Source organism: Micromonospora sp. NPDC049139 (assembly GCF_055586845.1).
This window is the reverse complement of record NZ_JBVJHK010000020.1, coordinates 1-53,787: the sequence shown is the minus strand read 5'-3', so window position 1 is coordinate 53,787 and position 53,787 is coordinate 1. Positions and strand designations below refer to the sequence as shown.

The 53,787-nt window shown below is 74.1% G+C and carries 56 protein-coding genes; 24 read left to right on the top strand and 32 right to left on the bottom strand.

The annotated features are described in order from the left end of the window. Positions 1–30: 30 nt before the first annotated feature. Both ACZ6Q9_RS27585 and ACZ6Q9_RS27580 read right to left on the bottom strand, forming a co-directional pair. Positions 31–312, bottom strand: a complete 282-nt coding sequence (locus tag ACZ6Q9_RS27585) for an adhesin (RefSeq protein WP_393259059.1) — start codon at positions 310–312, stop codon at positions 31–33. A gap of 180 nt (positions 313–492) precedes the next feature. Continuing rightward, positions 493–1,566 carry an NAD(P)-binding domain-containing protein gene (locus ACZ6Q9_RS27580; protein WP_396830146.1) on the bottom strand — a complete coding sequence of 358 codons (1,074 nt, stop codon included), beginning with the start codon at positions 1,564–1,566 and terminating at the stop codon, positions 493–495. A 168-nt stretch (positions 1,567–1,734) separates the two neighbouring features. Here ACZ6Q9_RS27580 and ACZ6Q9_RS27575 point away from each other — a divergent pair, with 168 nt between their 5' ends. After that, on the top strand, positions 1,735–2,166 hold the full coding sequence (locus tag ACZ6Q9_RS27575) for a hypothetical protein (RefSeq protein ID WP_357698424.1): 432 nt from the start codon (positions 1,735–1,737) through the stop codon (positions 2,164–2,166). Positions 2,167–2,228: 62 nt separating this feature from the next. After that, a complete protein-coding gene (dacB, locus tag ACZ6Q9_RS27570) occupies positions 2,229–3,812 on the top strand; it encodes a D-alanyl-D-alanine carboxypeptidase/D-alanyl-D-alanine endopeptidase (protein ID WP_396830145.1) in 1,584 nt (527 codons plus the stop codon). Between the two features lie 81 nt (positions 3,813–3,893). On the opposite strand, the gene ACZ6Q9_RS27565 is transcribed toward dacB, so the two are convergent. The 6 genes from ACZ6Q9_RS27565 to ACZ6Q9_RS27540 all read right to left on the bottom strand — a co-directional run bounded on the left by ACZ6Q9_RS27565 (position 3,894) and on the right by ACZ6Q9_RS27540 (position 7,047). After that, positions 3,894–4,220: a hypothetical protein gene (locus ACZ6Q9_RS27565; RefSeq protein ID WP_393259053.1), complete on the bottom strand. Its 327-nt coding sequence runs from the start codon at positions 4,218–4,220 to the stop codon at positions 3,894–3,896. Between the two features lie 89 nt (positions 4,221–4,309). Beyond that, a complete protein-coding gene (locus ACZ6Q9_RS27560; RefSeq protein WP_396830144.1) occupies positions 4,310–5,296 on the bottom strand; it encodes a hypothetical protein in 987 nt (328 codons plus the stop codon). 72 nt (positions 5,297–5,368) lie between these two features. After that, on the bottom strand, positions 5,369–5,713 hold the full coding sequence (locus ACZ6Q9_RS27555) for a DUF1330 domain-containing protein (RefSeq protein ID WP_393259050.1): 345 nt from the start codon (positions 5,711–5,713) through the stop codon (positions 5,369–5,371). Positions 5,714–5,832: 119 nt separating this feature from the next. Further along, positions 5,833–5,961, bottom strand: coding sequence for a nitroreductase/quinone reductase family protein (locus ACZ6Q9_RS27550; protein ID WP_393259228.1), 129 nt, complete (start codon positions 5,959–5,961; stop codon positions 5,833–5,835). Then, entirely contained in the window at positions 5,958–6,407 is a 450-nt protein-coding gene (locus ACZ6Q9_RS27545) for a pyridoxamine 5'-phosphate oxidase family protein (RefSeq protein ID WP_350676872.1), read from the bottom strand. Before ACZ6Q9_RS27545 ends, ACZ6Q9_RS27550 begins: the two co-directional genes overlap by 4 nt. Before the next feature lie 46 nt (positions 6,408–6,453). Next, positions 6,454–7,047, bottom strand: a complete 594-nt coding sequence (locus tag ACZ6Q9_RS27540) for a pentapeptide repeat-containing protein (protein WP_393259049.1) — start codon at positions 7,045–7,047, stop codon at positions 6,454–6,456. Positions 7,048–7,126: 79 nt separating this feature from the next. Here ACZ6Q9_RS27540 and ACZ6Q9_RS27535 point away from each other — a divergent pair, with 79 nt between their 5' ends. Together ACZ6Q9_RS27535 and ACZ6Q9_RS27530 are read left to right on the top strand one after the other, a co-directional pair. Continuing rightward, positions 7,127–8,359, top strand: coding sequence for a serine hydrolase domain-containing protein (locus tag ACZ6Q9_RS27535; RefSeq protein ID WP_396830143.1), 1,233 nt, complete (start codon positions 7,127–7,129; stop codon positions 8,357–8,359). Between the two features lie 138 nt (positions 8,360–8,497). Beyond that, the gene (locus tag ACZ6Q9_RS27530) at positions 8,498–9,139 is read left to right on the top strand and encodes an NAD(P)-dependent oxidoreductase (protein WP_393456016.1); all 642 of its coding nucleotides are present in this window, start codon (positions 8,498–8,500) and stop codon (positions 9,137–9,139) included. 72 nt (positions 9,140–9,211) lie between these two features. On the opposite strand, the gene ACZ6Q9_RS27525 is transcribed toward ACZ6Q9_RS27530, so the two are convergent. Continuing rightward, positions 9,212–9,853, bottom strand: a complete 642-nt coding sequence (locus ACZ6Q9_RS27525; protein WP_357698404.1) for a DUF6642 family protein — start codon at positions 9,851–9,853, stop codon at positions 9,212–9,214. 304 nt (positions 9,854–10,157) lie between these two features. Here ACZ6Q9_RS27525 and ACZ6Q9_RS27520 point away from each other — a divergent pair, with 304 nt between their 5' ends. Continuing rightward, positions 10,158–10,973: a D-Ala-D-Ala carboxypeptidase family metallohydrolase gene (locus ACZ6Q9_RS27520; protein ID WP_393259046.1), complete on the top strand. Its 816-nt coding sequence runs from the start codon at positions 10,158–10,160 to the stop codon at positions 10,971–10,973. A 181-nt stretch (positions 10,974–11,154) separates the two neighbouring features. On the opposite strand, the gene ACZ6Q9_RS27515 is transcribed toward ACZ6Q9_RS27520, so the two are convergent. From ACZ6Q9_RS27515 to ACZ6Q9_RS27505, 3 genes are all read right to left on the bottom strand, one after another. Then, positions 11,155–11,337 carry a hypothetical protein gene (locus ACZ6Q9_RS27515; protein WP_396830142.1) on the bottom strand — a complete coding sequence of 61 codons (183 nt, stop codon included), beginning with the start codon at positions 11,335–11,337 and terminating at the stop codon, positions 11,155–11,157. Between the two features lie 148 nt (positions 11,338–11,485). Further along, positions 11,486–12,199, bottom strand: coding sequence for a response regulator (locus ACZ6Q9_RS27510; protein WP_393456188.1), 714 nt, complete (start codon positions 12,197–12,199; stop codon positions 11,486–11,488). Then, entirely contained in the window at positions 12,178–13,416 is a 1,239-nt protein-coding gene (locus ACZ6Q9_RS27505; protein WP_396830141.1) for a sensor histidine kinase, read from the bottom strand. The genes ACZ6Q9_RS27510 and ACZ6Q9_RS27505 overlap by 22 nt, the downstream gene beginning before the upstream one ends. 133 nt (positions 13,417–13,549) lie before the next feature. Here ACZ6Q9_RS27505 and ACZ6Q9_RS27500 point away from each other — a divergent pair, with 133 nt between their 5' ends. From ACZ6Q9_RS27500 to ACZ6Q9_RS27480, 5 genes are all read left to right on the top strand, one after another. Next, positions 13,550–14,446: an ABC transporter ATP-binding protein gene (locus tag ACZ6Q9_RS27500; RefSeq protein WP_393456010.1), complete on the top strand. Its 897-nt coding sequence runs from the start codon at positions 13,550–13,552 to the stop codon at positions 14,444–14,446. Continuing rightward, a complete protein-coding gene (locus tag ACZ6Q9_RS27495; protein ID WP_396830140.1) occupies positions 14,443–15,234 on the top strand; it encodes an ABC transporter permease in 792 nt (263 codons plus the stop codon). The genes ACZ6Q9_RS27500 and ACZ6Q9_RS27495 overlap by 4 nt, the downstream gene beginning before the upstream one ends. After that, entirely contained in the window at positions 15,231–15,980 is a 750-nt protein-coding gene (locus ACZ6Q9_RS27490) for a YqeB family protein (protein WP_396830139.1), read from the top strand. Before ACZ6Q9_RS27495 ends, ACZ6Q9_RS27490 begins: the two co-directional genes overlap by 4 nt. A 39-nt stretch (positions 15,981–16,019) precedes the next feature. Next, positions 16,020–16,571, top strand: coding sequence for an SOUL family heme-binding protein (locus ACZ6Q9_RS27485; RefSeq protein ID WP_396830138.1), 552 nt, complete (start codon positions 16,020–16,022; stop codon positions 16,569–16,571). A 114-nt stretch (positions 16,572–16,685) separates the two neighbouring features. Continuing rightward, positions 16,686–18,107: an amino acid permease gene (locus tag ACZ6Q9_RS27480; RefSeq protein WP_393259042.1), complete on the top strand. Its 1,422-nt coding sequence runs from the start codon at positions 16,686–16,688 to the stop codon at positions 18,105–18,107. On the opposite strand, the gene ACZ6Q9_RS27475 is transcribed toward ACZ6Q9_RS27480, so the two are convergent. The 5 genes from ACZ6Q9_RS27475 to ACZ6Q9_RS27455 are packed head-to-tail and all read right to left on the bottom strand — an operon-like array spanning position 18,074 to position 22,224. Then, positions 18,074–18,886, bottom strand: a complete 813-nt coding sequence (locus ACZ6Q9_RS27475; RefSeq protein WP_396830137.1) for a 4Fe-4S single cluster domain-containing protein — start codon at positions 18,884–18,886, stop codon at positions 18,074–18,076. The genes ACZ6Q9_RS27480 and ACZ6Q9_RS27475 overlap by 34 nt on opposite strands. Beyond that, positions 18,879–19,889: a ComEA family DNA-binding protein gene (locus ACZ6Q9_RS27470; RefSeq protein ID WP_396830136.1), complete on the bottom strand. Its 1,011-nt coding sequence runs from the start codon at positions 19,887–19,889 to the stop codon at positions 18,879–18,881. The genes ACZ6Q9_RS27475 and ACZ6Q9_RS27470 overlap by 8 nt, the downstream gene beginning before the upstream one ends. Then, positions 19,873–20,085 (bottom strand): DUF2997 domain-containing protein, encoded by a 213-nt coding sequence (locus ACZ6Q9_RS27465; RefSeq protein WP_393259039.1) that lies wholly within the window; start codon positions 20,083–20,085, stop codon positions 19,873–19,875. Before ACZ6Q9_RS27465 ends, ACZ6Q9_RS27470 begins: the two co-directional genes overlap by 17 nt. After that, on the bottom strand, positions 20,085–20,537 hold the full coding sequence (locus tag ACZ6Q9_RS27460; RefSeq protein ID WP_350702960.1) for a hypothetical protein: 453 nt from the start codon (positions 20,535–20,537) through the stop codon (positions 20,085–20,087). The genes ACZ6Q9_RS27465 and ACZ6Q9_RS27460 overlap by 1 nt, the downstream gene beginning before the upstream one ends. A gap of 31 nt (positions 20,538–20,568) precedes the next feature. Further along, a complete protein-coding gene (locus ACZ6Q9_RS27455; protein ID WP_396830135.1) occupies positions 20,569–22,224 on the bottom strand; it encodes an AAA family ATPase in 1,656 nt (551 codons plus the stop codon). A 166-nt stretch (positions 22,225–22,390) separates the two neighbouring features. Between ACZ6Q9_RS27455 and ACZ6Q9_RS27450 the strand changes: the two genes are divergently transcribed. Next, a complete protein-coding gene (locus tag ACZ6Q9_RS27450) occupies positions 22,391–22,852 on the top strand; it encodes a hypothetical protein (protein WP_393259035.1) in 462 nt (153 codons plus the stop codon). Positions 22,853–22,998: 146 nt separating this feature from the next. Further along, positions 22,999–23,538 (top strand): DUF1697 domain-containing protein, encoded by a 540-nt coding sequence (locus ACZ6Q9_RS27445; protein WP_393259033.1) that lies wholly within the window; start codon positions 22,999–23,001, stop codon positions 23,536–23,538. Between the two features lie 70 nt (positions 23,539–23,608). Here ACZ6Q9_RS27445 and ACZ6Q9_RS27440 read toward each other — a convergent pair whose 3' ends face one another. Further along, a complete protein-coding gene (locus ACZ6Q9_RS27440; RefSeq protein ID WP_393259031.1) occupies positions 23,609–24,598 on the bottom strand; it encodes an MBL fold metallo-hydrolase in 990 nt (329 codons plus the stop codon). A gap of 153 nt (positions 24,599–24,751) precedes the next feature. Then, entirely contained in the window at positions 24,752–25,660 is a 909-nt protein-coding gene (locus ACZ6Q9_RS27435) for a serine hydrolase (protein ID WP_393259029.1), read from the bottom strand. Between the two features lie 52 nt (positions 25,661–25,712). On the opposite strand from ACZ6Q9_RS27435, the gene ACZ6Q9_RS27430 reads away from it, so the two are divergent. Next, a complete protein-coding gene (locus ACZ6Q9_RS27430; protein ID WP_396830134.1) occupies positions 25,713–26,669 on the top strand; it encodes a LysR family transcriptional regulator in 957 nt (318 codons plus the stop codon). A 114-nt stretch (positions 26,670–26,783) separates the two neighbouring features. After that, positions 26,784–27,635 carry an aldo/keto reductase gene (locus ACZ6Q9_RS27425; RefSeq protein ID WP_393455974.1) on the top strand — a complete coding sequence of 284 codons (852 nt, stop codon included), beginning with the start codon at positions 26,784–26,786 and terminating at the stop codon, positions 27,633–27,635. A gap of 125 nt (positions 27,636–27,760) precedes the next feature. Here the strand turns inward: ACZ6Q9_RS27425 and ACZ6Q9_RS27420 are convergent, their stop codons facing one another. Beyond that, positions 27,761–28,288 (bottom strand): nuclear transport factor 2 family protein, encoded by a 528-nt coding sequence (locus tag ACZ6Q9_RS27420; RefSeq protein WP_393259024.1) that lies wholly within the window; start codon positions 28,286–28,288, stop codon positions 27,761–27,763. A 130-nt stretch (positions 28,289–28,418) separates the two neighbouring features. Between ACZ6Q9_RS27420 and ACZ6Q9_RS27415 the strand changes: the two genes are divergently transcribed. Then, positions 28,419–29,447, top strand: a complete 1,029-nt coding sequence (locus ACZ6Q9_RS27415; protein ID WP_393455971.1) for a DUF5937 family protein — start codon at positions 28,419–28,421, stop codon at positions 29,445–29,447. A gap of 201 nt (positions 29,448–29,648) precedes the next feature. On the opposite strand, the gene ACZ6Q9_RS27410 is transcribed toward ACZ6Q9_RS27415, so the two are convergent. Further along, on the bottom strand, positions 29,649–30,029 hold the full coding sequence (locus ACZ6Q9_RS27410; RefSeq protein WP_393259021.1) for a hypothetical protein: 381 nt from the start codon (positions 30,027–30,029) through the stop codon (positions 29,649–29,651). Positions 30,030–30,645: 616 nt separating this feature from the next. Further along, the gene (locus ACZ6Q9_RS27405; protein ID WP_396830133.1) at positions 30,646–31,146 is read right to left on the bottom strand and encodes a GNAT family N-acetyltransferase; all 501 of its coding nucleotides are present in this window, start codon (positions 31,144–31,146) and stop codon (positions 30,646–30,648) included. A 219-nt stretch (positions 31,147–31,365) separates the two neighbouring features. On the opposite strand from ACZ6Q9_RS27405, the gene ACZ6Q9_RS27400 reads away from it, so the two are divergent. From ACZ6Q9_RS27400 to ACZ6Q9_RS27390, 3 genes are read left to right on the top strand one after another with little or no spacing between them, the layout of a single operon-like run. After that, positions 31,366–31,911: an NADPH-dependent FMN reductase gene (locus tag ACZ6Q9_RS27400; RefSeq protein WP_393259227.1), complete on the top strand. Its 546-nt coding sequence runs from the start codon at positions 31,366–31,368 to the stop codon at positions 31,909–31,911. 25 nt (positions 31,912–31,936) lie between these two features. Beyond that, positions 31,937–32,950 (top strand): ATP-binding cassette domain-containing protein, encoded by a 1,014-nt coding sequence (locus tag ACZ6Q9_RS27395; RefSeq protein WP_393259018.1) that lies wholly within the window; start codon positions 31,937–31,939, stop codon positions 32,948–32,950. Beyond that, a complete protein-coding gene (locus tag ACZ6Q9_RS27390) occupies positions 32,947–33,807 on the top strand; it encodes an ABC transporter permease (protein WP_396830132.1) in 861 nt (286 codons plus the stop codon). The genes ACZ6Q9_RS27395 and ACZ6Q9_RS27390 overlap by 4 nt, the downstream gene beginning before the upstream one ends. A 61-nt stretch (positions 33,808–33,868) precedes the next feature. Here the strand turns inward: ACZ6Q9_RS27390 and ACZ6Q9_RS27385 are convergent, their stop codons facing one another. From ACZ6Q9_RS27385 to ACZ6Q9_RS27375, 3 genes are all read right to left on the bottom strand, one after another. Then, a complete protein-coding gene (locus ACZ6Q9_RS27385) occupies positions 33,869–35,182 on the bottom strand; it encodes a hypothetical protein (RefSeq protein WP_393259014.1) in 1,314 nt (437 codons plus the stop codon). After that, positions 35,179–35,703 carry a SigE family RNA polymerase sigma factor gene (locus ACZ6Q9_RS27380; RefSeq protein WP_396830131.1) on the bottom strand — a complete coding sequence of 175 codons (525 nt, stop codon included), beginning with the start codon at positions 35,701–35,703 and terminating at the stop codon, positions 35,179–35,181. The genes ACZ6Q9_RS27385 and ACZ6Q9_RS27380 overlap by 4 nt, the downstream gene beginning before the upstream one ends. Before the next feature lie 92 nt (positions 35,704–35,795). After that, positions 35,796–39,149 carry an ATP-binding protein gene (locus ACZ6Q9_RS27375; RefSeq protein ID WP_396830130.1) on the bottom strand — a complete coding sequence of 1,118 codons (3,354 nt, stop codon included), beginning with the start codon at positions 39,147–39,149 and terminating at the stop codon, positions 35,796–35,798. A gap of 286 nt (positions 39,150–39,435) precedes the next feature. On the opposite strand from ACZ6Q9_RS27375, the gene ACZ6Q9_RS27370 reads away from it, so the two are divergent. Continuing rightward, positions 39,436–40,164: a DUF981 domain-containing protein gene (locus ACZ6Q9_RS27370; RefSeq protein ID WP_393259010.1), complete on the top strand. Its 729-nt coding sequence runs from the start codon at positions 39,436–39,438 to the stop codon at positions 40,162–40,164. A gap of 64 nt (positions 40,165–40,228) precedes the next feature. Here ACZ6Q9_RS27370 and ACZ6Q9_RS27365 read toward each other — a convergent pair whose 3' ends face one another. The 3 genes from ACZ6Q9_RS27365 to ACZ6Q9_RS27355 are packed head-to-tail and all read right to left on the bottom strand — an operon-like array spanning position 40,229 to position 41,591. Continuing rightward, on the bottom strand, positions 40,229–40,630 hold the full coding sequence (locus tag ACZ6Q9_RS27365) for a hypothetical protein (protein WP_393455962.1): 402 nt from the start codon (positions 40,628–40,630) through the stop codon (positions 40,229–40,231). Continuing rightward, entirely contained in the window at positions 40,627–40,887 is a 261-nt protein-coding gene (locus tag ACZ6Q9_RS27360) for a hypothetical protein (protein WP_357703133.1), read from the bottom strand. The genes ACZ6Q9_RS27365 and ACZ6Q9_RS27360 overlap by 4 nt, the downstream gene beginning before the upstream one ends. A 17-nt stretch (positions 40,888–40,904) precedes the next feature. After that, positions 40,905–41,591, bottom strand: a complete 687-nt coding sequence (locus ACZ6Q9_RS27355) for a hypothetical protein (protein ID WP_393455959.1) — start codon at positions 41,589–41,591, stop codon at positions 40,905–40,907. Positions 41,592–41,916: 325 nt separating this feature from the next. Here ACZ6Q9_RS27355 and ACZ6Q9_RS27350 point away from each other — a divergent pair, with 325 nt between their 5' ends. Next, positions 41,917–42,138 (top strand): hypothetical protein, encoded by a 222-nt coding sequence (locus ACZ6Q9_RS27350; protein ID WP_393259006.1) that lies wholly within the window; start codon positions 41,917–41,919, stop codon positions 42,136–42,138. A gap of 33 nt (positions 42,139–42,171) precedes the next feature. Further along, a complete protein-coding gene (locus tag ACZ6Q9_RS27345; RefSeq protein WP_393455956.1) occupies positions 42,172–42,492 on the top strand; it encodes a GYD domain-containing protein in 321 nt (106 codons plus the stop codon). Positions 42,493–42,513: 21 nt separating this feature from the next. On the opposite strand, the gene ACZ6Q9_RS27340 is transcribed toward ACZ6Q9_RS27345, so the two are convergent. Then, a complete protein-coding gene (locus tag ACZ6Q9_RS27340) occupies positions 42,514–43,152 on the bottom strand; it encodes an acyl-CoA-like ligand-binding transcription factor (protein ID WP_393455953.1) in 639 nt (212 codons plus the stop codon). An 81-nt stretch (positions 43,153–43,233) separates the two neighbouring features. Between ACZ6Q9_RS27340 and ACZ6Q9_RS27335 the strand changes: the two genes are divergently transcribed. Next, complete coding sequence (locus ACZ6Q9_RS27335) at positions 43,234–44,169, top strand: oxidoreductase (RefSeq protein WP_393455950.1); 936 nt, start codon at positions 43,234–43,236, stop codon at positions 44,167–44,169. A gap of 123 nt (positions 44,170–44,292) precedes the next feature. On the opposite strand, the gene ACZ6Q9_RS27330 is transcribed toward ACZ6Q9_RS27335, so the two are convergent. Beyond that, on the bottom strand, positions 44,293–45,219 hold the full coding sequence (locus ACZ6Q9_RS27330) for an S-4TM family putative pore-forming effector (protein WP_393455947.1): 927 nt from the start codon (positions 45,217–45,219) through the stop codon (positions 44,293–44,295). Between the two features lie 252 nt (positions 45,220–45,471). On the opposite strand from ACZ6Q9_RS27330, the gene ACZ6Q9_RS27325 reads away from it, so the two are divergent. Continuing rightward, complete coding sequence (locus ACZ6Q9_RS27325) at positions 45,472–47,994, top strand: hypothetical protein (RefSeq protein WP_396830129.1); 2,523 nt, start codon at positions 45,472–45,474, stop codon at positions 47,992–47,994. Positions 47,995–48,020: 26 nt separating this feature from the next. Here the strand turns inward: ACZ6Q9_RS27325 and ACZ6Q9_RS27320 are convergent, their stop codons facing one another. Next, positions 48,021–48,530: a peptidase inhibitor family I36 protein gene (locus tag ACZ6Q9_RS27320; RefSeq protein WP_393455942.1), complete on the bottom strand. Its 510-nt coding sequence runs from the start codon at positions 48,528–48,530 to the stop codon at positions 48,021–48,023. 270 nt (positions 48,531–48,800) lie between these two features. Beyond that, positions 48,801–50,162 carry an AAA domain-containing protein gene (locus ACZ6Q9_RS27315; protein WP_396830128.1) on the bottom strand — a complete coding sequence of 454 codons (1,362 nt, stop codon included), beginning with the start codon at positions 50,160–50,162 and terminating at the stop codon, positions 48,801–48,803. A 183-nt stretch (positions 50,163–50,345) separates the two neighbouring features. Here ACZ6Q9_RS27315 and ACZ6Q9_RS27310 point away from each other — a divergent pair, with 183 nt between their 5' ends. After that, entirely contained in the window at positions 50,346–53,639 is a 3,294-nt protein-coding gene (locus ACZ6Q9_RS27310; protein ID WP_396830127.1) for an NACHT domain-containing protein, read from the top strand. Positions 53,640–53,787: the final 148 nt, after the last annotated feature.

Here is a 53,787-nt window from a genome sequence, read left to right as displayed (position 1 = left end):
CCTCAGCGCCGGCGACCCGCACCGGGCACGTCACTGTTTTTCGGTGAACCCGAACTGCACGATGCCCTCGTCGTCGACGGAGGCATCGACGGAGGCGTCGCCGAGCAGCTCGGCGGCGTCGGAGTCCAGGAAGATCCGGGCGCCCTGGTTGTCGACCACATGGTCGCCCTTGACCGGTTCGGCGACCAGCTCGACGGTGAGCGAGCCCGCCTGGGTGTCGGCGGCGATCCGCACCCCGCCGTCCTCGGCGACGTCCTGCTGGTTGGCGAGGTCTCGAATCACCATCACGGCGTTGTCGGTCATGGTGAGCATGGCGGAACTCCTCGTGGATTCTCGGATACGCGGTGCGGACCGGGATTCGGCCCGCGCACGAGCGCACGTGGGAGGCGATGGAAGGGCGACACGCACATCGCCGTCGCAGGTCGGGGCAGGTGAAAGCCCCTCCACGGCCTACGTTGCCCCCTGCCGGGGGATCCGTCAAATAGAGCGGGATCAGTGCCGGGCGCCGGCCGGGGCGAGCAGTGCCCGGATCTCGCGTGCCGCCGCGCGGCCGGCCCGGTTGGCGCCGACGGTGCTCGCCGACGGTCCGTACCCGATCAGGTGGATCCGCTCGTCGGCGACCACCCGGGTGCCGTCCATCGTGATACCGCCGCCCGGGGCGCGCAGCCGCAGCGGCGCGAGGTGGTCCAGCGCGGCCCGGAAGCCGGTGCACCAGAGGATCACGTCCGCGGGCACGAACCTGCCGTCGTCCCAGGCCACGCCGTCGGGCGTGATCCGGTCGAAGACGGGTAACCGGTCCAGCACGCCGCGCTCGCGCAGCCGGCGCAGCTCGGGCGTGAGCGGCAGCCCGGTCACCCCGACCACGCTGGCCGGCGGGCGGCCGGCGCGGACCGCCGCGTCGACCAGGGCCACCGCCGCCCGCCCCCGTTCGGGGGTGAACTCCTCGTCGCGGAAGTCGGGCGGGCGCCGGGTCACCCAGGTGGTGCCTGCCGCGACGGCGGAGACCTCGGCGAGCAGTTGGACGGCGGACGTCCCGCCGCCGACCACCACGACCCGCCGGCCGGCGAACTCCGCCGGACCCCGGTAGTCGGCGGTGTGCAGCTGGCGGCCCCGGAAGCCCGACCGGCCCGGGTAGTGCGGCCAGAACGGCCGGGTCCAGGTGCCGGTGGCGTTGACCAGGGCCCGGGTGGACCAGGCACCCCCGTCGGTCAGCACGTCCAGCCGGCCGTCGGGCCGGTCGCGCACCTCGCGGACCCGCACCGGACGCCGTACCGGCAGGGCGAACTCGCGCTCGTACGCGGCGAAGTAGGCGCTCACCACCTCGGCCGCCGGCCGGTCGGGATCCGCCGCCGGGAACGGCAGGCCGGGCAGGTCGTGGAAGCCGTGCACCCGGTCGAGCCGCAGCGTCGGCCAGCGGTGTCGCCACGCCCCGCCGGGCCCGTCGTCCCCGTCGAGGATCACGAAGCCGTCACCGGGGGCGAAACCGGCGCGGCGCAGGTGGTAGCCGGCGGAGAGGCCGGCCTGGCCGGCCCCGATCACCAGCACGTCGACGGAGCGCTCGTCCATGTCGGGTACAACAACGCACGCCCGCTCCGACTGCCCGCCGGGTGGCGTCTCGCCGCTCACACGGCGCGCCGCGCCGCCGGCGTGGTGACGTTCCGGCCCGGGTAGGAACCGGCCCGCCTCGCCCGGAGTCTGATCGGCGTACGGGCCGGGCTCGGGCGGGAGGCGGGAATGGGTGGACGGCGGGGATGGCGGGCGCTGCTGCCGGCGGCGGCGCTGGGCGTGCTGCTGAGCGGCTGCACGGGCGTCGGGGTGGCCGAGGCGCCGACCGAGGGCACGGCGTCGTACGAGGCGTGGGGGCTCAACGAGGCGTCGAGCGACCTGAGCGGCGGGGACCGGACGGTGGTGCTCAACGGCGACCTGGAGCACGACAGCAAGGCGTTCTTCAGCGTCGACGGGCGGTGGCGGGCCGACGGGTTCGTGCTGGACGACGCCTCGGCCGAGAAGGTGCGCGCCCTGGCCGGTCGGCTCCCCGACCGGACCGGCGACCCCGAGTGCCGGCGGCTGGTGCTGGTGGCGGAGGGGCTGGTCGACCGGGCGGTCGCCGTCCTCACCCCGGAGGCGTCCGGCGGTCCGGTCACCGCCACGCCACTCGACGGCTGAGCGGAAATTTTCCTTCGGTTGGCGGTCTTCTCTGGCGAATACCTCCGTGGCAGCATCAGCGCATGCATCGTCGTCTCTTCCCCCGGACGCTCGCGCTGGCGGCGCTGGTGGCCGCCGCCGCCACGGCCGGCGCCCCGACCGCCACCGCCGAGGCGCCGACCCCCGCGGCGACCCGCCTGAACGCCACCATCGACGCGATCCTCGCCGACTCCCGGCTGGCCGGGGCGCAGGCATCGGTGGTCGTGAAGGACGCGGCCACCGGCGAGACCGTCTACCACCGCAACGGCGACCGCCGCCTGGTGCCCGCCTCCAACACGAAGCTGCTGACCTCGGCCGCGGCGCTGGAACTGCTCGGGCCCGGGCACCGCTTCGCCACCGAGGTGCACACCACCGGCACCCGGCGCGCGGGCCTGGTCTCCGGCGACCTCTACCTGCGCGGCGGCGGCGACCCGACCATGCTCGCCGCCGACTACGACGCGCTGGCCGCGCAGGTCGCCGCCAAGGGCGTCCGGGTCGTCACCGGCAACCTGGTCGCCGACGACACCCGCTACGACAGCACCCGCCTCGGCCCCGACTGGACCTGGGACGACGAGCCCTACTACTACGCGGCGCAGGTCTCCGCCCTGACCGTGGCTCCCGACACCGACTACGACGCAGGCACCGTCATCGTGCGGGCCGCACCCGGCGCGGGCGCCGGCGCCCGCCCGGTCGTCACCACGACCCCCGCCACCGGGTACCTGAAGATCGACAACCGGGCCCAGACGGTCGCCGACGGGGAGACGTCGATCTCCTTCGAACGGACGCACGGCGGCAACACGGTCGTGGTCACCGGGCAGATCGCGCTCGGCGACGCGCCGGAGAGCGACTGGGTCACCGTCTGGGAGCCGACCGGCTACGCCGCCGACGTCTTCCGCTCCGCGCTGCGCAAGCACGGCGTGCGGGTGCTCGGCCGCACCGTGCTGGGCCAGGCCACCCCGGAGGAGGCGGCCGAGGTGGGGCGGCACGAGTCGATGCCGCTGGCCCAGTTGATGGTGCCGTTCCTCAAGCTGTCCAACAACGGGCACGCCGAGGTGCTGACCAAGGAGATCGGCCGGATGCTCTCCGGCACCGGCACCTGGACGGCCGGGCTGACGGCGATCAGCGAGTACGTCGCCGACGCGGGGATGGACACCGGCACGCTGCGCCAGCGGGACGGCTCGGGGCTCTCCCGGCGCAACCTGATCCCCGCCGACGAGTTCGTGGACCTGCTCACCGCCGTCCGGGCCGAGCCCTGGTTCGACACGTGGTACGCCGCCCTGCCGGTCGCCGGCGACGCGGACCGCTTCGTCGGCGGAACGCTGCGCAGCCGGATGCGCGGCACCCCGGCGGCGGGCAACGTGCACGCCAAGACCGGCAGCCTGACGGGCGTCTCCGGCCTCTCCGGCTACGTCACCGACGCCGACGGGCGGGTGCTCGCGTTCTCCATCCTGCTCAACAACTACCTGGCCTCGTCCGTGAAGGGGCTGGAGGACCAGATCGCGATCGCGCTCGCCTCGTACACCGAGAAGGGCGCCGCCGCGGCGCGGGTCGCGCCCCCGACGGCACCCGACGCTCCCCGGGTCCCCGAGGGCCGGGAGTGCTCCTGGGTGAAACCCGTCGCCTGCTGACGGGCCGGCGGGGCCGGGCCCCGCCGACGGGCCGGCGGGGCCGGGTGCGAGGGTCCCGCCGGCGCTCAGGCGCTCAGGCGCTCAGGCGCCCGGGCGCTGCGGCGGCTCGGCGGTCGGGTCGCCGCGCGCGATCAGCGCGGCGATGTCGGCGGGGCGCAGGCCGCGCTGCGCCAGCACCCGGACGCCCCAGCGGTGCAGCCGGCACGGGTGCGGGCTGGCGTCGTTGCGGCAGACCGTCCCGCCGGACCAGCTTCGGGGCGCGTGCACCACCACCGCCCGGACGGCGAACTGCGCGTCCTCGGCGGTGACGTACGGCGGCAGCGGGATCTCCCGGAGCACCTCCCCGGACGGCTCCCCGGCGCCGCGTGGAGCGGGCGGACGGACGGTGCGGGCGATGGTGCTGCTCATCGGTCGAGCCTCCACAGAGGATTGTCGGACGTGGACAGCAGAAAGTTACGACACGGCGAACGCAGCGCGACGGACAAACTGTCCCGGAGTCAGCGACCGCAGCCCCGGCACGGGCGCCGCGTACGCAGGTGGTACCCGACCGCCGCGACCCCCAGCCCCCACCCCCACAGCCAGTACGCCGGCTCCGCGACCCAGAAGAACGCGAGCGGGTAACGACCGTCCCCCGGGTCGAACGTGCCGGTGACCGTCTCGACGGTGAGCTGGGCGAGTCCCACCCCGAAGTAGCAGACCAGGCCGACGGAGAACAGCGCGGCCGGGACGAGGAGCAGCAGCCGGGGGATCCGCCGGCCCGCCAGCAGCGGCACCCAGCCCGGCCAGACCACGCCCCAGGAGTGCGCCAGGGCCAGCGGCAGCAGCACGCCCGCGAGCAGGAAGCCGACCTCGAAGGCGACCATCGACGCGCCCGCGCTGAGCGGCACGTCCTCGAAGCCGACCCACACCTGGGCGGCCAGGCGCAGCAGGCAGCCCGCCACCGCCGACCAGGCCGCCACCCGGGCCCAGGTCGGCACCGTCGTCGCCGCCTCGCGCGCCGGGCCCGTGCGCCCGCACCGGCGGCAGTCGCCCCGGAGCCGACGCCGGTGTTGCAGGACCGCCGCGTGCAGCAGCGCGGCCCCGGCGAGGCAGGCGAGGCGGCTGAGCAGGGCACCCGGGTGGAACGCCGCACCCGGATCGAGGATCAGCAGCCCGACCACGTCCAGCAGCAGCAACGCGCAGGAGAGCAGCACCGCCGCGCAGACCACCCAGCCGGCGACGGCCAGCGCCGGCCGCCAGGAGCGGGCGGCGGCGAGGCCCGCGCCGACCAGCCCGGCGGCGGCACAGAGCGCCACCGCCCACCAGCCGGTGAAGACCACGAGGTCCGTGTCGAGCGGCGGGAAGGCCGGCGACCCGACGAGGGCCCAGCGCACCCGCACCGCGCCGTAGAGCAGGGCCCAGGCGATCACGGCGTACGGCAGGACCGGGCGGCGCGGGCGGGCGGCGGCGGGTGACGGGGCCGGTGACGGCAGCATCGTGGTCATGCCGCCAGGCTGCCGTCGTACGCGGCGCGGCGGTTCCCCGGCGGGGGTGGACCGGCTCCCCCGCCCGGGGGATCAGCGGGCGGCGCGCTCCCGCAGCCGGGCGGCCGTGCGGCGGGCGTCGTAGTCGGGGGCGACCCCGTCGACGATCAGCGTCGCGCCCGGGATGTGCCGGGTGCGCAGCGGAACGATCTCCTGGTAGGCCGGCGAGTCGTACCAGGCCCGGGCGCGCTCCAGGTCGGGGAACTCCACGATGACCACGGTGCCGGGCCAGTCGCCCTCCTTGACCTCCACCTCGGCGCCGTGCACCCGGAACCGGCCGCCGAACGGGTCCAGCGTGCCCTGGATCCGCTCGATGTAGGTCAGGACGTCCTCGTTGATCTGCGGTGCGTGCAGGTGGGCGAGCGCGAACGCGGGCATGTGTCCCTCCCCGTGGGCCGGTCCGCCCGGCCGGATCGCCGGTGCGGTACGCCGAGTCTCGCGCCGGCGCCCGCCCGGCATCGATTACCCACGGGGTAACGGCGGCCCGCCGCCCCTGCTCAGACGCGGTCGAGCACGACGACCGGGATGTCCCGGCCGGTCCTCGCCTGACACTCGTCGTACGACGGCCAGACGGCGGCCATCGTGGACCACGTCCGCGGCCCCGGTGGGCGTCGCGCGGAACTCAGTGCCGTCGGCGGCGGTGCAGCCCGCGGCCGGGGTGCCAGCTCTCGATGACCAAGTGGTCCGGCGGATCCCCCACCCGGGTCAGGACCACCTCGGTCAGCTCGATCCGGAACCGGTGCGAGCCGTCGTCGCCGGGCGGCTCCTCGTGCGCCCGGCCGGCGATCTTCGCGTCGCCGTCCCAGGACCGCGGATCGTCCTCGGGAGCGTCCTCCGTCGGGCAGTGCAGCGCCACCCGTGGGTCGCGGCGCAGGTCGAGGGCCTTGAGCGCGCCGGCCATGCTGCCCAGCCGCAGGTGCTCGGGGCCGAAGTCGAACTCCGTGCCGCTGATCCGGGGCGAGCCGTCCCGGCGCAGCGTCGCCATCGTGCCGTGCTTGCGTACCGCGAAGCGGGCACGCACCCGCTCGGCGAACTCGGGTTCCTCGCGCAGGAGGTCGGACCACCATGTCATGGGGCCCAGCGTGGCAGCCAATCCGGACAACCCGTGGCGGCTTTCCTCAGCGGATCTCGAACCCGAGCGCCTGCGCGATCACCACGGTCTGCTCCGGGTCGACGATCGCGCCGGCCCGCTCCACGACGGTGGGGTCGAGCGCGGTCAGGTCGCTGCCGCGCAGGTCGGCGCCGGACAGCCGGGAGCTGTGCAGTTGCGCGGCGGAGAGGTCCACGCCGGTGACGGTGGCGCCGGTCAGGTTGGCCCCGGTGAGGTCGGCCTCCCGCATCCGGACGTCGGTGATCCGCACGCCGCGCAGGTCGGCGCCGGGCAGCGCGACGAACGACCAGTCGCCGCCGGAGACCGTCAACGGCCGCAGGTCGCACTGCGCGAACGTGCTGCCCACCAGCTTGCAGCCGGTGAACTCGGCCTCGAAGAAGTTGCACCGTTGGAAGGTGCAGCGGGTGAAGGCCGAGTCGGTGTGCCGGGAGGCGTTGAACCGCACGTTGCCGAAGGTGCACCCGTCGAAGACCGCGCCCTGGCTGACCGCCTCGGTCAGGTCGACGTGGAAGAACGAGCAGCCGACGAAGTGCCGGTCCACCAGCTCCTCGCCGTACCAGTCCTCGTCGCGGAAGGTCGCGTCCTCGGTCAGCTCGGGCATCGGGCCAGGCTACCGGCGTCGTACGACATGTGGCCGCCGACTCTTCCGGTGCGGGGTACCGGCTAGTAGGTTCGGCGGCGTGAGTGTGGCACGCAGCATCGACCCGGACCAGATCGGCTTCGACCCGGCGCGCCTGGCGCGGATCGACGCGCACTTCGGCAGGTACGTCGACGACGGCAAGCTCGCCGGCTGGCAGGTGGTGGTCACCCGGCGCGGCGAGATCGCCCACTCGTCGACGTACGGGCTGCGCGACGTCGAGGCGGGGGCGCCCGTCGAGGCGGACACGCTCTGGCGGATCTACTCGATGACCAAGCCGGTCACCTCGGTCGCCGCGATGATGCTCTGGGAGGAGGGCCGCTTCGAGCTGACCGACGAGATCAGCCGCTGGCTGCCCGAGTTCGCCGACCTGCGGGTCTACAGCAAGGGCTCGGCCCTCAAGCCGTACACGGTGCCGGCGGTCGAGCCGATCCGGGTCTGGCACCTGCTCACCCACACCGCCGGCCTGACGTACGGCTTCATGCAGACCTCGGTGGTCGACGGCCTCTACCGGGCCGCCGGCTACGACATCTACCCGCCGGCGGACGTCGACCTGGCCACCGCCTGCCAGGCGTTCGGCGAGCTGCCGCTGCTGTTCCAACCCGGCACCGCCTGGGGCTACTCCGTCGCCACCGACGTGCTGGGCCGGCTGGTCGAGGTGGTCTCCGGGCAGAGCCTGGACGCCTTCTTCGCCGACCGGATCTTCCGCCCGTTGGGCATGACCGACACCCACTGGTGGGCCGACGGTGACGCCGCCGGCCGGCTCGCCGCGCTCTACGCGCCCGACCCGCGCACCGGCCGCGCGTTCCGCTACGACAAGCTGGGCGCCCTGGCGTACGAGAAGCCGCTGCTCCTCTCCGGCGGCGGCGGCCTGATCTCCTCCGCCGCCGACTACCACCGGTTCACCCAGATGCTGCTGCGCGGCGGCGAGCTGGACGGGGCGCGCCTGCTGGCGCCGCGCACGGTGCGCTTCATGGCCCGCAACCACCTGCCCGGCGGGCAGGACCTGGGGACCCTCTCCACCGGCGGCTTCGCCGAGACCACCTTCGACGGGATCGGCTTCGGGCTGGGTTTCGCGGTGGTGGAGGACCCGATCCCGAGCCGGGTGCCGAGCAGCGTGGGCGAGTACTACTGGGGCGGGGTGGCGAGCACGGCGTTCTGGATCGACCCCGCCGAGGAGGTCACCGCGCTGCTCTTCACCCAGCTCATGCCGTCGAGCACCTACCCGCTGCGACCGCAGCTACGCCAGCTCGTCTACTCCGCCCTGGTCGACTGAGCCGGCCGGGCACGGTCGGATCGCCGGTTACCGCACCGGCCGGGCCACCCGCTCCATAACCTGGGAGGCGGACGGCAACCCGGCGGGCGGGCAGGCAGACGGTCACCGCCCCGGCCGGACGGGGGGCGGGAGGCGGTCATGAGCAACATCGTCGTGTTCGGGGCGGGCGGCACCGCGGGCTCGCGGATCACCGCCGAGGCGGTCGGCCGGGGGCACCGGGTCACCGCCGCGGTGCGCCGCCCGGAGGCCACCTCGTACCTGCCGCCGTCGGTCAAGCTGGTCACCGGCGACGCCACCAGCGGACGGAGCGTGCGGGAGCTGGCGCCCGACACCGACGCGATGGTGGTGGCGATCGGCGGCGGGGAGCGCGGCCTCTGGCTCAACGCGGCGCGGACCCTGGTCGGCACGCTGCGGGACCTGCCGGCCGCGCCCCGGATCATCCACGTGGGCGGCGGGTCCACGCTGCTCACCCCGAAGGGCACCCGCTACCTCGACGAGCCGGACTTCCCCGACGAGTACCGCGACGCCGCGCTGGGCCAGGCCGACGCCCTGGAGTTCTACCGCTCGTCGGCCGACGGGGTGACCTGGACGTACGTCTCCCCGCCGCCGCTGGAGTTCCATCCGGGCGAGCGCACCGGGCACTACCGCACGGGCGGCGACCAGCCGGTCACCGACGACGAGGGCCGCTCGGTGCTCAGCTACGAGGACCTGGCGGTGGCGATCGTCGACGAGATCGAGGCCCCTCGCCACACGAACGAGCGGTTCACCGCCGCGTACTGACGGCGGTTCCGCCCGCCGGGGGTCGACCCGGGTTCGTCGCGATGCCTGCCACCACCCGTTTCTACCAGCCGGTCAGCGCGGGCGGGGCGCGGCGCGGCCGGCGGCGGGCTGGGCGGGGACCCGGGGGCGGACCGAGGGTCGCCAGGCGCGGCCGTTGGCGTAGATGATCCGGAAACCGAGGTACGACGCGAGGGGCGCCCAGTGCGCCGAGCCCATCCGCAGCTCGGCGGCGTTGTGCCGCTGCCCGTTGGCCAACACGTCGAGCAGTACGGTTTCGAAGGCAGCCGATTCCACCCAGTCCACTTCCCGGGTGAAACCGCAGATCAGCGCCGCTCCCGTGGCGGCCAGGAAGTCCCGCAGCGCGGCGTCGGAGGCGCGCAGCACGGAACAGCTGCCGAAATAGAGCCGCCGGCCCTCGCAACGACCGGCCATCAGCTCGGCGACGTCGGCGAGTTCGACGGATTCCCAGTCGGTGAGGCAGAGCCGGCTCGGTTCGCCGTGCATCGCGAAGAAGCCCACCCGATGGTCGGCGTACTGCTTGAGCAACCAACGGTCGACGAAATAGAAGAGTTCGTCGCGGGTCGCCGCGTCCTTGTGGATGAAGCGGATCTTCCCGAGCCGTTCGAGCAGTTCGAGGGTGGGCAGGACGGAGCCGCGCTCGTTGAGGTCCCGGTGCCACTGGCCCTCGACGCAGAAGACGCCACCGCGCGCCACGCCGCCACCTCCCCCGTTCCCGCCGGCGCTGACGTTACCGCGTCGAACCGCCCGCAGAACATCACCCTCGGTGTCGCCTGGTGCGACGCCACGTGCCGTTCGCGGTTCTCTGCGGCCGGTTCGCAGCGATTGGGCGTTTCGCAAATGGGCCTGATGCCCGGGCAGGACCCAGGAACAGCCAATCGTGAGGACAATTCTTGTTAATTGCCACCAAAGGGCCGCCCAGGTGCCAGGGTGGAAACGCGGGACGCCCCGGTCGAGTCCCGAAGGCCACCCCAATCGCACTCCTATCGGGAGGACTTCTGTGCGCGTTAACACCCTGAAGCGGGCGCTTGTCGCATTCGCCCTGGCGGTGCCGGGAGCCGCGATCGCCACGGTGGTCGCCGCGCCGGCGGCCCACGCCGACGCCTGCTACACGTGGAACCGCAACCTCTACCAGGGGCGCTCCGGCGAGGACGTCCGCCAGCTACAGATCCGGGTCGCCGGCTGGGCCGGCAACCGGGACATCGTCGAACTCGACGGCCGCTTCGGGCCGAAGACCGCCGCCGCGGTCCGGCGGTTCCAGTCCGCGTACGGGCTGCGGGTCGACGGCGTCGCCGGGCCGCAGACGTACGCGAAGATCTACGAGCTGCAGGACAACGACTGCACTCCGCGGCACTTCAGCTTCGCGGAGATGGACGACGGCTGCGGCCGCGGCGGGTGGACCGGCGGCCCGCTGTCAGCCGCCCAGACCCGGCAGAACGCCCTGCAGACGATGTGGAAGCTGGAGGCGCTGCGGCGCAGCCTCGGCGACAAGCCGCTCTACGTGAGCAGCGGCTTCCGCAGCCGCGCCTGCAACGACCAGGTCGGTGGGGCGTCGGACAGCCAGCACCTCTACGGCAACGCCGCCGACGTGGTCTCCCGCACGAGTTCGCTGTGCGAGGTGGCCCGGGACGCCCGCAACCGGGGCTTCAGCGGGATCTACGGGCCGGGCTACCCGGACCACGACGACCACGTGCACGTGGACTCGCGACGGGAGAACGACAGCGATCGCACGCCCAACACCACCAGCTGGTCCGCGCCGGACTGCGGGATCGGCGCCGCCAACACCCGAGCCGGCCAGGGGCCGACGGATCGGTAGGACGGTCACGGCGACGCCGGCCCGGAGCGCGGGTGGGCAATCCCCGCACCCCGGCCGGCGTCGTCCCGCCCCGGGTCGCCGCGGGCGGGCGTACCTCCGCTCAGCACGGCAGGCCTCCCGCGCTCCGGCAACGGGGCGGCTGACCCGCCTTGCCGCATCCTCGGCAACGGTTACGGAAGGTTCAATCCCGATAGGCGGCGAGCAGGTCTTCCGGCGACAACGACCGCACTCCCTCGACGGTCGTCCCGCTGCGGGACACCGCGACCAGCGGCACCTGCTCGTCGGCCCCGGGCAGCCGGGACCGGTGCAGCAGCAGGCGATTCAGGTCGTGCACGTCGAAGGGACGATTCTCCAGCCACTTCACCGATCCGACGACGGTGATCCGCTTTGCGATCGGCTCACGATCGGCGCCGACCAGGTCGATCTCCGGATCGTTCGTCCACGTCCATCCTTGATAGTTCCAAGGGTGAAACCCTCACGGATGAGTGTGTCCGCCGGGAGTGGGTCGCGGCTCAGACCAGGCCGGCGTCGTGGACCAGCAGGGCGACCTGGACCCGGTTGTTCAGGTCGAGCTTGACCAGCAGCCGCGACACGTACGCCTTGACGGTGGCGACGCTCATGAACAGCTCGCCGGCGATCTCGGCGTTGGTCCGGCCCTGCCCGAGCGCGACGGCGACCTCGCGCTCCCGCTCGCTGAGCCCGGCGAGCTGCCGCAGCGCCCGCTCCCGGCGGGGGTCGGGGCCACCGGGCGCGCGGGGGGTCGTCACGTGGTCGATCAGCCGGCGGGTCACCGCCGGGGAGAGGGTCGCCTCCCCGGCCGCCACCCGGCGCACCGCCCGCACGATCTCCGCGGGCGGGGTGTCCTTGAGCAGAAAGCCGCCGGCACCGACCCGCAGCGCCCGGAGCACCTGCTCGTCGGCGTCGAAGGTGGTCAGCACCAGCACCTCCGGCGGGTCGGGGGACGCCCGCAGCGCCTCGGTGGCGGCGAGCCCGTCGAGCCGGGGCATCCGGATGTCCATCAGCACCACGTCCGGCGCGCACGCGGCCACGGCGTCGGGCACTTCGCTGCCGTCGGCGGCCTCGCCGACCACGAGCACGTCCGGCACGCCGCCGAGGATCATCGACAGCCCGGCCCGGACCAGCGCGTCGTCGTCGACGATCAGCACCCGCACCGGCCCCTCGGTGGCGGCCGTCGCCGGCCCGGTCACGCCGGCCATGGCAGCCAGGCGGCCAGCCGGAAGTCGCCCGAGTCGTCCCGCCCGTGCTCCAGCCGGCCGCCGGCCAGGCTGACCCGTTCGGCGATGCCGACCAGGCCGGTGCCCGCGCCGGGGATCTCCGGGCCGGTGATGCCGCCGACCGGCCACCGGTTGCGGATCTCCACGGTCAACCCGTCGCCGGGGCCGCCGCCGACGTCGACGGTGACCGTGGCCCCGGCGGCGTGCTTGCGGGCGTTGGTCAGCCCCTCCTGCACGATCCGGTAGACGCTGCGCCCCGCCGCCGCGGGCACCCGTTCCGCCGCCGTGACCACCTCGCGGATGCTGACCCGCACCCCGGCCGACCGAGACTCCTCGATGAGCGCCGGCAGGTCGCCCAGGGTGGGCTGCGGGCGCTCCGGGTCCTCCTCGGCGGCGGTCTCCGCGCGGAGCACCCCGATCACCTCGCGCAGGTCCTGCAACGCGGCGTGCGCGCTGTCCCGGATCACGCCCGCTGCCCTTGCCACCTCCTCCGGCGCGGCGTCCGGCCGGAACTCCAGCGCCCCGGCGTGCAGGCTGAGCAGCGAGATCCGGTGCGCCAGCACGTCGTGCATCTCCCGGGCGATCCGGGTGCGCTCCAGGTGCCGGGCCTGGGTCACCCGCAACTGCTGCTCCGCCTCGGCCCGCTCGGCGCGCTCCCGCAGCGACACGACGAGCTGCCGCCGCGCCCGGACGAACATGCCCCACGCGAGCACGGAGAGGCTGAGCACCACGCCCCAGACGGTCGCCACCCAGTACGGCAGGTGGGGATCGGGACGCAGGTAGCTGAAGAAGAAGTTGGTGACCAGACCGGCTGCGGTGATCCCCAGCGCGACGGCCGTGCGGCGGTGCACCACGACGGTGAAGTAGATGATCAACAGCGGGACCGCCGACGCCAGCGAGAAGACGGTCAGCGGCAGGGTCACGACGGCCAGCCCCAACGGCCACCGGCGCCGCACCCAGAGCAGCACGCAGCAGACGAGCCCGAGCAGGGCGTCGACCGGGACCATCCAGCGCTGCGGCAGCGGGGTGGCGAATTCCGGGTCGGGCCCGGCGGCGTCCGCCGTGACGAGCAGGACCCAGCCGAGGCCGAGCAGGAAGCAGAGGCTGTCGACGAGCCAGTCCCGGGTGGTCCGCCGACTCCGCCCGGCCGCCCCGGCGAGGGCCCCCGGCAGCAGCCAGGGATGCTCGGGTACGGCCGCGCTGGTCATGCCGCCATGCTAGGCAGCCGCGCCGGACGCCTGCCAGCTACCAAAGTCGAGACCTCAGCGTCGACCAAGGTAGCCGCCGGGCGAGACCCTCGGCCGCTGCGGACAGCCGGCCGGCGCGGGCAGCCTGACCGACATGATCGACGTGGAACATCTCACCAAACGGTACGGGCGGCACACGGCCGTCGACGACGTGTCGTTCCGCTGCGAGCCGGGCACCGTGACCGGCTTCCTCGGGCCGAACGGCGCCGGCAAGTCCACCACCATGCGGATGATCTGCGGCCTGACCCCGCCGAGCGGGGGCGGCGCCACGGTCGCCGGCCGGCCGTACCGGGAGCTGCCCAACCCGGGACGGGAGATCGGCGTGCTGCTGGACGCCTCGGCCCAGCACGCCGGGCGCACCGGGCGGGAGGCGCTGGCCGTCGCCGCCGCGACCATGGGCGTGGACCGCCGGCAGGTGGCCGCCACGCTCGACCTGGTCGGGCTGAACGCGGTCGCGGCCAGGCGCCGCGTCCGGGCGTACTCGCTGGGGATGCGGCAGCGGCTCGGCCTGGCACACGCGCTGCTGGGCGACCCGCGGGTGCTGATCCTCGACGAGCCGGCCAACGGCCTGGACCCGGAGGGGATCTTCTGGATGCGCGGCCTGCTGCGCGACTTCGCCGACCGGGGCGGCACCGTGCTGCTCTCCTCCCACCTGCTGCGCGAGGTGGAGGCGGTCGCGGACCGGCTGGTGGTCATCGGGGGCGGCCGGATCGTGGCCCAGGGCGACAAGGACGAGCTGCTGGCCGGCGGCGGCACCCTGGTCCGGGCGCGGGACGCGGCGGCGCTGCGCCGCGCGCTGGACCGGGCCGGGCTCCCGGTCACCGAGGGCACCGACGGGCTGCTGGTCCGTGCCGACGCCGAGGCGGTCGGGCAGGCCGCCGCCGACGCCGGCGTCGCCCTCACCGAGCTGCGCGCCGCCGGCAGCGGCGGCCTGGAACAGCTCTTCCTCACCCTGACCGCCGGCACGTCGACCCGGGAGGCCGTCCGATGACCACCACCACCGCCACCTCACCCACCGTCGCACCCCACCGTCGTCCGGCGGTACGCCGACCGTCGCTGCTCCGGCTCACCGGGGTGGAGCTGCGCAAGCTCGTCGACACCCGGGCCGGGCTGTGGCTGCTGATCACCATCGGGCTGCTCGCCGCCGCCCTCGTCGTCGTCCAGCTCGTCTGGGCGCCCGACGCCGACCAGACCTTCGCCAACTTCTTCCTCCCGACGCTGCTGCCGGTCGGGTTGCTGCTGCCGGTGCTGGGCATCCTTTCGGTCACCGCGGAGTGGTCGCAGCGCACGGCCCTGACCACGTTCGCCCTGGTGCCCCGCCGCGGGCGGGTGATCACGGCCAAGCTGGCCGCGATGGTGCTGGCCGCCTTGGCATCGGTGCTGGTCAGCCTCGGCGTGGCCGCCGCGGGCACGCTGGTCGCCGGGGCCACCGGCGGCGCGGGCACCTGGCGCTTCGAGGGGTGGCTGCTGCTGCACGCGGTGGTGGTCCAGGTGGCCAACGTGCTGATGGGCGCCGGCTTCGGCCTGCTGCTGCTCAACACGCCGCTGGCCATCGTCGGCTACCTGCTGCTGCCGGCCCTCTGGTCGATCCTCGGCGGGCTGATCCGGCACCTGGAGGGTCCGGCGGGCTGGCTGGACACGGGCCGCACCATGGAACCGCTGTTCACCCCGGACGTGACCGCCGGGCAGTGGGCGCGGCTCGGCGTGTCGCTGCTGGTCTGGCTGGTCGTCCCGCTGGTCGCCGGGCTGGTCCGCACGCTACGCCGCGAGGTGTCGTGACGGTGGTCGGCCACGGCGCTCCCACCGCCGTCGACGGCGGTGTGGCGGAGCTGGCGCTGCTCTGGGGCGGCTTCCCGGCGCTCGGGGCGGGCGCCGGGTGGCTGCTCACCGCGGGCGCGGGGTGGCTCGCCGAGCTGCCCTGGGCCCCGGCACAGAAGCTGTTCGGGCTGGTCGCCGGGCTGCCCGACCCGCAGGCCAGCATCGGCGGGCTGGCGGTCGGCGCGCTGGGCGGCCTGCTGGTCGCCGCCATCGGCACCGCCGAGCGGCTCGCCGTCACCGTCACCGTCGAGCGGGTGGCGCTGCGCCGCGGCGGCACCCGCCGGGAGGTCGAGCGGCGGGGAGTGCGCGCGGTGTTCCTCGACGGCAGGGACCTGGTGCTGCTCGGCCCGGACGACGGGGAACTGGTCCGGGAGAAGTCCGACCTGGCCCCCGACCGGCTGCGCGCCGCCTTCCGCGCGCACGGCTGGCCGTGGGCGGAGGCCGACCCGCACCGGGACGCGTACCGGCGGTGGGTGCCGGGGCTGACCGGCCTGCCGGTCGGCGCGGACGCGTTGCTGCGGGCCCGGCAGAAGGCGCTCGACGACGACCGGGGCGGCGAGGCCCGGGAGCTGCGCGGCGAACTGGCCCGCTCCGGGGTGGTGGTCCGGGACGAGCGCAAACGGCAGTACTGGCGGCTGACCCGGTCGGCCGTGCGTCCCTGGCCGGAGGACGCGACTTCTCCTGAGCCGGAGGGCGACGGACGGTAGCGTTGCGATAGACGGGGCCCTGGGCACGGGGAGCGCGCGATGACCGAGCAGCAGCCGTACCGGGTGGTGACCCGGCACCCCGGCTTCGAGCTGCGCCGCTATCCGCCGTTCCTGGTCGCCGAGGTGCAGGTCGAGGGAACGTTCGAGCAGGCCGCCCGGGACGGCTTCCGGCCGCTGGCCGCGTACGTCGGGGGTGCCAACCGGCCCCGCGCCGCGGCCGGGAAGGCGGCGCGGGAGGCGGGCCCGGAGACGATCGCGATGACCGCGCCGTACCTCCAGGAGGAGGCCGACCGGCCGGGCTGCTGGCTGCTGCGGTTGGTGTTGCCGGCGGCCTGTGCCCCCGACACGCTGCCCGAGCCGACGGACCCCCGCGTCCGCACCCGGCAGGTCCCCGCGCAGCTCGCCGCCGCCGTCCGGTTCCGGGGCCGGTGGACGGCGCGGGCGTTCGACCGGCGGGCGACCGCGCTCGGCCGGGCGGTCACCGCGGCCGGGCTGCGCCCCACCGACGCGGTCCGGTACGCGCGCTTCGACCCGCCGTGGAAGCCCTGGTTCCTGCGCCGCAACGAGGTGGTGCTGCCGGTCGCCGAGTGAGCCCGTGCCGCACCCCGGCACGGGCGTCCTCGTTGGAGATTTACCCGCGTCGTTCGCGGGTACCGGCAGGGGCGCACGGGTGACCGCCCGGGCGGGTTCGGAAGGGGGACGAGGATGACCTCCGCGGGAAACGCTGCGGGCGGCGGCGGCACGGGCATCTTCCGCCGCAAGCCGGTCGAGGAGATCGCCGACGAGCGCGGCGGCGGGCTGGCCCGATCGCTCGGCCTCTGGCAGCTCACCGCCATCGGGGTGGGCGGCATCATCGGCGCCGGCATCTTCGCCCTGGCCGGAGCGGTGGCACGCGAGACCGCCGGCCCGGCCGTGCTGCTCTCGTTCCTGATCGCCGGGCTCGCCAGCGCGGCCGCCGCCCTGTCGTACGCGGAGTTCGCGGGCATGATCCCGAAGGCCGGCTCGGCCTACACCTACGGGTACGCGGTGCTCGGCGAGGCGGTGGGCTGGTTCATCGGCTGGGACCTGCTGCTGGAGTACACGGCGATCGTGGCCGTGGTGGCCATCGGCATCTCCGGCTACTTCTCGTTCCTCGTCACCGAACTGGGGGCGGAGCTGCCGGCCTGGATGCTGGGCGCCCCGGGCACCGGCGACGGGCACGTGGTGGACTTCTTCGCGGTGATCCTCTGCCTGTTCATCGCGTTCCTGCTGAACCTCGGCATCTCCTCCGCCGCCCGCTTCGAGACGTTCGTCGTCGGGTTGAAGGTCACCGTGGTGCTGCTGGTCATCGTGGTCGGCTTCTTCCACGTCCACACCGCGAACTACTCGCCGTTCTTCCCGTTCGGGGTGAGCGGGGCGTTCACCGGCGCCGCCACGGTCTTCTTCGCGGTCTTCGGCTACGACGCGATGAGCACCGCCGCCGAGGAGTCGAAGGACGCCCGCCGGCACATGCCCAAGGCGATCCTCTACTCGCTGGCCATCTCGATGGTCCTCTACGTGCTGGCCACCCTGGTGCTGACGGGCATGCAGAACTACCGCGACATCGACCCGGAGAGCGGCTTCTCCTCCGCGTTCGCCTCCGTCGGCCTGTCGGGCCTGGCCAGCGTGATCGCCGTCGGCGCGATCATCGGCATCCTGACCGTGATGTTCACCTTCATGCTCGGCGTCACCCGGGTGTGGTTCTCGATGAGCCGGGACGGCCTGCTGCCGGGCTGGTTCGCCAAGGTGCACCCGGTCCGCCGGGTGCCGAGCCGGGTCACCTGGATCGTCGGCGTCGGCTCGGCCCTGATCGCGGGCTTCCTGCCGATCCGGGAGGCCGCCGAGCTGACCAACATCGGCATCCTACTGGCCTTCGTGGTGGTCTGCGTCTCGGTGATCGTGCTGCGCTACCGCCGTCCCGACGCGCCGCGCACGTTCCGGCTGCCGGGCATGCCGGTGGTGCCGGCGGTCGGCGCGCTCTTCTCCCTCTGGCTGATCACCTTCCTCGCCCCGGTGACGTGGCTGCGCTTCGCGGTCTGGTTCGTGCTCGGCGCGCTGATCTACGCCTTCTACGGCTACCGCCGCTCGAAGCTCGCCCGGCGGGGCTGAGGACGGGCCACCGACGCCAGCAGTTCGTCGAGGGCGTCGGCTTCCGCCCAGCCGTTCACGGCGATCCCGCCGGCGGCGTCGACGGTGACCTCGACGCGGTCCGGGCTGCGCGACACCGCGTCGAGCAGGTCGGGGAAGCGGTCGCCGAGCAGCACGAACTCCTGGTTGGTGGAGCCCACCCAGGGTCGCCGGGTGTCGAGCCGGTCGGCCAGGAACGGCCCGGCGACGAGGAGGTCGGTCGTCGCGAGCAGCGCCGCGACGTCGTCCCGGCCGGCGTCGACGGCCCGGTCCAGCTGTGCTCTGGTGTAGCCGGTGAAGGTCATCACCGAGCGCCCGGCGGCGCGTACGCCGGCGGCGACGGTCGCCAGCGGGGCCGCCTGGTCGAAGGGCTCGCCGCCCAGCAGCGTCAGCCCCTCGGTGCCGGCGTCGAGCACCCGCCGCACCAGGTCGGCCGGGGCAACCCGCTCGCCGCCCCGGAAGCTCCACAGGTGCGGGTTGAAGCAGCCGGGGCAGCGGATGGCGCAGCCCTGCACCCAGACGGCGGTGCGCTCGCCCGGCCCCTCGGCCCGGGTGGCGTTGAGGAACCGGGCCACGGCGACGGTCTCCGCCCCGCCCGCCGCGCGGGGCGCCGGGCCGAGCGCCGCCCCGGATGCCGGACCGAGCGCCGCCCCGGATGCCGGACCGAGCGCCGCCCCGGATGCCGGACCGAGCGCCGCCCCGGATGCCGGGCCGAGCGCCGGCTCGGGTACCGCGCCGGGTGCCGGGGAACTCTCAGACATCGAGGACCCGGCCGAGCGGCGGTTGCTGCCCCGGCGCCGGGCCGGCGAGCGGGGCGCAGACCAGGACGTCCCGCAGGCGCGCGTACTCGTGGGGGGCCAGGTTGGCGGCGGCGGCGAACTCGGCCAGGCTGCCGAACCCGCCCCGCCGGTCCCGCTCGGCCAGCACCTGCCGCGCGCGGTGCGGGTCGAAGCCCGGCAGCGCGGCGAGGTCGTCGTGGCCGGCGGCGTTGACGTCCACCGGCCCGCCGGACGGCCGGCCCGCGACCGGTTGGCCGGGCCGGGAGACGGGAGCCGCGACCGGCGCGGTCCCGTAGTAGTCGACGGGCTGGTGCGGCACCATCGTCGGGTCGGCCGGCGGCGGCGACCCCGCTGGCACGGGCGGGTAGGTCGACGCGGAAGGCGGGTACGCCGGCGCCGGCGGGTACCCGGGCGATCCCGGCGGAAAGGCCGGCGACGCGGGCGGGTACGCCGACGACGCGGGCGCGTGGACCGGCGACCCGGGCGGGTACCCGGTGGCGGGCGTGAACGCACCGGCGGGGGTCGACCCGGGGGGCGGGGCCAGCGGGCCGGGCGGGTACGGGCCGCCGGGCCACGACGCCGCCGGCTGCGGGGCGTACCAGGGGCGGTAGCCGGCCCGCCAGCGCAGCCACGCCGAGTTGATCAGCAGGGCGTGCAGGATGCCGGCCGCCGTGACGGCCAGGAGCGTCCCAGCGGTGAAGTCGCTGAGGGCGCTCTCCTGGTCGGACTCGCCGAAGACGACGAAGACGGTCCAGCCCACCACGGTGTAGACGATGCCGGGGATCCACCACGCCGCGCGCCGGGCACGGAGCCCCACGTAGATGAACCCGAGGCCGCCGAGACAGCTGCACCCGAACAGCGGCAGCAGCAGCCACCAGCTGTGCAGCACCCGCCACCTCAGGCTCCCCACCGGGCCGGCCAGGCCCGGGGCGGTCGGGTGCGGGGCGGTCGGGTGCGGCCAGCCCGGGCTAGGCGCGCTCGACATCGCGTTGCTCCTGCCGTGCGGTCACGGCGGCGCGGGCGTGGTCCGCCGTGTACGCGCTGCTCACCGTCCGCGCCGCCAGCAGGTCCTCCAGCACGGCGACGTAGTCGAGACAGCGGTCGCCGAGCACGTCCCGGGTCTCGGCGCTCACCACGCCCTCACTGGAGACGGTGACCACGATCCGCGGCTGCCCACCCATCAGGACCTGCCCTCCACGGCGAACACCAGGCGGACGCTCGCGTCCTCGGTGACCTGCTCGGACTCCAGTCGCAGGCCGGCGACGGGGGCCTGCTCGCGCAGCCGGGCCAGCACGGCCCGCTGGACCTGCCGCCCGTAGGCGGCGTCGATGGCCCGCACCACCTCGACCGCCCGCTGCTCGTCGACCTCGCCGGTGAAGTGCGCCGCCCAGACGCCGTCCTCGCCGCGCCGGAAGCTCGCCCGCACGCCGGCCCACTCCGCGGTGATCGCGTCCCCGTCGGTGCCGACCACCGCATCCGTGTCGCGCAGCGCCGCGGCGAGCAGCGTCTCGTCCCGCATCCGGGTCTGCACCTGGCAGACGACGCGCCCCTCCCGGTCCCGGCCCGCGGTGGCGCCGTGGGTCGCGGCGACGGCGGCGACGGCCAGCGGCAGGAGTATCAGTGAGACGCTCATCGGGCACCTCTCCTTCCAGTCGGGGCACACACTAGAACTCGACCGCTCGTCCGCCCTGCCCCCGCTGCGGGGGTGGGCCGGGGCGGGAGCCGCGCGGGCCACCGGGACGGCCGCCGAGGTCCCAGTCCTCGGCCGCGGTGGCGGCGACGGCACGGGTGTCGGCCCAGGAGCGTACGGAGTCGATCCGTTCCGCCTGCGTGACGCTGAGCGGCACCATGCTGACCAGCGCCCGGACCAGGTCGTCGCGGCGCAGCGGACGCCGCTCGGCGAACGCGTCGAAGAGCCCGCCGACGACGGCCTGCTCGATCTCGGCCCCCGAGTAGCCCTCGCTGAGCCCGGCCAGCTCGCCGAGCAGGGCGTCGTCGAGGGCCAGGCCGCCGGCGACGGCCGGGTTGCGCAGCCGCCGGGCCAGGTGGACCCGCCAGATCGACGCCCGCTCCGCGCGGGTCGGCAGGTCGACGAAGAAGATCTCGTCGAAGCGGCCCTTGCGGAGCAGCTCCGGGGGCAGCCCCTCGAAGTCGTTGGCGGTCGCGATGACGAAGACGGGCCGCGTCTTCTCCTGCATCCAGGTCAGGAAGGAGCCGAAGACCCGGGCGGAGGTGCCGGAGTCGCCGGCGCCACCGGCGAAGCCCTTCTCGATCTCGTCCACCCACAGCACGCACGGCGCGGTCGCCTCGGCCGTCCGGATGGCGGTGCGCATGTTCTGTTCGCTCGACCCGACGAGCCCGGCGAAGACCCGGCCGACGTCCAACCGCAGCAGCGGCAGTCCCCAGGCCGCGGCGATCGCCTTCGCGGTCAGCGACTTGCCGCAGCCGGGCACTCCGGTGATCAGGACGCCCCGGGGCGCGGGCAGCCCGTACGCCGCCGCCTCGGCCAGCCAGGAACCGTCCCGCCGGGCCAGCCACCGCTTCAGGTTCTCCAGCCCGCCGACGTCGGCGAGGTCGACGGTGACGTCGACGAACTCCAGCAGCCCCGACTTGCGTACGGTCTGCCGCTTCTCCTCGTGCACCACGGCGAGGTCGCCGTCGTCGAGCACCCCGTCGTTGACCATGGCGCGGGCGAACGCGTTCTCCGCCTCGTGCAGGGTGAGCCCGAGCGCGGCCTTGGCGAACCGCTCCCGGCCGAGGTCGTCCAGGCCCATCCGGATCCGGCCGCTGACCGAGTTGGCGGCGATCATCCCGTCCAGCACCCGCCGGATCTCCGCCTCGGTGGGCAGTGGGAAGTCGACGATGGTCACGTCCTTCTCCAGCTCCACCGGGATGTGCAGCACCGGCGAGACGAGGACGAGGGTGCGCGGCACCGGCCCGGCCTTGAAGGCCGCCGCCAGGTCCCGCAGCCGGCGGACCACCCCGGGGCCGCCCCGTTGGTCGCCGCCGCCGTGCGCGGGGTGCAGGTCCTTGAAGATCAGCACGCTCGGGTGGTCGACCCGCAACGCCGCGTCGAGCGCGTCCTCGGGGTCGGTCGTGCCCTTGCGGGCGACGCCGTCGGGCTGCACGAGCCCCGTCGTCTGCGACCAGGTCCACACCGCGCGGGGCGTGCGGACCGCCATGGCGTCCTGGGCGACCGCGCAGACCTCGGCGACAACGCGCTGTTCCTCGAACGACTCGACGTAGAGGATCGGGAAGCGGGCCTTGAGCAGCTGCGACAGCGCGACGCGGAACGGCAGCACCGTCGACCCCTCCCCCACGCCGGCCCATCCGAGCAGCGCAGACTCTAACAGCCGGGCGATCGGCGAACGGCCGGCGAACGGGCAGCGACGCGCTCCTGCGTCCCGGCGTCACCGCCGGCCGCAGGACCCTCGACCGCGCCAGCGGTTCGCCCGGCCGGTTGCCGCGATCCGTACGATGCGGCCCATGCCAGATTGGTACCGGCCCTACGGAAGTGACCGGGACGATCTTCATACCCTGCGCTACGTCGTAGCCAGCGGGATGTCCGTGGCCGGCCTCTTCCCTCTCTGCGGCCTCACGGGCGGCGTGTCCGCGGCCGGAGCGACCGTCATCGTCCTCTTCGTGCTGATGTGGGAGATCACGCTGTGGCGGGTAACGCTGGTCGGCGTCCTCGTCAGCGACCACGGCATCAAGATTCGCAGGGTGCACCGTACGCACGTCATTCCCTGGTCACAGGTGACCCGCGCCTGGGCCGGCCAGGCCGCCGACTACGACGCCTGGCAGATCTGGGTCTCGACGCGCGAACCCGAGCGGGACATCGAGACCCCGATCTGGCGCCGAGGCTCGCGCGCACGACACCGCAACCGAATCGTTCTCCCACCCGAGGAGTTCGCCGCGGCCCTGGCCGCCCTCGATCCACACCGCTGATCGCCCCGTCCCACCGGCATGTTCCACCCAGTCGGTGGGACCCGCTCGGAGCAGATCCAGAACTGAGCCGACGCCGACCCGGCGCGCGGGCCGGCTGTCGGGCCGCCGGCCCCTAGGCTGGCCCGTACCGAGGTCGAGGAGGTCGGATGGACAGGTGGGTGGCGCTGTTGCGCGGGGTCAACGTCGGCGGTGCGAAGGTCGGCATGGCCGACCTGCGCCGGCTGGTCGCCGGCCTCGGGCACGACGACGTGAAGACCTACCTCCAGAGCGGGAACGTGGTCTTCGGCAGCACCGTGCGCGACGCCGACGCGCTCGCGCGGGGCATCGAGCGGGCGATCGCCGACGAGCTGGGGCTGACCGTGCCGGTGCTGGTGCGCGGCGGCCGGGAGCTGGCGGCGGTGGCCGGCGGCAACCCGTACGCCGACGGGGAGGACGATCCGACGCGGCTGCTGGTCGCCTTCCTCGCGACCGCGCCCGAGAAGTCCACCGTGGACGCGCTGACCGTGCCCGGCGGCGAGAACGTCGCGTTCACGGTCACCGGGCGCGAGGTCTACCTGCACTACCCCGACGGCGGCTACGGCCGGTCGAAGTTCACGAACAACTACCTGGAGAAGAAGCTCGGCGTGGTGGCGACCACCCGCAACTGGCGGTCGGTGCGCGCCCTCGCCGAGCTGGCGACGCCCTGAGCCGGACGAGCATGGTCGGGGCGCGCCGCCCCCTGTCAGCGGCGCGCCCCGAGCGTATGCCGGCGACCGGTCAGAAGTGGTACGCGGTGTGGTACTCGGGCACGACCACCCGGCTGCGCGGGGAGACCCGCCGCACCGCCGCGACGAGCCCGTCGAGCCGCTCCCGGTCCTTCGGCGACACGGGCACCGGGTTGCGCAGCTCCGTCTCGAAGTTGTCGAAGTGCACCGGCACCACGACCTTCGGCCGGTCCAGCGCGTCGAGCAGCCGCTCGGCGTAGTCGGCGGTGGCGGTGCTGCTCGGCAGCGCCACCATGGCCACGTCGGGGGCGAGGCCGGTCAGGTTCCGCGCGACGAAGTCGCTCGCACCCATGAAGAACACCGACGGTCCGTCGGCCACCCGCACCTGGTACGCCAGCGTGTCCCCCTCCGGCAGGTCCGCGATGGTGGCCGGCCGCGCCGGCTGGCTGACCCGTACGCCGGGGAACGCCATCGAGTACGACGCGTTGCGGCTGTGCAGGGAGCCGACCACCTCCACGGTGTACGCGCCGAAGTCCAGCACCTCCCCGCCCCGGACCGGGCTGAGCTTCCCCGACGGCAGCCCGTACGCCAGCCCGAGGTGGTAGGCGGTCAGCGTGCCGACGACCCGGGCGCCGGTGCGGCCGACGATGTGCGGCACGTCCATGTAGTGGTCCCAGTGGGTGTGCGTGACGAGCACCGTCTCGGCCCGGTCCACGAGGGAGTCCACCACGTCGGTGCGGACCTCCAGCGGCGCGGCCGCGTCGAAGGCGCCCTTGAACAGCCCGGTGTCGATACGGCTGAGGAAGGGGTCGACCAGGACGGTGCGGTCGCCGATGTCGATGCGCCAGGCCGTCGTACCCCACCAGCGGAAGCTGACCGGGCCACGGCGGCGGCCGGCCGGGGCGGCGGCGACCGGGGCGGTGGCCGGCGGCGCGGCCTGCGCCGGGCCGGCCAGGGCGGTGCCGGCGAGCCCGCCGGCGGAGACCAGCGCGGTGCTGGCGGCGGCGTCGCGGAGGAAGCGGCGGCGGTCGAGGTTGGGCATGCGGAGTTCTCCCCGTCGTGGTGCTGATCGGTCGGTGCCGAGCCAATCAGCACGCCCCCCGCCCGGTCCAAGATCCACGGCCGGAACGGTCGATACCCGCCGGCATATCGGGCCAGCTCAGCGGGGCCCGGCGCGGCTCACCCCGGCCGGAAATCAGGGGGCGCGCAGCGCCTCGACGGCGGTCCGGGCCGCCTCGCCCATCGCCAGGTCGACGTCGATGCGGCGGGTGGCGAGGTGGGCGGCGCGGGCGAAGACGGCGATCGCATACCGGCCGCCGTCGGGGTACTCGGCCACGCCGGCCTCCAGGTGCAGCCCCGGCAGGCTGCCGGTCTTGCCGGCCACCCGCACCCCGGACGGGAAGCCGGCGGCCAGCCGGGTCCAGAAGAGCTGCCGGGCCATCCAGCCCCGGACCATCGCGCAGGCCCCGGGTGCGCCGGCCTCGTCCCGCCAGACCAGGCCGAGCAGCCGGGTGATCTCGCGAGCCGTGCTCGACGTGGTGTGCGCCGGGTCGAACACCCGCATCGCGCGGACCCGCTCGGCGGGCAGGGTGGGGAAGATCCGGGCGAAGTCCGCCTCGGTGCGCGCGCCGACGTCGGCGAGCATCATCTCCACCAGATGCCGGGGGCCGCCGACGATCCGGGTGCGCGGCAGCCCCAGCTCGGCGGCGAGCATCGGCAGCACGTCCGCGCCGACCCGGCGCAGCAGCAGGTCGGCGGCGGTGTTGTCGCTGACCGACATGGCGAAGTAGGCCAGGTCCCGCAGCGACACCTCGGCGTCGTCGGCGCAGCCGGCGATCCCCCACCCGCCGAGCCGGTCGGCGGCGGTGACCAGCACCCGCTCCTGCGGGTCGAGCTGGCCGGCGACGACCTGCCGCGCGAACTCCAACGCCAGCAGGATCTTGAAGATCGAGGCGATCACCACCTGCTCGTCGGCCCGGACCGCCACCTCCCGCCGGCCGCCGGGCTGCCCCGCGCCGTCGTCGGCCGCGTCGAGGTCGACCGCGTGCAGGCAGCCGGTGACCCCGACCCGTTCGAAGATCTCCGCGATCCGCTCCGTCACCACGCTACGCACCGTAGCCGCCGCCCGCGTCGGGGCGCTGGCGTAGGGTCCGGCCGTGGACCTGCTCCGGCACCTGCGGCACTTCGTGGTGGTCGCCCGCGAGCTGCACTTCGGCCGGGCCGCCGAGTTGCTCGGCATGGCCCAGCCGCCGCTGAGCCAGTCGGTGCAGCGCCTGGAGCGGGAGCTGGCGGTGGAGCTGTTCGACCGGTCCCGCCGCCAGGTGCGCCTGACCACCGCCGGCCAGCTGCTGCTCGGCGAGGCCGAGGACCTGCTCGCCGGGGAGAGCCGGCTGCGCAACCTGATGCGCCAGGTGCGCGAGGGGGTGTCCGGGGTGCTCCGGGCGGGGGTGCCCCCGGAGACGCCCGCGGTGACCCTGCGCGAGCTGCTCGACCGGCTGGCCGACCGGGCGCCCGGGCTCGACGTGGACCTGCACGAGCTGACCAGCGGCGAGCAGGAGCGGATGCTGGCCGAGGGGCGGCTGGACGTCGGCCTGCTCCACCACCCCGTCACCGACGAGGGGCTGCGCCTCGGCGCCGCCGTCGACGTACCGCTGGGGGTGCTGCTGCCGCGCGCGTCGCCGCTGGCCCGGGGCCGGGAGGTGGAGCTGGCGGCGCTGGCCGGCCTGGACCTGGTCACCGCGCCCCGGGCCACCGCGCCCGGCTGGCACGACCACCTGCTCGACGTCTGCCGCCGGCACGGGTTCACGCCGGCGCGGGTCCGCCCGGCGCGCAACCCCGAGTTCCTGTTCGGGCTGGTGCTGGCCGGCGGCGGGGTCGCCGTCGAGCCCGCCGCGACGGCCCGCCGGGAACCACGGATCGCCTGGCGGCCGATCGCCGGGTCGCCGCTGGTCAAGCGCACCTCGGCGGCCTGGCCGCGCCGGTCCGCGCACCCGGCCGCGCCGATGTTCGGGCAGCTCGCGGCGGAGGTGCTGGCCGACGGGTCCGCGCCCCCGGCGCCGCCGCCCGGGCCGGCGCCCCGGCCCTGGCCGGTGCTCTTCGACGAGCCGACCTAAGGCCGGGATCACCGGTTGGAACACCTCGGATCAGGGGTACGCCAGGGGATGGCCCGCCGGGCGTGGAAGCGGTTCCGCGCACCCGGCTTCGTGACGACCGGCGAAGGAGCCCCGATGGCGAACGCGGTCCCCATCCTCTCCCTGAACGACGGCAACACCATCCCGCAGTTCGGCTTCGGGGTGTTCCAGATCGATCCGAAGGACACCGTCGCCGCGGTCCGCAGGGCCCTGGAGGTCGGCTACCGGCACATCGACACCGCCGAGATGTACGGCAACGAGGCGGAGGTGGGCCAGGCGGTCCGCGAGTCGGGGCTGGACCGCGACGAGGTCTTCGTGACCAGCAAGTTGAGCAACGCCTTCCACCGGCCCGACGACGCCCGCAAGGCGTTCGAGTCGACGCTGGCCGCGCTGAAGATGGACCACATCGACCTGTTCCTGATCCACTGGCCGCTGCCCACCCTCTACGACGGCGACTTCGTCTCGACGTGGAAGACGCTGAAGGAGTTCCAGCTCGACGGCCGGGCCCGCTCGATCGGGGTGTCGAACTTCCAGGTGCCGCACCTGGAGCGGCTGGCCGCCGAGGCGGACGTGGTGCCGGCGGTCAACCAGGTCGAGGTCCACCCGTACTTCGGCAACGAGGAGGTGCGGGAGTACGGCCACCGGCACAACATCCTCACCGAGGCGTGGTCGCCGATCGCGCAGGGCAAGGTGCTGGGCGACCCGACGATCGTCGACGTCGCCGAGCAGGTCGGCCGGACCCCGGCCCAGGTGGTGCTGCGCTGGCACGTGCAGCGCGGCGACATCGTCTTCCCCAAGTCCACCACCCCGGAGCGGATCGAGGAGAACATCCGGATCTTCGACTTCGAGCTGGACGACGCGGCGATGGAGCAGATCACCGGGCTGGACCGGGGCGAGGCCGGCCGGCAGGGCGGGCATCCGGACACCTTCGACTACCTACCCGCGTAACGCGACACGACGGAACGGCGCGGGTGGAAGGGGGCCGGACGGTGCACGCTGCTGCTGGTCCGGGGCAACTTCGTGGCGGGCGCGGCAGTGACCGCGCCCGCCCCTCCCCCCGATCGCCCCCCGGGTCAGATCCGGCCCACCGAGTCCTGGTTCTGCACCACCAGCCACCGGCCGTGCTCGTAGGCGAAGCTGACCCCGATCAGCAGCGACACCCGGGTGCCGGTCGCGGGCACCGCGTAGACGGAGTCGAACAGCACGAACCCGGTGCGACAGCCCACCACGGTCCGCTTCGCCACGCTGAACGACTGGGTCCAGGAGTCGTCGGCGAAGAAACCGCGCAGCCAGTCCACGGTGGCCTGCTTGCCGTCGAGGATTTCCCCGTCGGAGGCGAAGACCGAGGTGACATCGGGGTGCAGCAGGGCCGCGAAGCCGTCCAGGTCGCGCCGCGCGGTGGTGTCCACGTACGCCTGGACGGCGCGGTCGAAGGCGCGCTCGCAGCCGTGGGCGGTGGCGTCGCCGCTTCCGGCCGTCGCGGCGTCGGGGGCGGCCGACACGGCCGCGGGGGCCGCGGCGAGCAGGCCGGCGGCGAGCCCGACCAGGGCGAGCGTGCGGCCGAGCCGGCCGGCGGTACGGACGGGGGCGGGTGGGCGCATCGCATGCTCCTCGGCGAAGAGTGGGTCGGTCGGGTGGCAGCAAACCCCGCTCACGGCGCACCCGGCCACTGATTCGAGCCCGGTCGAATGCTCGACACCGCACCGACCACGCCGCCGGTAGGATCCCCCCGTGCTGGTCGCGCATCTGGACTGCCCGACTCTCGCCCAGCTCCGCCTGGCGACCTCGCCGGCGGCGGAGGTGACGTCCTGGCTGCAGGCCGCGCTGTCGCCGTTCGGGCACCCGGTGCACGGCGACCCCGGCCCCGCCGCGCGGGCCACGCTCCGGCACCCCGACGTGGCCCTGGTCGCACAGCTGGTCACGCCGCCCGGCCGGGGCGGCTACACACCGGACCTGCTCACCCCGAAGCCGCCGCTGAGCCCGCCCGACGCCGTGTTCGACGAGCAGTTGGCGGCGGCCGAGGCGACGTCAGCCGACGAGGTGGCCGTGCAGGTGCACGAACGGTTCCCGGCCGGCCGGCTGCCGGTGTGCGTCCGCGCGGCGGTCGAGGACGGCACCCTGGCCCGGCGGGTCGCCGACGGGCTCCGACACTTCTGGCGGGCCGCGCTGGCCGACCAGTGGCCGGCGCTGCGGGCCACGCTGGAGGCGGAGTTGGCCCTGCAGGCCACCACGATGGCGACCACCGGGGTGGGCAGCGTGCTGAACAGCCTGCACCCGAGGGTGGCCTGGACCGGCCGGGCACTGACCATCGACAGCTCGTACCGGATCACCACGGCGCTCGCCGAGGCGGAGCTGGTGCTCGCGCCGTCGGTGCTGGCCTGGCCGCACATCTCGACGCAGCTCTGCGACGCCGGCAACGCGGTGCTGGTCTACCCGCTCGGCGCCAGGCGGGCCGACCAGCGCCGGGGCGGGCTCGGTGAGCTGGTCGGCGCGAGCCGGGCCGCGATCCTGGCGGACCTGGACGTGCCCCGCTCCACCCGGCAGCTCAGCGAGCGGCACCGGCTGGCCCCGGCCACCGTCTCCTACCACCTGGGGGTGCTGCTGCGGTCCGGTCTGGTGCTCCGGAGCCGGGACCGGCACAGCGTGCTCTACCGGCGCTCGGCTGGCGGGGAGGAGCTGGTGGGCTGCCAGCCGGAACCGACACGCTCGGCGAGCCGGCGGAAGACCGCCTGCGTGGGCGAGCCGGGCTCGGGGACGTAGACGACGAGCCGCTGCCCGGTTGAGCTGCGGCGATGAACGACCGTCGAACGGTGGCGGACGCCCCTGAACGTCCCTGGATGAGACGACGAATGAGACGGCGCGAGCCGTCCAACTAGCTGTCGGACGCTTAGAGCCTCAGCGTCCGACTACGCAATCGCCGTGTCCGGCGCGCCAGCTGGGCGCGCCGGGCTTCCACGGCCGTCAACGGTGTGAAAACTTGACCTTGCGCGTGGGGATCTCGCCGTAGGTCCGGAACACGTTGTGCTCGCCCGTCTTGATCATCTTCCAGTCGATCCAGAACGTCGCGCCGTCGCTGGTCCGGTAGGCATACACGTGGACAGGCTCAGTGCTGCCGCTGCGAAGCGCCATGCTCCAACATTTGCCCGGCGCTACCAGGTAACTGGAAAACCCGCCACGAGAGGGGAACTGCAGGTACGACCAGTAGCTTGCCTTGTTGCAGAGTCCGGTCCGGTTGGTGCTCGCTGCCACTGCCGTAGTCGAGGTTGTGGCCAACCCTGCCAGGACCAGGGCGCCGACCAGGACCGGTCGCCACGCCTTGCGCATGCGTGTCAATGCTGTCATCTGGGCTCCTAGGATGTCGTAGTGGGAGCTTGTAGTGGGACGTTGCCGTGGATCGGTTGCGCCTGACACGCGCGAAACATGTGTGTCGATGGAGACACGGATGCATCCGGTGGTGGGGTTCACGGAGCTCTGTATCGCCGGTCTCCGCGCTGTCGTCCTGTCGGAGCGGGCCCGAGGAGGCCACCGGCGTGCTCTGGCTGGCCGCGAAGAACCACCTGGACGCCCTGCTCACCGGCCGGCACGGCGGCCACGCGCCCGGCAGCCGGGTCCCACCCTGACCGACGGCCGGCCGCGGCCGCGTGTCGTTCTGTGCTGCCAACGGTGCGAGCACCCTGTGCACGCCAAGGTGTCTGCGGGTGGTCTGCGGTTCTTCGCGCATGACCCGCAGCGCGGTCCGGACTGTCTGGTGACGCGGGAGACGGTGGAGCACCATCTGCTGAAGTTGGGGTTGGCCGCCGCGGTGCGGTCGGCGGGGTGGCGTGCCGAGTTGGAGGCGACCCAGCCGGGCGCGCAGTGGCGCGCCTTCACGGGTCGCCACCCTGCCCGCTCGATGCGCGCGTTCAGCAAACTGAACACGCCGGCGTTACTCATGGAGCGGTTCTTACCAACGCCCCGACTACGCGCTCAGGTCGAGGCGCCAGTCGTTGGAGCGCATCAGGTGCCCGGGCGGGAACTCGAACTCGGTCTCGCCGAGCAGCGTGAAACCCGCCTTGCGGCAGACCGCGTTGGACGGGGCGTTGTCGACAGACGGGTACGCGTGCGCGAAGCGGTGCGTCCTCCGGGCACGGGCCACCGCCGCCGCCGCGCGCACCGCCGCCGCCGCGAGCCCCCGGCCCTGGTGCCCCGGCAGGATCGCCCAGCCCAGCTCATAGACCCGCTGGTCGCGCCACTCCCGCTCCCAGTAGCCGACGCTGCCCACCCTGGCCCCGTCGGGCAGCACCACCGCATACATGCAGCCCTGACCGGTGTCGCCGAAGCGCACGTAGCGCCCGTGCCGGGCGAGCACCTGCTCGTCGGTCTCCGGGCCGCCGGTGTGCGCCCGTATCTCCGGCGCGTTGAGCTGCCGCAACAGGTCGAGGTCGCCCTCGCTCCACGGCTCGATGCGCACGTCGGTCATCGCGTCCCCCTCTTCTCCGCCGGTGCAGTCAAGCAGCCTTCACCGACGATCAGCGTCCCACCCGGCCCCGAGTGGGTCGGGCCGGCAGGCCCGCCGCCACCCGGGCACCGGACCTGGCGGCGTCGCGGGGCCGCTAGATCTGATCTCGCGGACCGCCGGCCACCGTCTCGCGCCTGACGGGTGGGACCGGAACGGCCGGGAGGAGGAACCGTGGAGCCGATGCGACTCGCCGTGATCATCGGCAGCACCCGGGAGGGGCGGGTGGGCGACCGGATCGCCCGCTGGTTCGTCGACCGGGCGGAGGCGCACGACGGACTGGCGGTCACCGTGGTCGACCTCGCCCACTACGACTTCCCCGCCGGCTACCCGGCGGAGCCGACCCCGGCGATGCGCGCGTTCGCCGAGCAGGTCGGCCGGGCGGAGGCGTTCGTCGTGGTCACCCCGGAGTACAACCACAGCTTCCCCGCCTCGTTGAAACAGGCGATCGACTACGCGTACGACGAGTGGCAGGCGAAGCCGGTCGGTTTCGTGTCGTACGGCTGCGGTTCCGTCGGCCTGCACGCCGTCGACCAGCTCCGGACGGTCTTCACCGCCCTGCACGCCGTCACGATGCGCGACGTCGTCGGCGTGGACCTGCTCTGCGGCGAACCGACCCCGCTGGCCACCGACCAGCTACGCCGGGCCGCCCGCGTACTGCTCGACCAGCTCTGCTGGTGGGGCCTGGCCCTGCGCGACGGCCGCGCCGCTCGCCCGTACGTCTCCTGACAGTTCGCGAAGGAAGGTAGGGATCATGAATAGACGCAGCACCGGGCTGGCCGTCGAGGCCGAGGGGCTGACCCGCTCGTTCGGGGACACCCGGGCGCTGGACGGCCTGGACCTCGCGGTGCCCGCCGGCACCGTCTACGGGGTGCTCGGCCCGAACGGCGCCGGCAAGACCACGGCGGTACGGGTGCTGGCCACGCTGCTGCGCCCAGACGGTGGGCGGGCGCGGGTGTTCGGCCACGACGTCGTCCACGAGGCCGACGCCGTCCGGGCCCGGGTCAGCCTCACCGGCCAGTACGCCTCGGTGGACGAGGACCTGACCGGGTTGGAGAACCTGATCCTGCTCGGTCGGCTGCTCGGGCACGGCAAGCCGGCCGCGCGGCAGCGGGCGGACGGGCTGCTCGCCGCGTTCGGGCTGACCGAGGCGGCCGACCGGCAGGTCAAGAAGTACTCCGGCGGCATGCGGCGGCGCATCGACATCGCCGCGAGCATCCTCAACACCCCGGACCTGCTGTTCCTCGACGAGCCGACGACGGGGCTGGACCCGCGCAGCCGCAACCAGGTGTGGGAGATCGTCCGGGCCGTGGTGGCGCACGGCACCACGGTCCTGCTGACCACGCAGTACCTGGACGAGGCCGACCAGTTGGCCGGCCGGATCGCGGTGGTGGACCACGGCCGGGTGATCGCGGAGGGCACCCCGGGCGAGCTGAAGTCCTCGGTCGGTTCCGGCACCGTCCACCTGCGACTGCGTGACGCGCACCAGCGGCCCGAGGCGGAGCGGCTGCTGCACGCGGTGCTCGGCGTGCCGGTGCAGCTCGAGCCCGACCCGGTGGCGCTGACCGCCCGGGTCGGCGGCGAGGGCGGCGACCTCGACGCCAGCGAGCAGGCCGCCCGGGTCCTCGGCGACTTGGCCCGCGCCGGCATCGTCGTCGACAACTTCTCCCTCGGCCAGCCGAGCCTGGACGAGGTCTTCCTGGCCCTGACCGACCACGCCGCGGTCGGCGCCGACGAGCGGGACGAGCAGCTGGAGGCAGCCCGATGAGCAGCAACGCCACCACCACCACGGCCGGGCCGGCCCCGTCGGTCTACGTACCGTCGGCGGAGGCGCTGGCGACCGTTCTCGCGCCCGGCGCCCGGCCGTCCCGCCCGAGCCCGCTGTCGGCGTCGCTGACGTTCGGCTGGCGGGCCATGTTGAAGATCAAGCACGTGCCGGAGCAGCTGTTCGACGTGACGGCGTTCCCGATCATCATGGTGCTGATGTTCACGTACCTGTTCGGCGGCGCCCTCGCCGACAGCCCACGGGACTACCTGCAGTTCTTCCTGCCCGGCATCATGGTGACCAGCGTCGTGATGATCACCATGTACACCGGGGTGGGCCTGAACACCGACATCGAGAAGGGCGTCTTCGACCGGTTCCGGACGCTGCCGGTGTGGCGACCCGCCGCGCTGGTCGGCATGATCTTCGGCGACGTGCTGCGGTACGTGCTGGCCGCCGTGGTCATCCTCGGCGTCGGCCTGGTGCTGGGCTTCCGCCCCGACGGCGGGCTGCTGGGCGTGCTGGGCGGCATCGGCCTGCTGGTGGTCTTCTCGTTCGCGTTCTCCTGGGTCTGGACGTTCTTCGGCCTGGTGCTGCGCAGCGAGAAGTCGGTGATGGGGGTCAGCATGATGGTGCTGTTCCCGCTGACCTTCCTGAGCAACGTCTTCGTCGAGCCGGTCACCATGCCGGGCTGGTTGCAGGCGTTCGTGAAGGTCAACCCGGTCACCCAGCTCGTGGCCTCGGTGCGGGCGACGATGTCGGGGGCGTCGGACGCGTCGAGCACGATGTGGACGCTGGTGTGGAGCGCCGGGTTCGTGGTGGTCTTCGGCACCCTCACCATGTACCGCTACAACCGCCGCTGACCCGGCCGGCGACGGGCACCGCCACGGAGGTGGGGGTGCCCGTCGTCGATCCGGTGGCCGCCTAGGAGTCGATCCGGACGGTGGCCGTGCCGCCGGCGGTGGCGACGCGTACCTGGGTGGCGTCGGCGGGTAGCAGCGCCGCACCACGCCCGGCGTCCTGCCACCGCCCGGCGCCGACCCGGTAGCTCAGCGCCGCGCCCTCGGCGACGACGAGGACGCCCTGCCCGTCCGGCAGCCGCAGCCGCACCGGCAGCGGCGCCTTCCAGTCGATGAACCCGCTGGCCGCCGGCTCGAACGGCGCGTCGCCGCGGGCGAGCAGGGCGATCGCGCGGGCAGGATCGTCGTCGAACTGGATGGTCTGGAGCAGCAACCGCCGACCGTCGGGGGTCGCACCGTGGACGACCAGCAGCGGAGCGTCACCAGAGCGGTGGGCGCCGCCGCGATCCTCATAGGCGGCGAGCGCCTCCCGCCGCTGGAAGGCCTTGGCGATCGCGGCGGGGTCGCCGCCCCACACCTGTTCCGCCCCGGGCAACGTGTGGGTGACCCACCTCGGCTGTGGGCTGTCCTTTTCCTTGTCGGGGAAGAGGATCTCGTCAATGTTAGTGACCTCGACGGCGGTCGCCGTGCTGAACGGCACCCCGACCAGGGCGAAGGTCACCCTGTCGCGCTGCGACGGCACCGACAGCACGGCGGCCCCGTCCCGGAACGCCACCCGCTGGAAGGTGCGCTCGACGCGGCCGTCCGGGGCGTACCGGAACGTCGGTGAGAACTCCACCGGGTACCCGGCGTCGAGCACGACCAGCACGTCACGCCGCGGCCCGAGCAGCACGGCCGCCGAATTGCCGGCCATGCTGTCGTTCATGCCGCCCAACGCCATGACCCGCGGGCCGCTGGCGGTGGGCTCGACGAACGCGGCATAGCCGATCAGGCGGTCGTTGCCCGGCTCGGACACCATCCGGGTGACGGTGGCCCGCTGCGCGACGTAGGCGGCGGGCCCGGCCGGGGTGTCACCCGCCCAGACCACGTGCGGCTCGCTCCCGGCGTCGAACTCCTTGTCGCTCGTACGCTGCCGCCACGCCTCCCGGACCTGCCGCAGGTACTCCTCGTCACCGGCCAGATCGCCGCGGGTGGGTCCGTCGAACAGCGGCGAGGCGACCTCGACCGCAACCTTGCCGGCCCTGTCGTCGGCGAGGTGGATCGCACCGCCGACGGGTACCGCCACCACGGCCGCGCACACCGCGGCCAGGACGGCCCGACGTCGCAGCAGTCGGCGACGCCCACCCCGTCGCACGTCGTCGAGCAGGGTCGGCGGGGCGACGAGGTCGTCGGTCACCCGGCGCAGGACGCCCTGCACCTCGCTCTCTTCGATGGTCATCGCGCACCCCTGGTGTCGGTCGGGACGGACAGGACGAGACTCGATCCGGCCAGCGCCTCCCGGAGGCGGGCCAGGCCGCGGGAGGCGTGGCTCTTCACCGCGCCCTCGGAGCAGCGCAGCGTCGCGGCGACGTCGGCGACCGACAGGTCCTCCAGGTAGCGGAGCACCACGGCGGCGCGCTGCCGGGGCGGCAGGGTACGCAGCGCCGCGACGACCGCCTGGCGGAGCGCGATGTCGTCGGCGTGGTCCCGGGCGACCCCGTCGTTGTCACCCAGTGCCTGCTCCGGCCGCCGGCCCCGCCGCCGCCACCGGTTGATCGACCGGTTGACCAGGGCCCGCCGGGCGTACGCCTCCGGGAAGGCGCGCAACCGGCGCCAACGCACGTACATCTGCTCCAGCACCTCCTGGAGCAGGTCCTCCGCCGCGTGCCGGTCGCCGGTCAGCAGGTATGCCACCCGCAGCAGCGCCACCGACCGGGTACGGACGAAGTCGTCGAACTCCGTGCCATGCGGATCTCGCATCTGGCCCTCCTGGTCTCTCAGTCACCAAGACACCGCGGAAGGCCGCGCGGTTTACCGGTTTCTGACGTCGACGATCGACGGGTGCCCGAGGGCTAGAGCCGCCAGGGGGGCGGCTCGGGCGGGAGGTAGCGGCAGGTGCCGCCGGTGGAGACGGTGTCGCGCAGGTGGGCGGCGAGCGCCGGGTGCCGGTCGTCGAGCTTGCGCAGCACGTCGCGGATGCGGGCGGTCACCGTCTTGCGGGCGCGTTCCGCCTCGTCGCCGAGGCGGCGGCTGCGGCCCGCCAGCCCGGCGGCGGCGCGCAGCTCGGCGAGCAGGGCCGCCCGCTCGGCGTCGAGGGCGGCCACCTTCGCCTCGTCGTCGCGCCCGGCGGCGCGGTCGATCTCGGCGTCCAGCCGCTCCAGATGGCGCCGGTAACGGGCCTTCGCCTCGTCGTCGAGGACCGGGTCGCCGCCCATCCGGCGGGCGGCGACGAGCTCCGGCCCGGCGGCCGGGTCGAGCAGCTCGACCGCCGGCACGTCGACACCGGGCCGGGCCAGCAGCAGGTGCAGGTCGTGCAGGCCCTTGGCGTCGGGCAGGTGCACGACCGTGCCGGCGTAGGCGAGCTGCCAGACCGGGCCGTCGCGGCGGAATTCGTACGCCTCGACCGGCGGCTGCCCGACGACGGGCCCGGCGGACGGAGCCCGCCCCTGCGGCCCGGGGACCGCCGGCACGGACGCGACAGCCGGCACGGGCGCGCCGACCCGGTGCTGCCGTCCATCCGCGACGGCCGGGTGCTGCCGTGCCGCCGGGAGGTCCACCGGCCCAAGCGCACTGGCCGACCGGGCGGCCACCTGGTGCATGCCGAGCGCGGCGGCGTCCCGGGCGGCGGCGGCGCGCAGCGCGGTGGCGGCGGCCGCGTCGCCGGGGCGGTCGCGCCCGGTCAGCGCGTCCGCCAGCGCGGCGCGGGCCAGCACCGACCAGGGCCGGGCCCCCATCCGGTCGGCGGCGTCGCGGGCCGCGGCGAGCCCGGCCACCGCGTCGTCCCAGCGTTGTTCCGCCGCGTTGACGGCGGCGAGCCAGTGGTCGACCGGGCCGCTGACGTCGCAGCCGAACAACGCCGTCATCCACTGCCCACGGTGCGGCCGCAGCGCCTCCCGGGCCTCGGCGCAGCGCCCGGGGTCGCGGGTGGCGGCGGCGACCTGGGCGCGCAGCCGCAGCCACAGCGGCGCCACCATCCGGCTGTACGTCGTGCCGTCGGCCTCGATCCCGGCGGTCAGCCGCAGCGCCGTCGCGCCGTCGCCGCGCTCGGCCGCGGTGATGGCCCGAACGACCTGTAGGTAGGGGTGGTCGCCGGGGTCCAGCCCGTCGAGCAGGGCGTCGGCCTCGTCGTGCCGGCCCTGGAGCAGCAGCCACGACCAGCGCACGTGGTGGCCCATGAAGGCGGACTCGGAGTGGTCCCACTCGGACAGCTCGTCCAGCTCGGCGAGCAGCTCGCCGGCGCGGGTGAAGTCGCCCCGGAACCCGGCGATGATGCCGTCGTCGATGGTCGCGCCGATCCGGTGCCGGGCGTCGCCCTCGCGGGCTCCGGTGACGAACGTGGTGAGTTCGTCGTGGTATCGCGGATCGCCGAGTTCCAGCAGCGCCACCCAGCGCAGCGAGGTCGCCCAGAGCTGGGTCTCCCGGTCGCCGCTCCGGCGTGCCACCTCGCGGATCTCGGCGGTGATCGCGGCCCGGTCGGCGGCCGTGCCGAGGCCCCAGGTGGTGTCGTGCCGGGCCCACAGGCTGAAGGTGAGTGCCTCGTCGTCCCGGCCGCGCCGGGCGAGCGACTCGGTGGCGGTGATCAGGTCGGTGACGAGTGTGCCGGCCGCGAGGGTGGCCGCCGGCTCGCCGATCAGCCGCCGGTACGCCTCCCGCAGCAGACCGTCCGCGTCGACGGTGGGCGCGGAACCGGACTGGTGGCGGTGACGGTGGACGGTGAGGGCGACGCGGGCCAGCACCACCGGGTCGTCGACCGTCAGCGCCAGCGTGGCGGCCTCGGCGACGAGGTGTCGGGCCTCGACGCTGTCGCCGCAGTGGTGCAGCAGCTGGCCCAGCTCGACCATGATCTTCACCCGCCGGGTCGGGTCGTCGGCGACCTCCAGCGCCCGGCGGAAGTGGACGATCGACTCGTCCACGGCCAGCCGGCCGCTCGCGTCCCGGGCGGCGGCCACCAGCAGCTCGGTCGCGCGGGCCGGTTCGAGCGCGTCGCCGGCGAGGTGGGCGTGGCGGGCCAGGTCGGCCGGGATCAGCCGCTCGGCGAGCGCCGCCGACCCGTCGACGGCCCGCACGACGGCGGCGTGCCGGGCCCGCCGGTCGTCCTCGGTGAGCCCGTCGTAGAGGGTCTCCCGGACCAGGTCGTGGGCGAAGGCGAAGCGACCGCCGTTGCGGGCCAGCACGAGCCGGGCGGTCACCGCGCGGTCGAGGAGGCGGTCGACCTGCGCCGCCGGGGCGCCGGCGGTGGCGGCGAGGACCTGGCGGTGGAACTCGCGGCCCAGCACGGCGGCGACGGTGAGCAGGTCGGCCACCGGCGCGGGCAGTTGGGCGAGCCGGCGCCGCACCGCCTCCCGTACGCCGGGCGCGATCGTGCTCACCTGGCCGTCGGCGCGCCACAGCCGGGCGGTCTGCTCCACGAAGAACGGGTTGCCGCCGGTGCGCTGGTACACCTCGTCGACGAGGTCGGCATCCGGCTCGCGGCCGGCCGTGCGGGCCATCAGCGCGCCCACCTCGTCGCGGGACAGGCCGGTGAGGGTGATGCTGGTCGCCTTCGCCACCAGCGGCATCAGCAGCGGGCGCAGCGGGTGGTCGGCGGCCTCCACCTCGGCGTCACGGTAGGTGCCGACCAGCAGCAGCCGTTCGAACCAGGTGTGCTGGGCGGCGAACTGGAGCAGCCGCATCGAGGCCGGGTCGGCCCAGTGCAGGTCGTCGAGGACGACCACGACCGGCCGGCGCTGGGAGACCGCGACCAGCGTGGTGGTCACCGCGTCGTAGAGGTCGAACTCCTCCCGGTCGCCCTGGTCGTCCCCGCTGCCGTCGGCCGGCCCGCCGATCGCCTCGCGGATCGTCTCGCGGATGGCCCGGTCGGCCGCCGCGCCGGTCGTCTCGCCGAGCAGGGCGGCCAGGCCCGGCTCGGCGGCCTCCCGCGCCACCGCCCAGTCGTCGGGCGAGCGGCGCAGCCCGCGCAGCACCTGCACCCACGGCCAGTAGCCGGGCGCGCTGTCGGAATCCCAGCAGGCGGCACCGACCACCAGGGCGCCGTGCTGGCGGGCCTCCCTCGCGGCGGCGGTGACCAGGGTCGTCTTGCCGATGCCGGGCTCGCCGGCGACCAGGACGAGGCCGCCGTGGCTGGCGGCCGCCCGGTCCACCTCGGCGCGCAGCAGGCCCGCGGGGTGCTCCCGCCCGATGACGACCTCGCCGAACCGCGGCTCCATGACGCCCCGACCGTAGCGGAACCGTCGGACATCCCGCCGCCACCGACCCGGCGAGCGGATCGTCTGGCGGCGGGCTTCGTCCGCCCGCGCCCGGTCAGCGGGCGTCGGTACCACGTGGGAGCAGCCGGCGCAGGCCACCCGACCCCGCTCGGCGTACCAGCGGCAGGCCCTCCGGCGGGTCCGGCGTGGCGTTTCCGTCGCGTGATGGTGGGAACTCGCCGTGCCGCCCGCTTTGTCGTGCGGTCGTGTCGACCTGCGTCGAGAGCGGCGAACGGAGGGAGACGCCATGTTCGAGACATTCGCCCAGGAGGACTTGAAGATCGACTGGGCGCAGATGCCCACCTACAACACGATCATGGCGCTCGCCGCGGGCGTCGGCCTGCTGCTGGTCGTGGCCCTCGGTTGGCAGATGATGAAGGACAGACCGCTCGCCACCGAAGGGTGGGCGATCGCCTTCGCGATCCTGGGTACGATCCTCACCGTCACGGGCCTGCACATGACGCTGACCTGGCCGCTGGCACCCGGGGGTTTCGCCTTCGACAACATCATCTTCGGCGAGCCGTCCCTGGGCTTCGGGGTGCTGATGCTCGGCGCGGCAATCATCCTGTGGCGGCGGGGTGAGATCTTCGCCGAGGCGTCGCTGGAGAACGGCGGCATCCGGACGGAGCAGGCGCGGCGACTGCTGTGGCCGATCTCGATCTTCGTGTTCGCGCTCGGCCTGGCCTGTTTCGGCATCGCGGCAGCCGGCTGGACGTACACGCTCTTCGCGGCGCCGCCGCAGGAGCCGATCTCCGGGGAGTTCGCGGAGTACCCGGAGGTCGAGGCCGCCTTCATCTCCGGCCTGTACGTCCTGGTGGGGATCGGCTCGGTTCTCGCCCCGTTCGCCCTGCTGAAGCTGAACCGCGTGCTGCTGGGCATCATCGGCGTGGTGTGGGCGATCGCCGGCGCCATCTTCACTCTCTTCGGGGCGTTGAACTACTTCACCCACATCGGGCTGATCGTCAACACGATGTGAGACCACACCGTCATCACGACGCGGCGGACGACGACCCCGGCGGCGACGTCGCCCACGGCGGCGGTCAGCGGGCGTCGGTGACCACGTGGGAGCAGGCTGCGCAGGCCGCGCGGCCCTGCTCGGCGTACCACCGGCAGGTCCGTCGGATCGCGCAGCGCGGCAGGTCGGCCTCGGCCGGGCCGGCGGTGTCGCTGTACGAGGCGGCGACCCGTTCGCCGAGACCGCAGTGCTCGCCGGTCCAGAAGCCGCACTTCGCGGTGACGCATGGGCCGGCGAGCCGGTAGCGGGACTCGACCGGCGTGTCCGCGTCGGCCTGGGCGAGGGCGACCTCGGCCGGGAGCGGCGGCGTGACGTAGGCGACCCGGCCCGCCGGAGTGATCATGCCGAGGAACACCGTGGCGTTGGCCGCGGGAGTGCTCGGGCACATCCGCTCCGGCGGGTCCGGCCGGTGGACGGGGTCCGTCACTTCTGCATCCAGAAGCCGAGGTCGTTGATCTTCTGGCCGAGCTCCTCGGCGAACGGGCCGTCGATCAGCCACAGGCCATACCACTCGGGCCGGAGCTTGATGTTGGCGTGCCCGACGGCGAGCGGGTTGGTCAGCTTGCTGCCGGCCACGGACAGCGCGTTGAGGCCCGCCTTCTGGATCTCGCCAGCGATGAGGCTCTGCTGTTCGGTGGTCAGCTCGACGCCGTCGACGACGAACCGGAATTCGCTTCGTGCCATGTCCTTACCTCCACAGATCAGTACGATTCGGTCCGCAGCCCGTGCCGCAGACTCGCCCTGGTGAATGCCGCCCAGCCGGAGCGGGAGGCGGGGTCGGCCGCGAGCCCGGCCCGGCTCGCGTGTGCCCGCCAGCTGGTCGCGTCGGCGGCGCGCAGCCCCCACAGCTCCCGGCAGGCGGTGACGGCGAACGCGACCTGCTCGGCCGAGCCGGTCCAGCCGGCGGGGCCGTCGGTCACCCGTAACGCGCCGCCGGCCTCGACGCGGACCGACGGGAAGTGGTGGTGCAGGCTGGCGAGGGTGGCCAGGTGGGCGGCGTCCACCCGCCGGGCGGCGAAGGCGTCCCGCGTCTCGTCGTCGCGGCTGATCCGGATCGTGCACAGCGTGAACGCGTCGCCGTCCGCGCTCACCGTGCCCTCGACCTCCACCGGCGTGCTCCAGCTCCGGGGCGAATTGGCCGACCAGAAGGCCAGCCAGGCGTCGAGGCGTTCGTGGAAGTCGGCCTGGAAGCGGGCCGGCCCGCCGGCCAGCCGTGCCGTGGCGACCCGGTCCCGGGCCACGAGGGGTTGGGTGGGTCGCGCCGGGGATGCGCCCCCGGCGGGTGGTGCGGCGTGCGCGGCGCTCGCCCCGATGACGGTGACCGCCGAGGCCGCGGCGGCGCCGAGCAGGATCCGCCGCCGGGACGGTGAGGTGATGGGATGTGTCATGGCCCGCCTTTCATGGACGGCCTTTGCCCGTCACGCTATCGACCGACATTGATCAGATGAATCGCCGCTCTATCGGTAGGCCGACATGAATTCCGGTGATCGACGGCGGCGTGGATACGGGTCTTGTGCTGCCGGTCGGCTTTGTGTCCGGACCGCGTCGGATGCCCGCTTCTCGCTCCCTGTCGAGCTGCCCCGTCGGTGGGACCACCGACCCCGCCGCCGAACGCCCCGCGCCCCCGCCGCGCCACCCCGACCGCCCGCCGCCCCGTCGCCAGCCGACAGCGTGGCAAGGACTAGCCACCGGTGGACCGGGTACGCGCGGCGCATGGGTAGTCACAAGGACAACAAGCATGATCCCGGCGGCGAGTCGGCGCGCGGCCGGCAACATCCTGGCAGCGGCGCGCGCGGCCACCAGGGCTCGTCCACCGAGCACTCGCCGAAGGCCCGCCACCTGCGCACCGCCAGCGGATCGGCCGGCACGGAACGCGATCAGGGCCGGGCCAAGGTCGAGGGCGCCGAGCGGATCCAGCGACAGGGCACGCGCTGAGGCCCGGCGATGGATGTGGGGAGGTGATGGCGCGTGGGCAAGTTCCTGTTGAAGTCGACCTACACGGTCGACGGGATCAAGGGGCTCACCGCCGACGGCGGCAGCAAACGCGTCGAGGTCGTCCGGAAGATGGTCGAGGGCGCGGGCGGGCGGATGGAGTCGATGTACTTCGGGTTCGGGGCGGACGACACCTACGTGGTGTGCGATCTGCCCGACCACAAGACCGCCGCCGCGCTGGCCATCGACATCCGCGCGGCCGGCGGGGTGGACACTCGTGTCACCCCGATCCTGACCGCCGAAGAGATCGACGAGGCGACGCGCGAGCGAATCGAATACCAGCCCCCGGGCCGCTGACCGAGGTGGACCCGCCGGCTCCTATGACGATGCGGGTGCGCCGGCGGCTCGCCGTTCGACGGCGTCCAGCGCCGGCGCCATGACGGCGAAGGCCCGGTCGGTCAGGTCGGCGGGGTCTTCGGTGCCGTCGTTGTCGCTCCAGCGTTGCAGCACGGTGTCGAACGCGCTCAGCGCCATGCCGGCGGCGAGCTGCGGGTACAGGTCGGTGCCCGGGTCGAGCCCCAGGCGGCTCTCCAGCACCGCCGTCAGGTCGTCGCGCCACTGCGCCTGGCGTTCCAGGAAGCGTGCGAGCAGCGCGGGAGTACGCAGGATCAGCTGGACCACGCGCAGCGCCCTGTCCGGGTGGTCGGCGCACGCGGCGATCGGCACCCAGACGGCGTGCCGCAGCGCGACGGACGGTCGCTCGTCGGCGGGACGGGCCGCCAGCTCCGCGCCGATGTCGGAGCCCATCCCGGTCAGGAACTGGACGACGACATCCTCCTTCGACGCGAAGTAGCGGAAGAAGGTGCGCCGGGACACGCCGGCGGTCGCCGCGATCTCGTCGATGGTGACCACGTCGAACCCCTTCAGCGCCAGTAGCTGAAGCGCCGCTTCGGTCAGCTCGTCCGCGACGAGCTGGCGCTTGCGCTGCGCCATGGTCACTTCCGGGTGTTTGCTCACCCGCCAATGATAGGCGATGACACTGGCGGCACCCTGACTCTCTATTGACACTGAGTGCCATATGCGGCGATGCTGTGCCGCATGATGCGGAATCGCTGGACCGCCGAGCGGATGCCGGACCAGACCGGCCGGATTTTCGTCGTCACCGGAGCCAACAGCGGCCTCGGCCTGGCCACCACCCGGGCGCTCGCCCGCCGGGGCGGACACGTCATCCTCGCGGTACGCGACGAGGAGAAGGGCCGCCGGGCGGTCACGCAGATCGCCGCCGAGCACCCCGACGCGAGCCTCGACGTACGCCGCCTCGACCTGGTCGACCTCGACTCGGTCCGCGCCTTCGCCGACCAGCTGCGCGCCGACCATCCGCGCCTGGACGTGCTCGTCAACAACGCCGGCGTGATGGCGCCACCCCGGTCGCTGAGCGCACAGGGCCACGAGCTGCAGTTCGCCTGCAACCACCTCGGCCACTTCGCGCTCACCGGGTTGCTGCTCGACCTGCTGACCGCGGGGCACGACCCGCGCGTGGTCACGGTGAGTTCGATCAACCACCGGCAGGGGCGGCTCCGGTTCGACGACCTCACCGGCGAGCACGGCTACTCGCCCATGGCCTTCTACAACCAGTCCAAGCTCGCCAACGCCGTCTTCGGGTGGGAACTGCACCACAGGCTGACCGCCGCGGGCAGCCCGGTCCGCAGCGTGCTCGCCCACCCGGGCTACACCGCCACCAACCTCCAGACGAGCGCGCCGGTCGGCCCGTGGCGGGTCGTGCTCGGCCGCCTCGGCAACCCGTTGTTGGCCCAGGCCCCGGCCGTGGGCGCGTTGCCACAGTTGTACGCGGCGACCGACCCGACCGTGCGGGGCGGCCAGTTCATCGGGCCGGACGGCCTTGCCGAACTGCGCGGCGGACCGACGCAGGTGCGGTTGTCCCCCGCGGCGACCGACGCCGAGACCGGCCGCCGCCTGTGGGACCTGTCCGAACAGGCGACCGGCGTCCGGTTCAACCTCCCCACCACCGCCTAGCGCCGGACCCACCGCCCCGCAGCCATCCCCGCCCAGCGTCCCGACCCGATCGCCGACACGGCCGGCGGGTGCGCCCCTCGTCGGGCGGGTCCGCCGGCCGGCGACCGGGTTGGCGCGGACGGGTCATTCCGGTCGCGGGACCGGGCCGCGGGCATTCAGCAGCTCGGCGAGGCCGGCCATGGCGGCCTGGAAGTCGGCGCGGTCGCTCGGGTGGTACCGCCGGAAGAACCAGTCGGGCACCCGGGCCTGCACCTGCCTGGTCTGGAAGATGAGGTCCTGGACCTGCCGGGCGAGGACCAGCGACTCGCGGCTCGCCGTGGCGGTGTCGCCGCGGGGGACGGCCGTGACGATGTGACGCTGCATGGTGGACAGCGCGCGGTCGCGCTCGGCCGCGATGTCCCGTTGCCCGCGGTAGATCTCCAGACCGAGGAACAGGGCGCCCAGCGACGGGACGAACCACCGCGCCAGCAGATCGGAGACCGTCAGCCCGGTCACCGCCGCGAACACGACGCCGGCAGCCGTCCACGCGCCGACGCCGGCAAGCACGGCGTACGCGTAGCGGCGGCGCAGCCGGGCGCCCCAGCCGAGGTTCTGCTGCTGACAGGCCAGCACGTCGTACGGGTGGGGCAGGGGCGGGATCTCGTAGTAGTCGCGGAGGTACTTCTCGTCGCCCCGGAAGGCCCGCTCCAACCGGCTCACCTCCTCCGCGCCGAGCTCGTCGCCCGCGGCCACGGCGTTCCAGGGCAGACCGAAGAGGCGTACGTCGAACATCTCCTGAAGGACGGCGGCGCGCCGGATCTGGCCGCGCGACCAGGAGGCGAGACCGACCGCGTTCACCAGCGCCCAGAGCGCGCCCACCGCGGTGACGGCGGCGCCCGACACGCCGGTGAAGGCCACCACCGCCCCCGCCACCCCGAGGGCGACCGAGAGCCCCATCCGCAGGTTGTCGAGCCGCTGGGCGCGGGCGTGGCAGACCGACATCGCCCGCAGGAGGGCCATCATCTCGGGCTGGATCTGGCGCTTGAGCAGGGAATCGTTGCTCTCCGTCATCGCGGCCTCCCAGTCGGGTGACCGATTCTATATCCAGCGGTCTAGATGTGACCGACCGTGCGGGATGCGAGGCTGAAGGCGATCTAGCGGTTACCTTTGGGTAAGTACATGGCGGAGCGCCGAGTGTCGCCCCGTTCGCCCGAAAGTTGAGGTAACTTTGCCTCCGCGCTCACCAGCGCATTGCCCTTCGGACGATCCACCCCGCTCGTCCCACCCCCTCTTTCACTCCTCGTGGAAGGTCCAACGACGGACATGGGCGATGGTCTCGACGACCTCGGAAGCTACGCGCCGGATACGACAGTCGCGGCTGGGCTGCGGGACTGGGCCAGCCACCTGGGCGGCACCGTGCACCGCCCCCGCCGGCCCCGCCACGCCCGCGGATACACGCCAGCGCTGCTGTTCACGATCATCCTGAAGCTGCCCGGCGGCCCGGGGCGCTTCACCGGACGGAAGCTACTGGTCAAGGTGCTGCCGGCCGCCGGCGCCGCCCGGCGGGAACCCGGGCGGCACGAACGCGCGGTGAGGTCCTCCCCCGGCTTCGCCCAGCGTCACCTCGTTCGCCAGCCCTATCCCCCGCACCCACTGGCCGACGGGCGCTACCTGATGTTCCAGGAGGTCGCCAACGGCGCGGACGACATGGTGACGCTGCACGACCTCGACGACGAGGAGATCGTCCCCGTCATCCGCACCGTGTGCGACCGCGTCCTCAACGACTGGAACAGCGGTGGGCAGCAGACCGCGGACGCCAGGGTCGCCGAGTACGTCCAGCGGGAACTCGCCGCCCTCGACGCGCTGGACGGCATCCACGACGCGATCCGTGACCTCGACCTCCCCGGCCCGGAGACGCGCTGGCTGAGGCTCAACGACGGCGAGCTGGTGCTGCCCCATCCATTCCAGACGCTCGAGACCGGCTCGCCGTTCGGCACCGCCGAGATGGACTACCTGTACGGCAACGCCCACGGGGACCTGCACGGCGGCAACATCCTCGTGCCGAGGGACGCGGAGGAACGGCTCGCGCCCGGCGCCTTCCGCCTCGTGGACCTCGACACGTTCGAGGACGCCGCGCCGCTGACCCGGGACCCGGTCACCCTGGTGCTGACCACGGTGCTGCGGCACGTCGCGGACCTGCCATCCGACCAGGCGGAGGCCCTGACCCGCCACCTCGTCTTCCCGACCACCCGGCGTCCGCTACGGCTGCCCCCGATGCTCGCCGAGTTGGTGCAGGCCGGGCACGAGGTGGGCGACGCGTTCGCCCGGACGGACAACTGGGTCTCCGAGTGGCGCGCCCAGTATCTGCTCTCCCTGTTGTGCCAGGCGCTGACGTGCTGCACCTACGACAACGTCCCGCGGGCGGCCCGGCGGTGGTGTTTCATGCTGGCGGCGTGGGCGTTGGAGGCGCACCGGCGCGAGTTCCGTCCGCTCATCGAGCCGCCCCTGGCACGTACCCCGTCGGCGACGGCCGACCGGAACGAGCCGGCGCCGATCCTGGCGCTGGACAACGGCCACCGGTCCCGCTACGAGCCGCCGGGACCACGCCCGGGCCAGCCCAACAGCCGCGGCCCAGTGGCCCGTACGCAGGTGGACGTGGCGTGGCCGCCGCCGCACGCGACGCTCTCCGGGGCGCCGCCGACCGGGGACGGGCCGGTCGGCTGGCACGGCGCCGGCCCCGCCCCGGTGCCCCGACTCGGTACGGACCCGGCCCTGCCGCTGCGGCCCGACGGCGGCGGCAACCGGCCGGCGTTCCACTCCCGACCGGTCGGCGACAACGCGTCCGCGCCGCGTACGCGCCCGCCCTCCACCGGACCCCGGCTGTTCCGCAGCAGGCCGGCGCCGCGCCACCTCGTCACGCCCGCCGGTCGGCGGGTGCCCCGTACCCGCCCCGCCCCGCGCGGGGAGCGCGTCCCGGCCGCCCCGGCGCGCCCGGCTGTCCGGGTGCCGGCGCGGGTCGGCGTCCTGCTCGGGGTGGCGGTCGCGCTCGGCGTGGTCCTCGTACCGACCCTCACCGCGAACCCACCGTCGGTCTTCGGCCGCCGGGAGTCGCCCCACCCACCGCCGCCGGAGGACCCCCCGACGTCGCCCGCCGGGACGGCGAACGCCAGCGCTCGGCGGCCGTTGAACGACCTCGCACAGTCGGTCGCGGGGCTGGTGGAGCCGCCCGGCGAAGGGTCGTACACCTTCGTCTGCCTGCGGGCCTGGTCGCCGAAGGACCTGGCGCCCGGCACCGACGACCCGCGCACCTACCGCGACGAGCAGTTGTGGTGGAACTCCCGCCTGGCCGGCCGCCGGATCGTCACCCCGGTCATCGACGGGCGGCGGTCGACGGACCCGTCGGTGGTGCGCTACGGCGAGGGCGACCTGACCGAGGTGCCCCCGCGACCGTCGGCCGACCCGGCCGACCTGCGCGAGCAGTTCGCGCAGCAGTTGGGCGCCCTGCCCCCGGAGCAGCGCGACGCCGCCGGCACGCTCCAGGTGGTCGCGAGGCTGAACCGCTACCACCAGCTCGGCGCGGCGGAGCGGTCGGCGCTGCTGCACCACCTCGCCGACACGCCGGGCATCGAGGCACGGGGCGCCTACCCGGACCGCGCCGGCCGGCCGGGCCTGGCGTTCAGCGCCGACGACCGGCACGGCCGCCGGGAGACGCTGCTGTTCGACCCCGGGAGCGGCGAGCTGCTCAGCCACGAGACGACCCGGGTGGCCGACGACGCCGTCCTGGGCCATCAGCTCTTCCTGAGGCGCGGTCGCACCGACACGGTCTCCGGCCCGAGCTGCCGCTGAGCCCGGCGGCACGTGGCGGGGGTACGTCAGCCGCAGCGGCGCTCGACGTAGTTGGCCCAGTTCCGGTAGGGGTACGCGTCGCTGCGGACGCGGTTCGCCGCGCCGATGTCGAACAGGCGGGTGCCGTAGTAGTAGAACGAGACGGACCCGCTGCCGAGGTTGTAGTGGGCCGACTCGACGCGGTACTGCCACTGCCAGGTGAAGAGACTCTGCCGGCCGCAGTCGGAGAGGCGGCCCCGGGGGTAGCCGTAGTTGGGCCATTCGTAGAAGCAGAACCAGCCCAGGGGGCAGTCGGCCATGCCATACGTTCCCACCGGGGCGCGGAGGGTGACGACGAGCGCGCCCCCGCCGTAGCTGATCTCGTTGTCGTTGATCGGGGTGCCGCCGGGATGGGCGGACAGGTATCGCCGCAGTTCCTCGCGGGCGGCGGCCCGGTCGCGTACGGCAGCCCACGCCGGTGCCGGCGTCGTCACCACCAACAGGACGCAGGCGAGCACCGCCGCGAGTGCGGCGCGGAAACAGAGTGCACTGACCATTCGACACCTCGCGATGTGGGGCGCGCAGGAGACGAGCGAAGGGCCGCCGGTCAGGTGGGCCGGCAGGCCGCAGGTCGGGCTGTGGCGGCGGGTGGCGCCATGGTCAGGATAGGAAGCGCTAGGCGCTGATCACCATCAATGTTTTGACAGAGATTGCGCACCATGTTGACAACGGCCATTTGGAAAGTTATCGCCCGTCGGCACCTTGCGGCCCGCACGTTCCCTCCCGTATCCGGGGCTCCGGGCCGGCCTCGGATCGTCTGGTCCTCGTCACCGGGCGGCGCGGCTCCCCGACCCGCTGCGGGCGCCCGCCGGGGTCGCCACGCCGGCCAGGAGCGTCAGGATCGTCTGGTTCGCCTCCCAGCCGTCCGGGAACTTCACCGGCACGTCGAGGTGCACGATCTCGGTGGACGGATGGGCGTCCAGCAGTTCGCCGATCCCGGCGCGCGCCACCACGATGCACGCGTGCCGGTGCCGGGACGTCAGCACGCAGAGCCGCCCCGACTCCAGGTGGAACGCCGTCGCGTCCCGCCGCCCCGACAGCGGGTGCAGCACGATCGTCACGTCGTACTCCCGGCCCTGGAGGCGGTTGGCGGTGTCGACGGTGATGCCGGCTCCGGCCTCGCCGAGGTGCGCGCGGATGGCCGCGACCTGGTCGCGGTGGGCGGCCCCAACGGCGATCCGGTCCGCCGTGACCGGCGCGCCGGTCGGCGCGTGCTCGGAGACGGCGACCGCGCCGCGCCGCAACACGCGCAGCGCCAGCGCCGCACAGGCCGAGGCGGCCTCCGCATCGGTACGCAGCGTGTGCCGGGCCGGCAACTCGTGCAGCGCCCAGCCGGTGGACGCCGCCAGGTCCACCACCCCGTCCAGCGCGTCCCCCGGCCCCGCCTCGGTGAAGGACAGGGCCCGGTCGGGCGCGGACGTGCCGGCGCGGAACCCGGTGAACGGGTAGAACGCCGCCGCCACCACCGGGGCCGCCGAGGCGGGCAGCCGCCACGACACCGGCAGCCGATGCACCGGCAGCTCCGGGTTGTGCCGCAGCAGCACCGCCACCGCCGACTGCATCGGATCCCAGGTCAGCCCCGTCCAGCGCGCCGTCTCCACCGTCGAGAACGGGTCGAGCTGACCGGGATCGCCGACGAACAGCGCCCGCTCGAACCTGCCGGCCACGCGCAGCAGGGCGTCCGAGCGCATCTGGTACGCCTCGTCCACGATCGCCCACGGCCAGGAGCCCTCCGCGACCGTGGCCCACTTGGCGGCCGTACCGATGATGACGGCCGGGCCGCCGAGGTCGGCGACCTTCGCGGCGACCCGGACCGTCTCGTGGCCCCGCACCCGCTCGGACGGCTTGTAGTCGGCGGCGGAGAGCCGGCCGATGCGCAGCTCGGGCGCCTTGCGGGCCAGACGGTCGATGAGGTCGTCGACCTGCTCGTTGGTCTGCGCGACGATGATCAGCGGCTCGCCGGCGGCGGCCAGCTCGACGGCCGCGCGCACCACCAGGGTCGACTTGCCGGCCCCGGGCGGGGAATCCACCACGACGCCCCGGTGCTCGCCGGAGCGCAGGTCGGCCAGCACGGCCGTGATGACCCGCTCCGCCTCGACCGCGGGCGGCATCTCCAACCCGGCACGCATCGTCTGCACCTCCCCCAACGAGGTCAACGGGACCTTACGCCAGACGACCGACGGCGGGCGAGGACCGGGGCCGAGGGGGCCGGCGCGGGAATGCCGGAACCGGGCACTGGCCTGCCGCGACGGCACTAGCGTTGGCGTGGAGTGGAGGGCCGGCACCGCCGTCCGTAGCCGACCATGTCGATCATGGGGGTGTCCATGCACGGGCCGAAACGTGGTCCGGTCTGGGCGGTCCAGCTGTGGTTGCGCCAGCGGCGGCGTCGGTGGCGCACCCGACGGGAACGCCAGGCGGAACGGCACCGCCGCCGGCGTACGGACGAACGCGGCGACCACCGGATGAGCTGGCGGCACCACCGCGGGCTGCGGTGGGCGATCATCGCCATCGCCGGGGTGTTCCTGGCGTGGACCGCCCTCTCCCTGGTCCTGATGATCCTCGACACCGAGCCCGGCTTCCTCCGGGTGTCGGCGTGGTGCGCGGGCGAACCGCCGAGGTCGTACTACTGCGGCCAGGTGGAGGGCTTCGTCAAGCCCCCCATGGTCGCGGCGCTGGGCCTGGCGCTCTTCCTCTTCTGGCGGTACGTGCCGGTCCGGCGCTGGTACCGGCGCAACGTCCTGCGCAACAGCCGCATGCTGCTGCCCACCGCCGAACGGGACCTCGACCCGAGCAACGTCGTCGGCCGCGACGAGCTGTGTGAACTGATGATGCAGCGGCTCCGCGACGAGACGACCCGGCGCCCGCTGCTGCTGGTGGGCGGCATCGGCACCGGCAAGACGGCCACGCTGGCACGCCTCGCGGAGATGCTGATGGCCACCGACGTCGTGCCGATCGGGATCGACCTGCGGACGGTCACCGATCCGGAGAAGCTGAACTTCCACCAGCTCGCCCTCGAACAGTTCCAGCGCACCATCGACACCCGCCTCCACGCCGCCGGCGAGGCGGACCGGATGTGGCGGCGGCTCTGGCTGGACAACCGGATCGTGGTGCTCGCCGACGGCCTGGAGGAGGTCCTCGCCGACGCCGCCCAGCCCGCCGACCGGGACAGCGTGCTCCGGGAGGCCGTCCGGGGCGCCGTCCGCGAACGCCTCCCCCTGGTGGTCGCGTCGCGGCCCGACGACCCGCTGCGCGGTCTGGACGCGCTGCTGCTGCAACTGGAACCGCTCTCCCAGGGGGCCGCCCTCGAGTACGTGCGGGCCCACAGCCGCCGTTCGGACGCCGGGCACCGGTGGGACCGCATCACCGCGCTGGTCAAGGCCGCCGACGTCGCCGACTCACCGTTCTACCTGCGGGTCATCGGGCAGCTCCACGAGGTCGACCGCCTCGACCGGGTCGAGCCGGCGGGCCCCGGCAGGTCGGCACTGCGCTGGAGCCTGCTGGAGGAGTGGTGTGACGCCACCGTCGCCGGCGACCTGTACGAGGACTACGGCATGCCGCAGACGGAACGCTCCGACGCGATCGAGGTGCTCTCCGCCCTCGCCTGCATCGGGTTGCGCAACAACCGGCTGTCGGTGCGTACGACGGAACTCACCGGCGGCGACGCCGCGACCGACGCCGGCCGGCGGTGGATCCTGACCGAGCTGAGAGCCCGGCTGCACAAGCTCAGCGCCGACAACCCGCAGGACATCGGGCTCGCCGAGACCACCGGGGACGCGCTGAACATCGTGGTGAAGCGGCAGGACGGGGTGCGTTTCCAGCACGGGGTGATCCAGGCGTACCTCGGCTCGCGCTTCCTCACCGCCGCCATGCGCGACGACGACTTCCTCGCGCATGCCTTCACCCGCAACCACGGCCCGGGGCGGGAACTGCTCTCCGCCCTCACCCTGCACACCCGCAGCGCGGGCGCGTTCGAACGACTGGACGGGCGGCGCAGCCACCACCTCCGGCGAGCCGACCTGACCCGTCTCGCCGACACCGCCCGGCGGACCGTCGGCCTGCCCACCAGCGGCCGGGACGAAAAGGCCACCCGGCACCGGTCGATCGCGCTCGTGCACCGGCTCCGCGACGAGGCCGCCGCGACGCGCAACCGCACCCGGGCGCTGGAGATGTTCGCGGTCGCCCTGGAGATGGACGCCGCCACCGGGCACCCCGCGCACCGGCAACTGGCCGACGCCATCCGCCACGCCTGGCCCCGCTACCAGGGGGACGGGTCCGTCACCGACCGCCCCCTCGAAGACGCCAAGATCGCCCTCGTGCACCGGTACGGCGACGCCGCCCGGCAACTCGCGGACCGGCCACCCGAGCCCACCGGACTCCGGTCGCGGCAGCCCACGCCGCAGTACCGGCAGCTGTTCCAGATGATGGCCGACGAAACGTCCTACCTCCCCCGGCTCGCCGCGGCCCGCGAGATCGCCAGCGGCGGCAACGCGGCCGTCCGCGCGCTGCGCGACCTGCTCCACGAGCCGCCGCAGGCGGCCGACCCCACGGGCCGGGAGCGCCTGGAGGAGCTGCGGACCTGGATCGCGCCGTCGCTGTTCCTCTACGCCGACGGCGCGCACGCCCCCGGCGAACCCCACTGGCAGCACGTCGCCCGGGAGGCCCTGCGCCGCTGGGTGCACCGCCTGGCCACCGACGCCTCCGACGGGGCCCGCGTCTACGAGCTCACCCTCGCCCAGGGGTTCCGGCTCGCCGCCAACTGCCGCACGTACCCGGCGCACCGCAGCCTGCTCATCGAGGAGGCCGAGAAGGCGCTGCGGCACTCCCGGTTCTGGTACTCCCACCTGGTGCTCATCCAGGCGCTCACCCTGCTGGCCCTGCCCCGCGACCCCGGCGAGACACTGCACGAACGGGGCCACGGCTCGGACCCGCGCGGGCTGGTCGCCTTCTGGACCTCGATCGCGGGCGGCGGGCACCGCGCCCCGCAGCCCGGCAGCGGCACGGCCCACCCGCTCGTCCTCGAGGTCGCGGACCTCTGCGTCGAGGCGCTCATCGACCGCCACCCCGAGCGCCACTGCTGGGTGGACGAGCGGGAGATCGTCGGCCGGGTGGGGGCGGTCAGCCCACAGCCGGGCATCCGCCGACTCCAGGACTCCTGGCTGCCGCCGTCGCACGGCTGGGCCGTCCTGGAACCGCGGGCCCAACGGCTGCTGGCCGACGTGATGCTGCTGCTCAACCTCGCCGACCGGGGCCGGGACAACGACGAGCGGGCGCGCCGGCTCAGCCGGGCCAGCCGCGCCGACCTGCCCCCGTGCCTCACCATCGACCGCACCGCCATGCGGGTCACCCTCAGCCGCCGCCAGGCCCACGACGTCCAGCCGGGCTCCACCTGCATCGACGACTGTCCGTTCCGGCTGTGCCCGCTGCCGCCGAAGGGCGACGAGCTGCCGTACCAGATGGACGAGGCGTTCTGCGCCCACCAGATCGACCTCGTCGGGCGCTGGTTCCGCTCGCCGGGGCGGGCGGACTGGCAGGCGGTCAACCGGGACGACCTGCGGACCTTCTGGCACGAGATGTCCGAACGGATGGCCCCCGCCTGGCGGAAGTGACCAGAGGCGCGGCAGGCGCAGGTGGCAATGAACGCCGAGGCGTGATGAGCCGCTTAGAGCGTGTCTCAGGTGGTGAGTTTGAGGTAGCGCTTGTGGCAGGTGAGGGCTGCGGCGAGGGTCACGAATGCGCAGTACAGGCTTGCCGAGC

Bases quoted from the DNA above. Each gene is read 5' to 3' on its own strand.
- ACZ6Q9_RS27395 (WP_393259018.1), top strand. From the start codon at position 31,937: ATGAATAGACGCAGCACCGGGCTGGCCGTCGAGGCCGAGGGGCTGACC.
- ACZ6Q9_RS27465 (WP_393259039.1), bottom strand. From the start codon at position 20,085: ATGGGTGGGCAGCCGCGGATCGTGGTCACCGTCTCCAGTGAGGGCGTG.
- ACZ6Q9_RS27460 (WP_350702960.1), bottom strand. From the start codon at position 20,537: ATGAGCGTCTCACTGATACTCCTGCCGCTGGCCGTCGCCGCCGTCGCC.
- ACZ6Q9_RS27575 (WP_357698424.1), top strand. From the start codon at position 1,735: ATGGGTGGACGGCGGGGATGGCGGGCGCTGCTGCCGGCGGCGGCGCTG.
- ACZ6Q9_RS27335 (WP_393455950.1), top strand. From the start codon at position 43,234: ATGATGCGGAATCGCTGGACCGCCGAGCGGATGCCGGACCAGACCGGC.
- ACZ6Q9_RS27425 (WP_393455974.1), top strand. From the start codon at position 26,784: ATGGCGAACGCGGTCCCCATCCTCTCCCTGAACGACGGCAACACCATC.
- ACZ6Q9_RS27410 (WP_393259021.1), bottom strand. From the start codon at position 30,029: ATGACAGCATTGACACGCATGCGCAAGGCGTGGCGACCGGTCCTGGTC.
- ACZ6Q9_RS27505 (WP_396830141.1), bottom strand. From the start codon at position 13,416: ATGACCAGCGCGGCCGTACCCGAGCATCCCTGGCTGCTGCCGGGGGCC.
- ACZ6Q9_RS27555 (WP_393259050.1), bottom strand. From the start codon at position 5,713: ATGCCCGCGTTCGCGCTCGCCCACCTGCACGCACCGCAGATCAACGAG.
- ACZ6Q9_RS27385 (WP_393259014.1), bottom strand. From the start codon at position 35,182: ATGACCATCGAAGAGAGCGAGGTGCAGGGCGTCCTGCGCCGGGTGACC.
- ACZ6Q9_RS27330 (WP_393455947.1), bottom strand. From the start codon at position 45,219: ATGACGGAGAGCAACGATTCCCTGCTCAAGCGCCAGATCCAGCCCGAG.
- ACZ6Q9_RS27445 (WP_393259033.1), top strand. From the start codon at position 22,999: ATGGACAGGTGGGTGGCGCTGTTGCGCGGGGTCAACGTCGGCGGTGCG.
- ACZ6Q9_RS27440 (WP_393259031.1), bottom strand. From the start codon at position 24,598: ATGCCCAACCTCGACCGCCGCCGCTTCCTCCGCGACGCCGCCGCCAGC.
- ACZ6Q9_RS27485 (WP_396830138.1), top strand. From the start codon at position 16,020: ATGACCGAGCAGCAGCCGTACCGGGTGGTGACCCGGCACCCCGGCTTC.
- ACZ6Q9_RS27530 (WP_393456016.1), top strand. From the start codon at position 8,498: ATGAGCAACATCGTCGTGTTCGGGGCGGGCGGCACCGCGGGCTCGCGG.
- ACZ6Q9_RS27390 (WP_396830132.1), top strand. From the start codon at position 32,947: ATGAGCAGCAACGCCACCACCACCACGGCCGGGCCGGCCCCGTCGGTC.
- ACZ6Q9_RS27450 (WP_393259035.1), top strand. From the start codon at position 22,391: ATGCCAGATTGGTACCGGCCCTACGGAAGTGACCGGGACGATCTTCAT.
- ACZ6Q9_RS27500 (WP_393456010.1), top strand. From the start codon at position 13,550: ATGATCGACGTGGAACATCTCACCAAACGGTACGGGCGGCACACGGCC.
- ACZ6Q9_RS27420 (WP_393259024.1), bottom strand. From the start codon at position 28,288: ATGCGCCCACCCGCCCCCGTCCGTACCGCCGGCCGGCTCGGCCGCACG.
- dacB (WP_396830145.1), top strand. From the start codon at position 2,229: ATGCATCGTCGTCTCTTCCCCCGGACGCTCGCGCTGGCGGCGCTGGTG.
- ACZ6Q9_RS27370 (WP_393259010.1), top strand. From the start codon at position 39,436: ATGTTCGAGACATTCGCCCAGGAGGACTTGAAGATCGACTGGGCGCAG.
- ACZ6Q9_RS27560 (WP_396830144.1), bottom strand. From the start codon at position 5,296: ATGACCACGATGCTGCCGTCACCGGCCCCGTCACCCGCCGCCGCCCGC.
- ACZ6Q9_RS27405 (WP_396830133.1), bottom strand. From the start codon at position 31,146: ATGACCGACGTGCGCATCGAGCCGTGGAGCGAGGGCGACCTCGACCTG.
- ACZ6Q9_RS27310 (WP_396830127.1), top strand. From the start codon at position 50,346: ATGGGGGTGTCCATGCACGGGCCGAAACGTGGTCCGGTCTGGGCGGTC.
- ACZ6Q9_RS27495 (WP_396830140.1), top strand. From the start codon at position 14,443: ATGACCACCACCACCGCCACCTCACCCACCGTCGCACCCCACCGTCGT.
- ACZ6Q9_RS27480 (WP_393259042.1), top strand. From the start codon at position 16,686: ATGACCTCCGCGGGAAACGCTGCGGGCGGCGGCGGCACGGGCATCTTC.
- ACZ6Q9_RS27580 (WP_396830146.1), bottom strand. From the start codon at position 1,566: ATGGACGAGCGCTCCGTCGACGTGCTGGTGATCGGGGCCGGCCAGGCC.
- ACZ6Q9_RS27400 (WP_393259227.1), top strand. From the start codon at position 31,366: ATGCGACTCGCCGTGATCATCGGCAGCACCCGGGAGGGGCGGGTGGGC.
- ACZ6Q9_RS27585 (WP_393259059.1), bottom strand. From the start codon at position 312: ATGCTCACCATGACCGACAACGCCGTGATGGTGATTCGAGACCTCGCC.
- ACZ6Q9_RS27380 (WP_396830131.1), bottom strand. From the start codon at position 35,703: ATGCGAGATCCGCATGGCACGGAGTTCGACGACTTCGTCCGTACCCGG.
- ACZ6Q9_RS27375 (WP_396830130.1), bottom strand. From the start codon at position 39,149: ATGGAGCCGCGGTTCGGCGAGGTCGTCATCGGGCGGGAGCACCCCGCG.
- ACZ6Q9_RS27355 (WP_393455959.1), bottom strand. From the start codon at position 41,591: ATGACACATCCCATCACCTCACCGTCCCGGCGGCGGATCCTGCTCGGC.
- ACZ6Q9_RS27315 (WP_396830128.1), bottom strand. From the start codon at position 50,162: ATGCGTGCCGGGTTGGAGATGCCGCCCGCGGTCGAGGCGGAGCGGGTC.
- ACZ6Q9_RS27325 (WP_396830129.1), top strand. From the start codon at position 45,472: ATGGGCGATGGTCTCGACGACCTCGGAAGCTACGCGCCGGATACGACA.
- ACZ6Q9_RS27350 (WP_393259006.1), top strand. From the start codon at position 41,917: ATGGGTAGTCACAAGGACAACAAGCATGATCCCGGCGGCGAGTCGGCG.
- ACZ6Q9_RS27540 (WP_393259049.1), bottom strand. From the start codon at position 7,047: ATGCCCGAGCTGACCGAGGACGCGACCTTCCGCGACGAGGACTGGTAC.
- ACZ6Q9_RS27470 (WP_396830136.1), bottom strand. From the start codon at position 19,889: ATGTCGAGCGCGCCTAGCCCGGGCTGGCCGCACCCGACCGCCCCGCAC.
- ACZ6Q9_RS27475 (WP_396830137.1), bottom strand. From the start codon at position 18,886: ATGTCTGAGAGTTCCCCGGCACCCGGCGCGGTACCCGAGCCGGCGCTC.
- ACZ6Q9_RS27360 (WP_357703133.1), bottom strand. From the start codon at position 40,887: ATGGCACGAAGCGAATTCCGGTTCGTCGTCGACGGCGTCGAGCTGACC.
- ACZ6Q9_RS27565 (WP_393259053.1), bottom strand. From the start codon at position 4,220: ATGAGCAGCACCATCGCCCGCACCGTCCGTCCGCCCGCTCCACGCGGC.
- ACZ6Q9_RS27545 (WP_350676872.1), bottom strand. From the start codon at position 6,407: ATGACATGGTGGTCCGACCTCCTGCGCGAGGAACCCGAGTTCGCCGAG.
- ACZ6Q9_RS27320 (WP_393455942.1), bottom strand. From the start codon at position 48,530: ATGGTCAGTGCACTCTGTTTCCGCGCCGCACTCGCGGCGGTGCTCGCC.